This window comes from Nesterenkonia sp. CL21, from assembly GCF_031705515.1.
Classification (GTDB): Bacteria; Actinomycetota; Actinomycetes; order Actinomycetales; family Micrococcaceae; genus Nesterenkonia; species Nesterenkonia aethiopica.
In genome coordinates, this window is the sequence record NZ_JAUTWR010000011.1 from 1 (window position 1) to 54,397 (window position 54,397).

General features: G+C 69.4%; 59 protein-coding genes and 1 pseudogene (1 of these 60 cut by a window edge). 29 read left to right on the forward strand and 31 right to left on the reverse strand.

The genetic code is table 11. The features are described from left to right. Both Q7C18_RS13930 and Q7C18_RS13935 read left to right on the forward strand, forming a co-directional pair. Positions 1-683, forward strand: a pseudogene (locus Q7C18_RS13930) (HNH endonuclease signature motif containing protein); the annotation flags it as partial. A gap of 113 nt (positions 684-796) precedes the next feature. Further along, positions 797-1,522 carry a maleylpyruvate isomerase family mycothiol-dependent enzyme gene (locus Q7C18_RS13935; protein ID WP_070161937.1) on the forward strand — a complete coding sequence of 242 codons (726 nt, stop codon included), beginning with the start codon at positions 797-799 and terminating at the stop codon, positions 1,520-1,522. On the opposite strand, the gene Q7C18_RS13940 is transcribed toward Q7C18_RS13935, so the two are convergent. Next, positions 1,512-2,426: an NADP-dependent oxidoreductase gene (locus Q7C18_RS13940; RefSeq protein ID WP_311025884.1), complete on the reverse strand. Its 915-nt coding sequence runs from the start codon at positions 2,424-2,426 to the stop codon at positions 1,512-1,514. The two genes, Q7C18_RS13935 and Q7C18_RS13940, sit on opposite strands and share 11 nt — an antisense overlap. Before the next feature lie 56 nt (positions 2,427-2,482). Then, a complete protein-coding gene (locus Q7C18_RS13945) occupies positions 2,483-3,241 on the reverse strand; it encodes a GNAT family N-acetyltransferase (protein ID WP_311025885.1) in 759 nt (252 codons plus the stop codon). A 60-nt stretch (positions 3,242-3,301) separates the two neighbouring features. Between Q7C18_RS13945 and Q7C18_RS13950 the strand changes: the two genes are divergently transcribed. Continuing rightward, the gene (locus tag Q7C18_RS13950; protein ID WP_311025886.1) at positions 3,302-4,129 is read left to right on the forward strand and encodes an aldo/keto reductase; all 828 of its coding nucleotides are present in this window, start codon (positions 3,302-3,304) and stop codon (positions 4,127-4,129) included. A gap of 6 nt (positions 4,130-4,135) precedes the next feature. Here the strand turns inward: Q7C18_RS13950 and Q7C18_RS13955 are convergent, their stop codons facing one another. From Q7C18_RS13955 to Q7C18_RS13970, 4 genes are all read right to left on the reverse strand, one after another. After that, positions 4,136-4,744: an OmpA family protein gene (locus Q7C18_RS13955; protein WP_311025887.1), complete on the reverse strand. Its 609-nt coding sequence runs from the start codon at positions 4,742-4,744 to the stop codon at positions 4,136-4,138. Further along, positions 4,741-5,400 carry a hypothetical protein gene (locus tag Q7C18_RS13960; protein WP_311025888.1) on the reverse strand — a complete coding sequence of 220 codons (660 nt, stop codon included), beginning with the start codon at positions 5,398-5,400 and terminating at the stop codon, positions 4,741-4,743. Before Q7C18_RS13960 ends, Q7C18_RS13955 begins: the two co-directional genes overlap by 4 nt. Before the next feature lie 81 nt (positions 5,401-5,481). After that, complete coding sequence (locus Q7C18_RS13965) at positions 5,482-6,291, reverse strand: alpha/beta fold hydrolase (RefSeq protein WP_396954372.1); 810 nt, start codon at positions 6,289-6,291, stop codon at positions 5,482-5,484. A gap of 16 nt (positions 6,292-6,307) precedes the next feature. Then, entirely contained in the window at positions 6,308-6,724 is a 417-nt protein-coding gene (locus Q7C18_RS13970; protein WP_311025890.1) for a hypothetical protein, read from the reverse strand. A 132-nt stretch (positions 6,725-6,856) separates the two neighbouring features. Between Q7C18_RS13970 and arfB the strand changes: the two genes are divergently transcribed. Continuing rightward, the gene (gene arfB / locus Q7C18_RS13975) at positions 6,857-7,297 is read left to right on the forward strand and encodes an alternative ribosome rescue aminoacyl-tRNA hydrolase ArfB (RefSeq protein WP_311025891.1); all 441 of its coding nucleotides are present in this window, start codon (positions 6,857-6,859) and stop codon (positions 7,295-7,297) included. Between the two features lie 18 nt (positions 7,298-7,315). Here the strand turns inward: arfB and Q7C18_RS13980 are convergent, their stop codons facing one another. The 4 genes from Q7C18_RS13980 to Q7C18_RS13995 all read right to left on the reverse strand — a co-directional run bounded on the left by Q7C18_RS13980 (position 7,316) and on the right by Q7C18_RS13995 (position 10,022). Then, positions 7,316-7,921, reverse strand: coding sequence for a class I SAM-dependent methyltransferase (locus Q7C18_RS13980; RefSeq protein WP_311025892.1), 606 nt, complete (start codon positions 7,919-7,921; stop codon positions 7,316-7,318). Between the two features lie 103 nt (positions 7,922-8,024). Further along, the gene (locus Q7C18_RS13985; protein WP_311025893.1) at positions 8,025-8,378 is read right to left on the reverse strand and encodes a DUF1801 domain-containing protein; all 354 of its coding nucleotides are present in this window, start codon (positions 8,376-8,378) and stop codon (positions 8,025-8,027) included. 353 nt (positions 8,379-8,731) lie between these two features. Beyond that, positions 8,732-9,289: a dihydrofolate reductase family protein gene (locus Q7C18_RS13990; RefSeq protein ID WP_311025894.1), complete on the reverse strand. Its 558-nt coding sequence runs from the start codon at positions 9,287-9,289 to the stop codon at positions 8,732-8,734. A 109-nt stretch (positions 9,290-9,398) separates the two neighbouring features. Beyond that, a complete protein-coding gene (locus Q7C18_RS13995) occupies positions 9,399-10,022 on the reverse strand; it encodes a TetR/AcrR family transcriptional regulator (RefSeq protein WP_311025895.1) in 624 nt (207 codons plus the stop codon). 104 nt (positions 10,023-10,126) lie between these two features. On the opposite strand from Q7C18_RS13995, the gene Q7C18_RS14000 reads away from it, so the two are divergent. Both Q7C18_RS14000 and Q7C18_RS14005 read left to right on the forward strand, forming a co-directional pair. After that, positions 10,127-10,993 carry an SDR family NAD(P)-dependent oxidoreductase gene (locus Q7C18_RS14000; RefSeq protein WP_311025896.1) on the forward strand — a complete coding sequence of 289 codons (867 nt, stop codon included), beginning with the start codon at positions 10,127-10,129 and terminating at the stop codon, positions 10,991-10,993. A 49-nt stretch (positions 10,994-11,042) separates the two neighbouring features. Continuing rightward, a complete protein-coding gene (locus Q7C18_RS14005) occupies positions 11,043-11,339 on the forward strand; it encodes a DUF1905 domain-containing protein (protein WP_311025897.1) in 297 nt (98 codons plus the stop codon). Here the strand turns inward: Q7C18_RS14005 and Q7C18_RS14010 are convergent. Further along, on the reverse strand, positions 11,327-11,782 hold the full coding sequence (locus Q7C18_RS14010; RefSeq protein ID WP_311025898.1) for an N-acetyltransferase: 456 nt from the start codon (positions 11,780-11,782) through the stop codon (positions 11,327-11,329). The genes Q7C18_RS14005 and Q7C18_RS14010 overlap by 13 nt on opposite strands. Positions 11,783-11,829: 47 nt before the next feature. After that, positions 11,830-12,243: a hypothetical protein gene (locus tag Q7C18_RS14015; RefSeq protein ID WP_311025899.1), complete on the reverse strand. Its 414-nt coding sequence runs from the start codon at positions 12,241-12,243 to the stop codon at positions 11,830-11,832. Positions 12,244-12,404: 161 nt separating this feature from the next. Here Q7C18_RS14015 and Q7C18_RS14020 point away from each other — a divergent pair, with 161 nt between their 5' ends. After that, positions 12,405-12,647, forward strand: coding sequence for a PspC domain-containing protein (locus tag Q7C18_RS14020; RefSeq protein ID WP_070161889.1), 243 nt, complete (start codon positions 12,405-12,407; stop codon positions 12,645-12,647). A 15-nt stretch (positions 12,648-12,662) separates the two neighbouring features. Here Q7C18_RS14020 and Q7C18_RS14025 read toward each other — a convergent pair whose 3' ends face one another. Next, positions 12,663-12,881, reverse strand: coding sequence for a hypothetical protein (locus Q7C18_RS14025; RefSeq protein ID WP_396954369.1), 219 nt, complete (start codon positions 12,879-12,881; stop codon positions 12,663-12,665). A gap of 74 nt (positions 12,882-12,955) precedes the next feature. Here Q7C18_RS14025 and Q7C18_RS14030 point away from each other — a divergent pair, with 74 nt between their 5' ends. From Q7C18_RS14030 to Q7C18_RS14040, 4 genes are all read left to right on the forward strand, one after another. Continuing rightward, positions 12,956-13,213: a Smr/MutS family protein gene (locus Q7C18_RS14030; RefSeq protein WP_070161884.1), complete on the forward strand. Its 258-nt coding sequence runs from the start codon at positions 12,956-12,958 to the stop codon at positions 13,211-13,213. Between the two features lie 149 nt (positions 13,214-13,362). Then, positions 13,363-13,737 (forward strand): nuclear transport factor 2 family protein, encoded by a 375-nt coding sequence (locus Q7C18_RS14035; protein ID WP_311025900.1) that lies wholly within the window; start codon positions 13,363-13,365, stop codon positions 13,735-13,737. A 93-nt stretch (positions 13,738-13,830) separates the two neighbouring features. Further along, on the forward strand, positions 13,831-14,157 hold the full coding sequence (locus Q7C18_RS16780) for a DUF6994 family protein (RefSeq protein WP_396954373.1): 327 nt from the start codon (positions 13,831-13,833) through the stop codon (positions 14,155-14,157). Between the two features lie 150 nt (positions 14,158-14,307). Then, entirely contained in the window at positions 14,308-15,075 is a 768-nt protein-coding gene (locus Q7C18_RS14040; RefSeq protein WP_311025901.1) for a hypothetical protein, read from the forward strand. A 168-nt stretch (positions 15,076-15,243) separates the two neighbouring features. Here the strand turns inward: Q7C18_RS14040 and Q7C18_RS14045 are convergent, their stop codons facing one another. The 6 genes from Q7C18_RS14045 to ychF form a co-directional block, all read right to left on the reverse strand. Further along, entirely contained in the window at positions 15,244-15,720 is a 477-nt protein-coding gene (locus tag Q7C18_RS14045) for a hypothetical protein (RefSeq protein ID WP_311025902.1), read from the reverse strand. Positions 15,721-16,228: 508 nt separating this feature from the next. After that, positions 16,229-16,576 carry a hypothetical protein gene (locus tag Q7C18_RS14050; protein WP_311025903.1) on the reverse strand — a complete coding sequence of 116 codons (348 nt, stop codon included), beginning with the start codon at positions 16,574-16,576 and terminating at the stop codon, positions 16,229-16,231. 89 nt (positions 16,577-16,665) lie between these two features. Continuing rightward, positions 16,666-17,463, reverse strand: a complete 798-nt coding sequence (locus Q7C18_RS14055) for an alpha/beta hydrolase (RefSeq protein WP_311025904.1) — start codon at positions 17,461-17,463, stop codon at positions 16,666-16,668. Beyond that, entirely contained in the window at positions 17,460-17,882 is a 423-nt protein-coding gene (locus Q7C18_RS14060; RefSeq protein ID WP_311025905.1) for a type II toxin-antitoxin system VapC family toxin, read from the reverse strand. Before Q7C18_RS14060 ends, Q7C18_RS14055 begins: the two co-directional genes overlap by 4 nt. Then, positions 17,879-18,112: a FitA-like ribbon-helix-helix domain-containing protein gene (locus tag Q7C18_RS14065; protein ID WP_311025906.1), complete on the reverse strand. Its 234-nt coding sequence runs from the start codon at positions 18,110-18,112 to the stop codon at positions 17,879-17,881. Before Q7C18_RS14065 ends, Q7C18_RS14060 begins: the two co-directional genes overlap by 4 nt. A 127-nt stretch (positions 18,113-18,239) precedes the next feature. Further along, positions 18,240-19,325 (reverse strand): redox-regulated ATPase YchF, encoded by a 1,086-nt coding sequence (gene ychF / locus Q7C18_RS14070; RefSeq protein ID WP_311025907.1) that lies wholly within the window; start codon positions 19,323-19,325, stop codon positions 18,240-18,242. Positions 19,326-19,509: 184 nt separating this feature from the next. Here ychF and betT point away from each other — a divergent pair, with 184 nt between their 5' ends. From betT to Q7C18_RS14110, 8 genes are all read left to right on the forward strand, one after another. After that, on the forward strand, positions 19,510-21,639 hold the full coding sequence (betT, locus tag Q7C18_RS14075) for a choline BCCT transporter BetT (protein ID WP_311025908.1): 2,130 nt from the start codon (positions 19,510-19,512) through the stop codon (positions 21,637-21,639). 47 nt (positions 21,640-21,686) lie between these two features. Next, the gene (locus Q7C18_RS14080; protein ID WP_311025909.1) at positions 21,687-23,168 is read left to right on the forward strand and encodes an aldehyde dehydrogenase family protein; all 1,482 of its coding nucleotides are present in this window, start codon (positions 21,687-21,689) and stop codon (positions 23,166-23,168) included. A 14-nt stretch (positions 23,169-23,182) separates the two neighbouring features. Continuing rightward, on the forward strand, positions 23,183-24,760 hold the full coding sequence (locus Q7C18_RS14085) for a GMC family oxidoreductase N-terminal domain-containing protein (RefSeq protein WP_311025910.1): 1,578 nt from the start codon (positions 23,183-23,185) through the stop codon (positions 24,758-24,760). Positions 24,761-24,828: 68 nt separating this feature from the next. Continuing rightward, the gene (locus Q7C18_RS14090) at positions 24,829-25,746 is read left to right on the forward strand and encodes an ABC transporter ATP-binding protein (RefSeq protein ID WP_311025911.1); all 918 of its coding nucleotides are present in this window, start codon (positions 24,829-24,831) and stop codon (positions 25,744-25,746) included. Continuing rightward, positions 25,743-26,516 carry an ABC transporter permease gene (locus tag Q7C18_RS14095; protein WP_070159836.1) on the forward strand — a complete coding sequence of 258 codons (774 nt, stop codon included), beginning with the start codon at positions 25,743-25,745 and terminating at the stop codon, positions 26,514-26,516. The genes Q7C18_RS14090 and Q7C18_RS14095 overlap by 4 nt, the downstream gene beginning before the upstream one ends. Positions 26,517-26,566: 50 nt before the next feature. Further along, positions 26,567-27,649, forward strand: a complete 1,083-nt coding sequence (locus Q7C18_RS14100) for a histidine kinase (protein ID WP_311025912.1) — start codon at positions 26,567-26,569, stop codon at positions 27,647-27,649. Then, entirely contained in the window at positions 27,646-28,263 is a 618-nt protein-coding gene (locus Q7C18_RS14105; protein ID WP_311025913.1) for a response regulator transcription factor, read from the forward strand. The genes Q7C18_RS14100 and Q7C18_RS14105 overlap by 4 nt, the downstream gene beginning before the upstream one ends. Before the next feature lie 33 nt (positions 28,264-28,296). After that, the gene (locus Q7C18_RS14110; protein WP_311025914.1) at positions 28,297-29,562 is read left to right on the forward strand and encodes an MFS transporter; all 1,266 of its coding nucleotides are present in this window, start codon (positions 28,297-28,299) and stop codon (positions 29,560-29,562) included. Between the two features lies 1 nt (position 29,563). On the opposite strand, the gene Q7C18_RS14115 is transcribed toward Q7C18_RS14110, so the two are convergent. After that, complete coding sequence (locus tag Q7C18_RS14115) at positions 29,564-30,325, reverse strand: histidine phosphatase family protein (protein ID WP_311025915.1); 762 nt, start codon at positions 30,323-30,325, stop codon at positions 29,564-29,566. Positions 30,326-30,381: 56 nt separating this feature from the next. Between Q7C18_RS14115 and Q7C18_RS14120 the strand changes: the two genes are divergently transcribed. Then, a complete protein-coding gene (locus Q7C18_RS14120; RefSeq protein WP_311025916.1) occupies positions 30,382-30,687 on the forward strand; it encodes a hypothetical protein in 306 nt (101 codons plus the stop codon). A gap of 32 nt (positions 30,688-30,719) precedes the next feature. Further along, a complete protein-coding gene (locus Q7C18_RS14125; RefSeq protein WP_311025917.1) occupies positions 30,720-31,901 on the forward strand; it encodes a DNA recombination protein RmuC in 1,182 nt (393 codons plus the stop codon). A gap of 37 nt (positions 31,902-31,938) precedes the next feature. Here Q7C18_RS14125 and Q7C18_RS14130 read toward each other — a convergent pair whose 3' ends face one another. The 3 genes from Q7C18_RS14130 to Q7C18_RS14140 all read right to left on the reverse strand — a co-directional run bounded on the left by Q7C18_RS14130 (position 31,939) and on the right by Q7C18_RS14140 (position 35,759). After that, positions 31,939-33,591, reverse strand: a complete 1,653-nt coding sequence (locus tag Q7C18_RS14130; RefSeq protein WP_396954374.1) for an SLC13 family permease — start codon at positions 33,589-33,591, stop codon at positions 31,939-31,941. 93 nt (positions 33,592-33,684) lie between these two features. Next, positions 33,685-34,794 carry a 4-hydroxy-3-methylbut-2-enyl diphosphate reductase gene (locus Q7C18_RS14135; protein WP_070159824.1) on the reverse strand — a complete coding sequence of 370 codons (1,110 nt, stop codon included), beginning with the start codon at positions 34,792-34,794 and terminating at the stop codon, positions 33,685-33,687. A gap of 32 nt (positions 34,795-34,826) precedes the next feature. Next, positions 34,827-35,759: a hypothetical protein gene (locus tag Q7C18_RS14140; RefSeq protein WP_311025919.1), complete on the reverse strand. Its 933-nt coding sequence runs from the start codon at positions 35,757-35,759 to the stop codon at positions 34,827-34,829. A gap of 193 nt (positions 35,760-35,952) precedes the next feature. Here Q7C18_RS14140 and xseA point away from each other — a divergent pair, with 193 nt between their 5' ends. Together xseA and Q7C18_RS14150 are read left to right on the forward strand one after the other, a co-directional pair. Beyond that, positions 35,953-37,239, forward strand: a complete 1,287-nt coding sequence (gene xseA / locus Q7C18_RS14145) for an exodeoxyribonuclease VII large subunit (RefSeq protein WP_396954375.1) — start codon at positions 35,953-35,955, stop codon at positions 37,237-37,239. 17 nt (positions 37,240-37,256) lie between these two features. Then, positions 37,257-37,553 (forward strand): exodeoxyribonuclease VII small subunit, encoded by a 297-nt coding sequence (locus tag Q7C18_RS14150; RefSeq protein WP_311025921.1) that lies wholly within the window; start codon positions 37,257-37,259, stop codon positions 37,551-37,553. Positions 37,554-37,577: 24 nt separating this feature from the next. Here Q7C18_RS14150 and Q7C18_RS14155 read toward each other — a convergent pair whose 3' ends face one another. The 3 genes from Q7C18_RS14155 to Q7C18_RS14165 form a co-directional block, all read right to left on the reverse strand. Beyond that, on the reverse strand, positions 37,578-38,567 hold the full coding sequence (locus Q7C18_RS14155) for a PPK2 family polyphosphate kinase (RefSeq protein ID WP_311025922.1): 990 nt from the start codon (positions 38,565-38,567) through the stop codon (positions 37,578-37,580). A 10-nt stretch (positions 38,568-38,577) separates the two neighbouring features. Then, the gene (locus tag Q7C18_RS14160) at positions 38,578-39,816 is read right to left on the reverse strand and encodes a pyridoxal phosphate-dependent aminotransferase (protein ID WP_070159819.1); all 1,239 of its coding nucleotides are present in this window, start codon (positions 39,814-39,816) and stop codon (positions 38,578-38,580) included. A 75-nt stretch (positions 39,817-39,891) separates the two neighbouring features. Then, positions 39,892-40,884: a glycine betaine ABC transporter substrate-binding protein gene (locus Q7C18_RS14165; protein ID WP_311025923.1), complete on the reverse strand. Its 993-nt coding sequence runs from the start codon at positions 40,882-40,884 to the stop codon at positions 39,892-39,894. 117 nt (positions 40,885-41,001) lie between these two features. Here Q7C18_RS14165 and Q7C18_RS14170 point away from each other — a divergent pair, with 117 nt between their 5' ends. From Q7C18_RS14170 to Q7C18_RS14180, 3 genes are read left to right on the forward strand one after another with little or no spacing between them, the layout of a single operon-like run. Beyond that, complete coding sequence (locus Q7C18_RS14170) at positions 41,002-42,780, forward strand: tetratricopeptide repeat protein (protein ID WP_311025924.1); 1,779 nt, start codon at positions 41,002-41,004, stop codon at positions 42,778-42,780. Beyond that, positions 42,777-44,264 carry a HAMP domain-containing sensor histidine kinase gene (locus Q7C18_RS14175; RefSeq protein WP_311025925.1) on the forward strand — a complete coding sequence of 496 codons (1,488 nt, stop codon included), beginning with the start codon at positions 42,777-42,779 and terminating at the stop codon, positions 44,262-44,264. Before Q7C18_RS14170 ends, Q7C18_RS14175 begins: the two co-directional genes overlap by 4 nt. Further along, on the forward strand, positions 44,261-44,956 hold the full coding sequence (locus Q7C18_RS14180) for a response regulator transcription factor (protein WP_311025926.1): 696 nt from the start codon (positions 44,261-44,263) through the stop codon (positions 44,954-44,956). The genes Q7C18_RS14175 and Q7C18_RS14180 overlap by 4 nt, the downstream gene beginning before the upstream one ends. Here Q7C18_RS14180 and Q7C18_RS14185 read toward each other — a convergent pair. The 5 genes from Q7C18_RS14185 to Q7C18_RS14205 all read right to left on the reverse strand — a co-directional run bounded on the left by Q7C18_RS14185 (position 44,898) and on the right by Q7C18_RS14205 (position 51,178). After that, complete coding sequence (locus tag Q7C18_RS14185; protein ID WP_085437533.1) at positions 44,898-46,235, reverse strand: hypothetical protein; 1,338 nt, start codon at positions 46,233-46,235, stop codon at positions 44,898-44,900. The genes Q7C18_RS14180 and Q7C18_RS14185 overlap by 59 nt on opposite strands. A gap of 14 nt (positions 46,236-46,249) precedes the next feature. After that, positions 46,250-47,200 (reverse strand): hypothetical protein, encoded by a 951-nt coding sequence (locus tag Q7C18_RS14190; protein WP_311025927.1) that lies wholly within the window; start codon positions 47,198-47,200, stop codon positions 46,250-46,252. 134 nt (positions 47,201-47,334) lie between these two features. Further along, complete coding sequence (locus Q7C18_RS14195; protein ID WP_311025928.1) at positions 47,335-47,997, reverse strand: GNAT family protein; 663 nt, start codon at positions 47,995-47,997, stop codon at positions 47,335-47,337. Between the two features lie 14 nt (positions 47,998-48,011). Continuing rightward, positions 48,012-49,676 carry a DUF885 domain-containing protein gene (locus tag Q7C18_RS14200; RefSeq protein WP_070159803.1) on the reverse strand — a complete coding sequence of 555 codons (1,665 nt, stop codon included), beginning with the start codon at positions 49,674-49,676 and terminating at the stop codon, positions 48,012-48,014. A gap of 62 nt (positions 49,677-49,738) precedes the next feature. Next, positions 49,739-51,178 (reverse strand): NAD(P)H-quinone dehydrogenase, encoded by a 1,440-nt coding sequence (locus tag Q7C18_RS14205; RefSeq protein ID WP_070159801.1) that lies wholly within the window; start codon positions 51,176-51,178, stop codon positions 49,739-49,741. Between the two features lie 62 nt (positions 51,179-51,240). Here Q7C18_RS14205 and Q7C18_RS14210 point away from each other — a divergent pair, with 62 nt between their 5' ends. The 3 genes from Q7C18_RS14210 to deoC all read left to right on the forward strand — a co-directional run. Beyond that, positions 51,241-52,107 (forward strand): purine-nucleoside phosphorylase, encoded by an 867-nt coding sequence (locus Q7C18_RS14210; RefSeq protein WP_311025929.1) that lies wholly within the window; start codon positions 51,241-51,243, stop codon positions 52,105-52,107. A 99-nt stretch (positions 52,108-52,206) separates the two neighbouring features. Further along, the gene (locus Q7C18_RS14215) at positions 52,207-54,036 is read left to right on the forward strand and encodes a phospho-sugar mutase (protein ID WP_311025930.1); all 1,830 of its coding nucleotides are present in this window, start codon (positions 52,207-52,209) and stop codon (positions 54,034-54,036) included. Positions 54,037-54,114: 78 nt separating this feature from the next. Further along, positions 54,115-54,397, forward strand: partial view of a deoxyribose-phosphate aldolase gene (gene deoC, locus Q7C18_RS14220; RefSeq protein ID WP_070161529.1) — the start only. It continues 443 nt past the right edge of the window; 283 of the gene's 726 nt are visible here — the first part of the coding sequence; it begins with the start codon at positions 54,115-54,117; the stop codon falls past the right edge of the window.

Genomic DNA, 54,397 nt, shown 5'->3' on the forward strand with positions numbered 1-54,397 from the left:
GTGCCCCGGTGGAGGCGAAGATCGCGGTCATGATCCCTGAGACCACCCTGACCGGACACAGCGAGGACCCGGGCATCAGTGCCGACCGGAACTGGGTGATCCCAGCCAGCGATGTCCGCCACCTCGCCGGTGATCCCCGCACCTGCCACGACTGGTACCACGCCACCACCAGCCCGCGCCAGCCGGGCGCAGGGGACGTCTCTCCGGACATCCTCTCGATCACTTACACCGGACGCTACGCTCCGGCCCGGCTGCGGGATGCCATCATCTTCCGCGATGGGGTCTGCCAGGCCCCGGGGTGCACCATCCCGGCTCAGCGCTGCGATCTTGACCACCGGCTCCCCTACCCAGCAGGCCCCACCAGCGGGCCCAACCTGCAGGCCCTGTGCCGACGCCACCACCGGATCAAGTCCCACGGCCTGCTGACCACCGAAGAGGACCCGGCCACACCACCGAAGACAGCAGCACCGATGGGCCCGGGATCACCATCAGCGCCGCCGAATCCCCCAGCGCCACCTCGGCCCTGTCGGTCCCAGCACAGACCCCCACCCCTGACACGTCTGAACTGGACAGCACGGCGGGCCATGCCGCGCGCCCTGAACTCTCACCGTCGCGCCGCACCTGCCGGACCCATCGACCTGGTCCACACCAGTCATCGTGTCCACATCCGTGGCCACCCCTGACCACCACCGCATCCGCCACATTCACTGCTCTACATGCTGAGGACGGCCCCCACCCGGGTGCCGTCCTCAGCATGCCCACGCCACTCCATGGCCGCCACAGCTACGCTGTCTCCATGCGTGACTTCTCCAGTCGGCCTGACATCGACCATCTCGCGCTGCTCGCCGCCCTGCAGCGGGAGTTCCACGCGCATCTGCTCGTCGCCGACCCCGACGCGCCAGTGCCCTCTTGTGGCAGGTGGACCGTCCGGGACCTCACCGTGCATCTCAGTGACGTCCACCTCTGGGCGGCGGACATGGCTCAAGGCCTCGCCTCGGCCCCTGACGAGGAACGCCCCGCAGAACACCCGGAGGACCTCGCCGCGCACTATCGCTCCTGCGCCGCCCACCTCCACGAGACCCTCACTCAGCTCAGCCCCGATGCTCCCGCGCGGATCTTCGGAGGTGACGGAACGGCGTCGTTCTGGCGACGTCGCCAGGTGCACGAGACCCTGATCCACCTCCATGATCTCGCCGAGTCTCTCGATGCCGAGCCACCCGAGGCGGGGGCCGAGGTGTGGGCCGACGGAATCGACGAGATCATCACCGTCATGCACCCCCGCCAGGTGCGGCGGGGACGCGCGGAGCCGCCGTCGTCGTCGGTCCGCGTGACCGCCACGGACGCCGCGACCAGTTGGGTCATGCCCGAGGACGCAGAAGACCCGGCCGCGGAGATCCGCGGCCGGGCCCAAGACGTCGCTCTGCTCCTCTGGGGGCGGCGCGACCTCGCGACCTCATCTCTCGAGGTGCGCGGTGACCGCGCCGCCGTGCAGCAGCTGCTGGATCAGCCGATCACTCCGTGACGTCGATGATGATCTTCCCGGAGCCGGCGCCGGCCTGATTGTGCGTCATCGCGTCGGCCGCCTGCTCCAGGGGGAAGTGCCGGTCGATCTCCACGCTCAGGGCGCCGTCGGCGACTTTAGCCAAGAGCTCGGCGAGCGTCTGCCCGTCGGGCCGCACCCACACCCAGCGACCGCCGTGCTCCTCCACTGAGGGGTCCGCGATCGACACGTGGCGACCGCCCTCGGCCAGCACGTCCAACGTCTGCTCGAGCACTCCCCCGGCGAAGTCGGCGACCGCCGTGACGCCTTGGGGCGCCAGGCCACGGACTCGCTCTGCGAGCCCCTCGCCGTAGGTCAGCGGCTCCACGCCCAGCGCGCGAAGCTTCTCGTGATTCCGCTCCGAGGCCGTGCCGAGAACCCTGGCGCCGGAAGCCGAGGCCAGCTGGGCCGCGAGATGACCCACTCCCCCGGAGGCGCCGTGGATGAGCAGAGTGTCGTCCCCGGAGAGACGCAGGGTCTCCAGGGAGCGCAGCGCGGTGAGACCCGCCAACGGCAGGCCTGCGGCCTCATCGAAGGACACGCCCTCGGGCACGCGCGCCACGGAAGTGGCCGGCAGAGCCACAAACTCGGCATAGGTGCCGCCGTGGACGACATCTTTGCGGGCGTAGGACGCCACTCGGTCTCCTGGAGAGAACTCGGGGACGTCGGGGCCCACCGCCTCCACCACCCCGGAGACGTCCCATCCCGGGATCACGGGGAACACGGCATCAAGCATCGCGTCGAGCCCACCGGCCATGAGCTTCCAGTCGACGGGATTGACTGCGGCGCGCTCCACCGCGATCAGCACCGCGCCGGGGCCCAGCTTCGGGGTCGGCTGCTCGGTGAGCTGCAGAGTGTCAGGTGAACCGTACTCGGAATAAGTCATCGCACGCATGGTGGAGAAAACCGTCCCAGCCGCGCACGCATTCCCGCTGTTCGCCCTCAGATGAGCTGCCGGACGCCGGCCGAGGCCCGGACGAACCCGCAGGTTTTGAACACAGCACGGTCCTGAGGGTCAGAGAAATCGGCGAAGAGCCGCCTGTGTCCCGCCTCTCGTGCCATCTCGGCGGCGCGCTGCACCAGCGTCTCCCCCAGCCGGTGATGCTCGGGATCCAGGAGCAGCTCCAGGACGACGGCGTCCTGGTCCCGGTCGCCGATCACCCGCACGAACCCCACCAGCCGACCAGAAGACGTCGCGGTCACCCAGCTCTCCCGGCCGTCAGCGCTGCGCGGAGACCATCCCGAGGGGGTCCCGTCCGGGTGCACGCGGGCGCGCAGGCCCTCGAGTGCCTCAGCATCGAGCTCTCCGTCCACCTGAACGTCGGGCTCGGAGTCCGAGTCTCCGTCCCGCCGCCGACGACGGCGCCCGGCCCTGCGCTCAGACCGGTTCCTGGCGAAGGCACCACCCAGAGAGGCGGCGATGGTGACGAAGAGTCCCACCGCCAACAGCGCGTAGAGCATGGTGAAGACCTTCGCCAATGGGCTGCTCGGCACCAGGTCCCCATAGCCGACGGTGAGGCCGCTGACCACGGAGAAGTACAGGGCATCGAGGACGGGCCACCCCTCGCTGAGCGTGTAGAAGATCGTGGCGCTGAGCACGAGCATCAGCAGACTCAGCAGGGCTCCGCGAAAGACGAGATCCTGCCACGCCGTGCGGAGGGCTGAGAGGAAGCGGGTGAGCATCAGCGTCAGTCCGAGCATGACGGCATCCTACGCCGACACCGGCCACCCCGGACCGGCCAGGACGCGTATGCTCGGGCCATGGACCACCAGCAGCTGAACTCCGGAACCAGCATTCCACGCATCGGATACGGCACCGGCCGGTCGTCGGACCCGGCCAGGAACGTGGCCGCGGCCCTGCAGGCCGGCTACCGCCACATCGATACTGCCCAGATGTACGGCAACGAGGCCGGCGTCGGGGAAGGACTCCGCGCCTCGGGCGTCGCCAGAGATGACGTCTTCATCACCACCAAGCTCGACAACGGCAACCATGCGCCCGACGACGTCGACCGCAGCCTGGACGAGTCGCTGGCCCGTCTCGGCCTGGACGCCGTGGACCTGTTCCTCATCCACTGGCCCATGCCGATGCTGGAGATCGACTACGTGGACACGTGGCGGGCCATGGTCGCCGTCGCCGAGTCCGGACGAGCCCGGGCGATCGGCGTCTCCAACTTCGAATCCCACCATCTGGAGCGGATCATCGAGGCCACCGGCGTGTTCCCAGCCGTGGATCAGATCGAGGCGCACCCGTACTTCGCCAACGATGAGCTGCGCCGCTGGTGCTGGAACCACGGGATCGCCGTCGAAGCGTGGAGCCCGCTCGGCAAGGGGGACGACCTGACGGACCCCGCCGTCATCGAGCTCGCCGACCGGCTGGGACGCACCCCTGCCCAGGTGATCCTGCGCTGGCACCTGCAGCGCGGCGACGTGATCATCCCCAAGACGGACCATCCCGAGCGGATGGCCAGCAACCTGGAGGTCCTGGACTGGGAGCTCGCAGCCGAGGACGCCGCCGTCCTCGACGCCCTGGACCGGGGTGAGGACGGCCGCCGGACCGCGCACCCGGACCACGTGCCGGCCGCGGGCTGAGCCGGATCAGTCCTCGTAGACGATCTCCACGCGGCGATTCGCGGCGTAGGTGGCGGGGTCCTCCTCCTCTTCGGTGACTGCCGGCTCGGTGTCGCCCTTGCCGGAGACCTCCAGCGTCAGATCGGGCCTCTCCTCGCTCAGGACGTCGGCGACCGCTTCGGCCCGCCGCTCCGAGAGCTCCTGGTTGTCGAACTCCTCGCCCGTGGGGACGGAGTCGGTGTGCCCGGTGACCTGCACCTCGGCGCTCTCTGGGATCTCGTCCACCAGCTCGGCCAGGTGGTCGCCGGCGCTGTCAGGCAGCTCCCAGCTGTTGATGCGGAAGAGGATGTCGGTGGACAGGGAGATCAGGTTCTCCTCGGCGGCCTCCACGGTGGGATCACCCAGATGTTCAATGAAGTCCTGCGCCTCGTACCGGTAGATGAAGGGGTCAGGGTCGTAGGCGTGCACGGCGTCGTCCATCTTCAGGTCCTCGGGGCGCTCCGGCGGGCCGTCGAGGGTCTCCGTCTGCTCGACCGGGGCCCCGACATGTCCGGGATGGACCGCCGCCGTCGTGCCCAGCAGGACGACCATGCCGACGGCGACCCCTGCGGGGATGCGCACATCATGGCTCCTCATCGCTGGATCTCCACGTCCTGGAACTCCTGAACCCCGGGGACGACCGCGACGTCGACCGTGTCGATGTCATCCTCAGGAGCAGGGAAGTACGCCCAATGCGTGATGAGCTCCCCATGCTGAGCCTCGATGTCACCGACGGGGGACGCCCACGCACCGGTGGCGAATGACCCGCCGAGCCATCCGCCTCCTTGGGCGAACTGGTTCGTGGTCTGCCGCGGCACGTGATATGCCTTCAGATTCTCACGGTCGTTCACCACCGGCAGCAGAGTGGTGCTGCCCAGGCTGTGCAGGTTCTGGAAGAGATGCACCGCGGAGGGGTCCTCGTACTCCGGCATGAAGCTCACCGTCAGGAGCATGGCGTCGTCCACCACCTCGAGGGAGTGCAGTCCCATGGTGACCTCCCCCTCGGCGAAGCTGCCCTGGATGGGGTATGTGATGGTCTGCACCGCGTCGTCCATGGTGAGCGTGACGTCCTCGGCAGGCTCACGCGGCTCGTCGGGCGATTCCTCAGACGCCACCTCGGGGCTCTCCTCAGACGCGGGCTCGGGGCTCTCCTGCCCCGAATCGTCCTGCGGCCCACCTCCGAGCGTTCCGCATCCGGTCAGGGCCAGGACTCCAGTCAGGCCGATGATTGTGGTCAGCGATCGGGACACCATGACGACTCCTCGGGATTCACTGCAATTTGCATATGCAATACCGTATGTCGTGGTGCATTGCGGGTCAACCCCAGCAGGGGCTCAGGATCCGAGGAACTGCCGCAGGACTGAGGTGAAGACCTCCGGCTGAGCCGCATGGACCCAGTGACCGGCGTCCTTGATACGCAGCAGCTGCGCCTGAGGGAAGAGCTCGCGCATCACGGGACGGTGCTCCTCGGCGATGTAGTCCGAGTCGGCGCCGGCGACCCAGAGCACGGGTCCGGTGAACTGCGCGTCACCAGCGTCAGGGAAGCCGCCGATCACGTCGAGTTCAGAGCGCAGAAGCTCCAGGTTGGACAGCCACCGGAACGTCCCGCCCTCACGGACCAGGCTCTGCAGCAGGAAACCGCGGGTCATCGCCTCCGGAATCGGCTCCTGGAGCTGCTCCTCGGCCTCGCGGCGTGAGCTCAGGCGGGTCAGGTCGAGGGTGGCGAGGCTGTCGAGAAGATGTTCGAACTGACCCATGGATCCCCCGGAGGACACCGGAGAGATGTCCACCACCACGAGCCTGTCGATCAGCTCGGGATGACGCAGGGCCAGCACCATCGCCACCTTGCCGCCCATCGAATGCCCGACCAGATGGACGGGACCCTCGGCCGCGACACCGGAACTCAGCTCCGCGGCCACATGATCCGCCATCTCCGCGTAGTCGATTCGCTCGGTCCACCCGGACCGCCCATGATTCGGCAGGTCCACCAGCAGGCTCCGGTGCTCCGGAGTCAGACCCTTCGCGATCTGGGTGAAGTTCTTCCCCTGCCCGAAGAGCCCGTGCAGGAAGACCACCACAGGGCCGCCCTCTCCGATCAGGGTGGTGCGCAGGCTGAGATCCGTCGAGGTGCTCACAGCCTCCAGCCTACTGGCGGCGGACTCAGGTTCCCACCGGGACCTGCGAGACGGGCCGGACGGTGTGCGACCAGGCAGTGAAGACGCCGAGCAGCCGGGTGCCCGCTGCAGCGAATGCGGCGTCGACGTCGGCATGCCAGGCATCCACCACCCCGCTGGGCAACGGCCGCGAGGAGGAGAAGGCCACCACTATGGAGGGCACACCGAGGGCGGCCAGGACCTCCAGCATCTCGCGACGCTCCTGCCCGTCGGCCTGCCAGTCGGTCTCGCTGATGAGAATGGGCGGCGGGTAGGCGACTCCGCGCTCGTCACAGGAGATCAGCAGCAAGGTGTCCTCAGCACGCAGCTTCTCGCTGAGCACCCGGTCGACGACGGCGCCGGCGACGCGCGGCGAGGTCAGCGGCACGGCAGTCCAGTCCTGGGGGAGATCCTCGAAGCTCATACCCCGATCCTGGCGGTCGGCGGCGGGCGGCCACCACCCCCTCCGGGAATCTGTGGAGAACTCATCCACACCTGCGCGGGCCTCCGGCCACCAGGTCGAGGTTCAGGCATCCGATGCGGCAGACTCGTCCCCATGGACGATCTGCATGTCTTCCCCGGCCCCGGTGCGCCGCACGGTCTGCGCGTGCCGCAGGCAGAGCTGAACGAACAGTTCTCCCGCGCCTCCGGCCCTGGCGGGCAAGGTGTGAACACCACAGACTCCCGCGTGCAGCTGAGCCTGGATCTCGCCACGACGACGGCGCTGACCGAGGAGCAGCGTCAGCGAGCCCTCCACCGCCTCGCCTCCCGACTCACCGGGACCATGCTGACCATCAGCGCCTCGGAGCACCGGTCGCAGCGCCGCAACCGGGCCACCGCGCGGCAGAGACTGGCCGCCCTGCTGCGCGATGCCGTGGTCCCTGAGACCGCGCGCCGGGCGACGCGCCCCACGCGGGCCTCACGCCGTCGGCGGCTGGAGGCGAAACGGAGGCGCTCCGAGACCAAGCAGCACCGTCGTCGTCCTCACCCTGAATGACGCCACTCTTCGAGCGTCTCAGACTCCTTCGCGGCGCATCACGGTGACGGAGAAGTCGGCGTCGTCGTGCCAGGCCCGCAGGTCCCAGGTGGCGAAACGATGCTCGACCCACAGCCCGGCGTCGGCGGCATGCCGGTCGAAGTCCTGCAGGCTCAGGTGGCGGTCCACGTGGAAGCCGAGGATCAGGAAACCCTCCTCGGTCACGCAGTCTCGGACGCGCCGCAGCACCTGGACCTCCGTGCCGGGAGCGACGAACACCATGACGTTGCCCGCCAGCAGGGCGGCGTCGAAGGGCTCGGCCTCCCCCAGCATCTCCAGGGTCAGCTCGGAGAGGTCTGCCACGGCGTAGCGGGGGCCGGGGTGATCCTGCCGCGCGGCGGCGACGAGCTCGCCGTCCGCATCGACGCCGACCACCGTGTGGCCGCGGGCGTGCAGCTCGCCGGACAGCCGCCCGGTGCCGCAGCCGGCGTCGAGGATCCGGGCCTGCCGCGGGACCATGGCGTCCACCAGGCGCGCTTCACCCACGAGGTCCTTCCCCTCGTCCGCCATGCGGCGGAAACGGTCGATGTACCACTGAGAGTGGTCGTCCCCGGTCTCAGTCACCCAGCGGGTCGGTTCAGCCATGGGCCCCACTGTACTGGCGGCCGCACGATCATCGGGTGCAGCACTCGGACGGGACACAAAGTCCAGACGACCGACACCGCTGCAGGCATGAGCCCCGCCGGGGTCAGGAAACGGCGGCACGGACGATCTCTACGACGCGACGCTCCGTCACATCGTCCAGCTCGTCGACGAACCACGCCGACGGGAGAAGCCGACCCTCTCCTTCGCCTGCCGGAACGGGCCCGGCCTTCTCACTCACCCCGAGCGAGATCAGCTCGTCATTGCGGATGAACACCAGGATCGGGGAGCTCACCGACCTCGCGTAACCGGGCATGCCGTACCAGATGCGTGGTCTCAGATCCGGCGCGGCCTCGAGGATCACCTCGTGCAGGCGGCGCATGACAGACCGCCGGGGCTCGTCCATCGCCGCAATCTTGCTGACGACCTTCTCGTGGTTCTTCGCAGTCCTGTCCGTCATGATCATGTCCTTTCGTCAGCCGCCTCGGGCAGGCGGCACCGTGGTCTTCCGCGCAGGTCGATGCGCGGCACCCCATCCGGACATGTCCTGATCTCCTCAGGCCTCTCCGCAATGATTCAGGCGATCCGTCGCCTGGAAGTGCAGTCGACGGCCGAGTCCGCCGTCATCAGCAGAGTACCAAACCGCAGGGCCGCAGGAGTGCCTGACAGTTCGCCTCATGACGGCGACGCGCGCCCACTGCTGACGCTGCCGAGGGGAGATCGACGTTCCGTTCCATCCCATCCAGCAGGCACCGACCGATGCCCGGGCGATAGTCAGCACGTGATGATACGGCCGCCGGCGAGCGGCAGCGGTCACGCGTCCGTGACGCGGTAGCGGAGCAGGACGCCCCCGGTGTCCACCGCGCGCGACTCGAGGAACCGGACCGGACGCGCAGCGGCGCGCGCCTTCAGCAACGGTGTGCCGGAGCCGAGGATCACCGGAGCGACACCGATCAGAAGTTCATCGACGAGGCCGGCCTCGAGAAGTGAATCCACGAGCTCCGCACTGCCGAAGATGTATATGGGCGGGTCGGTGCTCTGCTTCCGGCGCGCCAGTTCCCCGACAGGGTCGGCGGTGACCTCGGTGTTGTTCCACTCGGGTTCGGTGAGCGTCCGGGAGGCCACGAGCTTGGGGATTCTGTTCATGTACCGTGCGATATCCGGCTCACTGGTGTCGCTCGACCAGTGGGCCGCCATTCCTTCATAGGTGGCGCGTCCGAAGACGAGGAGCCCGGCCTCCTCGCCGAAGTGGAGGCTGAGATCGCGCAGATCGTCTCCCCAGATGTGTTCGTGGAGACGGAGGTCCCACGGCTCGTCCCCTTCGAAGAAGCCGTCGATCGACATGATGTTCCACGCGATGAGCTTTCCCACGGGGGGCCTTCCTGACAGCGAGATCGAGTGAGGCCCACACAGTAGCCCGCTGGCCCACCCCGCACAACTGCTGCTCGACCCGAGACGGACGGGAAACCTCACCCGCCCCTCAGCGGGGCCGCAGGCCCGCCAGAACCATGGCCAGCACACCATCGGCGAATTCGTCATCCAGCGGGCCGGTTCGCAGCAGCCAGCGATGGAAGACCGGGCCGAAGAGGAGCTCCGCCGCCAGCTGCGGATTAACGGACTCACCGGCCTGACCAGCCTGGACCCCTGCCGTGATGCGCGCAGCGGTGGCGTCGAGCTGAGGACGGAGCAGCCGGTGCACCAACTCGTCAGCGATGACGAGGTCCGTCTGAATCTCTGCGGTGATCGCGCGCTGGAGGCGGTCGGTGGCGGGCTCGGTCAGCGCGGCGACGGTCCCCCGCAGCACGGCCCGGAGATCCGATTCGAGGTTACCGGTGTCCGGTAACGCCACGGACCCGCCGTCCTGCGAGTTGGCCTCCAGAATCGCATCAAAGACGACGGCGGCCTTTGACCTCCACCAGCGGTAGATCGTCTGCTTGCCGACGCCGGCGGCCGAGGCGATGCCTTCGATGCTCAGCCGGGCGTAGCCGACGTCGCTGATCAGCTCGCGCGTCGCAGAGAGGATCGCTCGGCGGGCTCGATCGCTGCGTCGGGACGCGTCAGGTTCCCGCGCTCCCGACGTGGAGGTCTCCGGCGCAGGCGTCATGCCGGTAGAGTACCTCATCACGAGACGAGACGCACCGTCTTGACAGGATGAAGCGTCGCTCATGATACTGGCGAGACGAACCGTTTCGCTGAAGGGAACGTGCCATGCCTGAGACACCAGCTCGCGTCCGCACCTGGCTCATCACCGGCGCAGGCCGCGGACTGGGTCGCGCCTTCGCGCAGGCCGCCCTGGCACAGGGAGACCGCGTCATCGGAACCGTCCGCAGCCCCGGAGCGATGTCGCAGCTGGTCGATGCCCATCCGAACTCAGCCCGGGAGGTTCTGCTCGACGTCCGTGACGCCGAGGCCGTCACCGCCGTCGTCGATGACGCGGCCCAGGAGTTCGGCGGTCTCGACGTCGTCGTGAACAACGCCGGCGCGGGCTTCGTCGGCGCGATCGAGGAGGTCGAGGAGCAGCAGGCCCGCGACCTCGTGGACCTGAACCTGTTCGGCGCCATGTGGGTCTCGCGCGCCGCGATCCCCCACCTGCGGGCCGGCGGCGGGGGCGACATCGTGCAGATCTCCACGGTGGGCGCCGTCGGAGCCATGCCGACGTTCGGGGTGTACAACGCCAGCAAATGGGCCCTCGACGGGTTCAGCGAGGCGCTGTCCGCCGAGGTCGCACAGTTCGGCATCCGGGTCACGATCGCCCAGCTGGGCGGCTTCGCGACCGACTGGGCCGGGACGAGCATGACGTTCGCCGAACCGAAGCCCGAGTACGACGCGCTGCGCACCGACCTCTTCGGCACCCCCGTTGTCCCGTGGCCCGCCCCTGATGCCGACACGCAGCCGACGGACGCGGATCCTCGCCTCGCCGCCGACGCCCTGATCGCGCACTTGGGCGACCCCGTCCGCCCCCTGCGGGTCCTGATCGGCGACGACGCCCCGGAGCAGGCCACCCTGGCCTACGCCGCCCGCCGTGATTCCTACGGGGCACGCCGCGGGTTCGACTGGCCGGAGGACACGGCCTGACGAGCACCCCCGCCCCGGCCTGCCGCTAGCATGAGCGCATGGAGAGTCGATGACGGGCTGGACCTTCGACGCAGAGCTCATCGAATGGCGCGGACCTGCACCATTCGTCTTTGCGCCCATGCCGGAAGAAATCTCTGCCCAGCTGAAGGAGGCCGCCCGGGGTCTCATGTATTGGGGGCAGGTGCCGGTGAGCGCCGCCATCGGCGCCACCGACTTCGACACGGCCGTCTGGCCGAAGGACGGCCGATTCCTGGTGCCGGTGAAGGTCGCGGTGCAGCGAGCCGAGCGGATCGACGTCGGCGACCACGTCACCGTCACGGTGGAGGTGCGGGATCAGCGACCGTGACGGTCCGGGTTCTCCCAGGGCCAGGCGACGACCAGCCAGTCCGCCACCGCCTGGGCGAGCGGCTCGTCCAGCTCGGCGCGGTCCTGCCGCACCCAGGACTGCACCTCCACGTCATGCTCCGAGGAAGCGCAGGGATACAGGTACACGCAGCCGATGACGTCGTCGTCGGGATCGAGCACCGTGAAGGTGAAACCTCGACGCGCGACGAAGTCGGCCGCGTGCCGGGTGAGGTCGGCGAGGTTCTCCTCCGGGCTCATGCCCTGCTCCGGCGGCCAGGAGCCGTCCGGATATCCCGGAGTGGCCCGGATGTGCGCGATGCTCGATGTCCACGCCCGGAGGTCGGCCTCATTGTGCTGCGGACCCAGCGGCTCGAGCCGGAACTGCCGGGTGGCCAATGCGGTCGGCGGGTCGAAGTCTGCGGGGACGAATTCGTGAGGCGCCATGGGGAGAGCCTACGCGCCCCTTCGGGCACTGAGCTGCCGCAGCCCGCTCACGCCCTGAGCCTCAGCGCCACCGGCTCCACCGTGAGAGGCCAGACGCTGAAGAACCCCAGCAGCCAGGTGCCCGCGTCGTCGAAGATCTCCTGCAGATCAGTGGCCCAGGCGGCGACGACGGCGTCGGACAGGCGATGGCGGGAGGACGCCGCCACCAACGCAGACTCCAGCTGCAGGGAGGCCAGGGCTTCCAGCATCTCTCGACGCTCGGACGGCCCGACGTGCCAGTCGATCTCGCTGATCAGCACTGGGGCGGGGTAGGCGACGCCGCGGGCATCGCAGGGCAGCAGAAGCATCGTGCTCTGTGCACAATCCTTCTCACTGATCAGCAGATCCACCACGTCGGCTGCCAGCTGCTGCGAGGTCAGGGGCATCTCGGTCCAGTTCTCCGGGAGGTCTTCGAAACTCATGCCTCGATCCTCCGCCGGGCGCCGCACCGGCCACCAGCCCCTCCGGGCATCTGTGGATAACTCACAGCTGAGGATGGTCTGCGCCCACCGCCCAGCGGCCGTCACCCCCTCGGAGCGTGCCCAGCAGAGACTGCCAAGACGGTGCGCGTACCATCGGGAGCATGGATCGCATCTTCGACACCATCCGCTCGCTCGGCATCCGGCGAGGCCCTGACCGTCTCGTCGCAGGAATCGGCGGTGCCATCGCCGAGAAGCTCGGGGCGAATGTCTGGCTCGTGCGGGCTCTGCTGCTCGCATCGTTCCTGCTCCCGGTGCTGGGGGTCGGAGCCTATGTGATCGTCTGGCTCCTGACGCCGTGGCAGGATGGCCGCATTCCGCTCGAGCAGGCCCTGCGGCGCACCTGAGAGCGGCGGGATCCCTCAGTCCACCACTGCGGCCAGGGCGTCCTTCATCGTCGCCACACATGCCGCCGCATGACCGGCATAGTCGCCGACTGCGACCGTGGCGCCGTCGGCATCGAGCGGGCAGGCCCCTGCGAGGAAGACCAACCTGGCCTCCTTGGGTGCGGTGGCCGCGTAGGCGTACTCGGCGACGTCGGAGAGAGTGGCAGAACGGATGAGACTCACGGCACTGGGCATAGGACCAGCATCCCAGATCAGACGACCTTGTAGCCTGGGGATGATGGCACGTCCAACCGACGATAGGCCCAGCAATGTCGAAACGACTCACTCTTGATCTGCACGACATCTTCAACAGGAGCCGCGACATCGACCGTGCGCTCGCCGAGATCATCGACGAAGCCGAACGCACGAAGGTGAAGACCGTTGAGATCATCCCCGGCAAGGGCAGCGGACAGTTGAAGAAGCGGGTGCTGCGGTTCCTGGACCGCAAGGACGTCAAAGCCAGATATCACCGGGTGGAGAAGGACAGCAAGAACTTCGGGCGCGTGTTCGTGCACTTCAAGCACTGACGGTTTCCTGCACCCTGGGACAGGGAACCGCAGATCGTCACGTCTACCGGCACGGACGGAGGGCCGCAGCGTTGCCGTCGGAGTGCTCGTGGGACGGCGCATCGCGGGGCCCCGCCGACATCGCGACCATCCGCCGATATCCTCACTCCATGGCCGACACCGCAGATCTTGCCCATAACTACCTCAGCCACCTCACGAATCGCGAATGGGACGCCTGGTCCGCGTTGCTCCATCCCGACGTCATCTACACAACGCCGCAGAGCCGCGAGCGCTGGCGCGGCCGGGAGGCGTTCCTGCGGTTCAACCAGGAATACCCGGGCGACTGGCAGCTCACGGAGAAGTGGGTGCTCGGGGACACTGACAGAGCGGTGATCTGGTTCGCCTGGACCGTCGGGGACGACTGCGGCGACGCGCAGTCCTTCCTGTCGTTCGACGACTCCGGCAGGATCACGGAGATCACTGAATTCTGGCCGGAACCATACGACGCCCCAGACCGAGCCACGCCCGCAACCGAGCGCTTCTGACCGGACTCCCCATTTGATGCAGCAGCCCCGCCGTCGGCATCAGATCGACCTGGTACCGCTGGACTGTGTCGAGAGGGATGTCGGTTGGTGAGCATGGAGGCGTATCGGGACACGATCGACGTCAACGTCGATGTCCGCTCGGGCACTCCCCCAGGCAAGGATCCGGACAGCCACAGCCCCGCTCCACGCCGGTCCCACCGGACCCTGTGGAGCAAGCCGTTGCCCCACGGGGACCCTTCACACTCTCGACCAGCCGCCGCTCTGCGTACTGGCACCACCACTCGCACCGCGGGACACTCATCCCGACCAGCGTCCGGATCACTCAAGGTCTTCGGCGGCGTCCCGCAGGATCAGCCGAGCGCTTCACCGCTGAGTAGGATGAGGCCTACTAGGCCCTCGCCATTTCGGCGACTGGGGTGATGACCTGCCCCAGGCGTCGGATCGAACGTAAGAAGACGATCAAGGGAACCCAGGACAGTTCAAGGTTCCTGGCCGGAAGACCGGCTACACCGAGCCTCGGTCTACTACTCCCTCGTGAGTGTGCGGACGTCGAGATGGGATGGACGCTAGATGAGCACGACAGGCCATGTGATCACAGCCCTGGCAGCCATACTCTCCATGGGGCGCTACCTCTGGGAACGGGCCACCGTCTGGTATCTGGACATAACGGAGCCGGACCTGTGGGACTTCTGGCTGTTCCTGCCGGATCTGATCATCTTCGCCCTGGTCGTCCTTGCTCTGGTGATGAACAGGGCGCGGATCGCTCTGCGGATCGTCATCGGGGCGCTCTCCGCCATGGCCGTGGGACTGGCCGCCTTCGGGTACGTCTCCGGCATCAACTCGATCGGCGGCGGGTTCGCGCTGATGCTCTCCTGGCCAGCACACTTCATCGTCGGAGTGCTGCTCATCGTCACGATGTTCGCCACTCACATTTCCTCATCGCAGACGGACACGTCAGCGGCAATGGTCCACGTGATCTATAGGAAGCACAGGAGAACCCTCGATGAGGCGGTGATCCTGGCCACGGCCGACGAGCAGATCGCTAGGGACCTGGCCAGAGGCCACGAACGCGACCCCGAGTATGTCGTGGAGTGGGAGAGCCTCCCGGTACCCGACGCCTCACAACAGGAGCTTGCCGACGGCGTCAGCATCCACCTGCTCAGCAGTGGCGGTCCGTCAGACATTCAAGCTGAAGACATCTCAGCCATAGGGCTAAGTGCCTTCATCTCCCGAGACCGGGCAGAACAGGCGCTGACAGATGCCGCTGATGATGATTCATTAGTCGCCCCTCGACTGAGGACTCTGGTCCTCGGACGCGAGCTTCCGCACCCCGTATGATTCCGCAGCCCCGGCACTCGACAACCGAGCTCAAGGGCAACAACAACACGGTCAGCAAGGGCGGAGACGACCACAGCGGCGTGCTGCTCCGAGGACTCCGATGACTCACACGTTGAAACGGAACTCCACCGCGTTCCGGCACGTAGGGCAGTCTGCGCGGGACCCCGATCAGGTGTCGGCGAGCACTGAGAGCAGCTGCTTCTCGATGATTCCCTGCGTCAGATCGACCTGGCACCACTGGACTGTGTCGAAGGAGATCAAGGCTCGAGCCGTGGACTTGCCGTCGGCGATCGAATGTGCCCGAACGATCGGCGTGGGCACCAGGAAGAACATCCGGTCTGGAACGATGGTCAACGCTGTCGCATCGATCGCCCGCAGAGTCGGTGTGGGTTCGTCCACGTCAAACCTGCCGACGAGCGCGACTAGGTCGGGATCCTGGTTCATGCGGAGCGGGGAATGTCCGACGATGGTCTGCTCACTGTCGTGCCACCACGCTGTCTTGACCTCGACGGTGAAGCTGGTTTCACCGATCCGACACCGGAGGTCGTCCCCTCGGTTGCCGCCAACTAGCTCCACGTCGTCAGCGACGGCGTTGAGGACCCCCGCCGTCAGTAGCTCCGCGAGCGATGGCATGACGGTGTCCACGAACCGGGACCACTGTGCAGGCGTGACGTCGAAGCTTCGAGACATGACCCGATCCTATGGGGAGGACCAACCAGGGCGCACGGAGCGAACGCCGACGCGCGCTTGAACTCCGCCAGCTACGGCAGACCGCGACCTGGACGTCCCCGAGTCGTACATCGTCACCTCAGCGCTCGAAGCTCTGGAGCCGGTTGAGCCTGATCACGCCGCCATACATTGAATCGGAACTCCACCACGTTCCGGAACGTAGGACCATCTGGGTTGCAGCCGCTAGCGCTTAGGATCGGGCACGACGAAGCTGCTCACGGCATCCGCCTTGCGTGGACGGCTTCCTCGAGCTTCCCGCTCGGATACTCGGTGTGCGGTCGGCACTCGCGTCCTCGGCGGGTGAGTGGAGGATGAGGCCATCTCACCAGGATCTAGTCAAGCAGGAGAGACGAGCCCTCACGTGATCGCCGGAGGGCTCTCCACGCCTTGCTGAAGAGAATCGCTTGGGCATCGCTGGCGACCCTTAATTCCTGAGTCTCCCGAGAGCCGCCGTAGCTGAGGAAGCGATCTTCTCGGAACGCTCGTTGCCCGTCCACGACGATAGGTCCTGCAAGCCTTCCCGTGCGGCGCTCCTCAGCATCTTGTCCTTCGCCGCAAAGTCAGCGATGAGATGCACAGCGGCGACCTGCTCACCAATCCCAATCGCGTCACGTCCTTGCGGTCGACCATGCGCCGAGGCGAACAGCGACAGGAACTGTTTCGAGGATTCCAATCGTCGACGAAGGTGGAGGTCACGAAATGAAACGATTGCTGCGACCACTGCCGCCGCTGAGGGGATCGCTGCCACGACGATCGCTTGCCAGAACTCCACGGTCTACTCTTCTCCCATACGTTAGGCGGAACTCCGCTGCACATTGAACCTAAACTCCACCGAGTTCCGGCACGTGCGACCATCTGCTGTCACCGTGCAGCCGAAGCCTCCGCGTCCGACAACAGCCAACCGCGCAGAGCACCAATCCACTCATCGAAAGCGTCAAGATGCGCATCGTGGCTCCCCGCCGACAAGTCGACCCGATGGGTCCCCGGACGACGCCGGACCAGCTCGTCCCTTTCGGCGTTGCTGAACATCCCGTTCTTCGCGAAGACTGCGAGCGTCGGAGTCCCCAGAGACTCCCACTCGTCCCAGCGCGGCTCGTGCACGGCCTCGATCGTGCGCTGCATTACGTCGGCGTCGAAGCGCGGTCGCAGTCCCTCGTGGGCCACCTCGAGGTCGGCGATCCACGCGTCCACGATCGCACCCGATCCGAGGAAGGTACGCGCCTCGTCCTCGTCGGTGAACGGCACAGGCCACGACGCGAAGTACTCTCCCAGCCCGACGGCCTCCCCCGGATCGTCGTTGCCGGCGACATGCCCTTCGAGCATCACCAGGCGTTCCACGAGATCCGGGCGCGCCGCTGCGGTGAGGAACGCCGTGTGCGCGCCCATCGACTGACCGACGAGGATGCACCGCTGCCCCGGCGCGTGCTGCGCGAGGACCTGGACGACGTCATCGACGAAGGCCTCCCGCGACAGGTCCGCCGGTCCCCGAGTGCTGAGCCCGTGCCCGCGCTGATCGATGAGCAGTACACGGAAGGCGTCGCTCAGCGCCCATGCTGTCGGCAGCATCTCCCGGGAGCTCCCCGCAAGGCCATGAAGAAGCACCAACGGCAGGCCGTCGCCGCCGAACTCGGTCACGGTGATCGAGACGTGTTCACTCACGCGAGAGTCCAAGGGTCGACCAGCTCGATGCCAGTATGCGCAAAATCCCTGGCGTTGCGCGTCGCGCAGGTCGCGTCGTGGGTCAGGCAGATCGCGGCGATCTGGGCATCGGCCGTACTGATCGGCGCTCCCGCGGCTTCCCGAGTCACGAGCACGTCGGCATAGTGGCCGGCCGCCCGGTCGTCGAACGGCAGCACCGCGCGACTCCCACGGTACGGCGCGAGCGCCGCGTCGATGCGCCTCGTCAACTCATCCTTGCGCCGGCCATCTGGAAGTCGCCGAACTCCCGCCAGGAGCTCGGCGAGCGTGACGGAGGTGATCGCGACATCCCCCGTCAGCGAGGCGAGCCATTCGACGACGCGCGGCTCGGGCGAGGGTCGGAACATCTCCGAGATGACGTTCGTGTCGAGGACGATCACTCGAACTCCACCGCCCGAGCAACGTCGTCGCGCTCCGGGATCGTCAGGTCATCGATACCGCCGACGTCCTGCGCGGCAGCCAACAGCGCCATCCCGATGTGTGGCCGTCGCGCCGCCTTGGTCAAGATGTCACGAACCTCCGCCTCCATGGAACGACCGTGCTCCTTCGCCTGCGTGGCGAGTTGCTGCTTCACGGCATCGTCGAGACCACGAACGATGATGGATGACATCAACAATCACCTCCCTGCTATCAATCATGATAGCTGTCGGAACCTGGGCGGTGAAGATCTCCTCACGAGACGACTCGAGCCCCGTCGATCACAGAGATCGGCGGAGCTCGGCGGGGTTAGCTCAGGCTCACACGTTGAAGCGGAACTCCACCACGTCGCCGTCCTTCATCACGTAGTCCTTGCCTTCCATGCGCACCTTGCCGGCGGACTTGGCGTCGTTCATGGAGCCGGCGGCCACCAGGTCGTCGAAGGAGACGATCTCGGCCTTGATGAAGCCCTTCTGGAAGTCGGTGTGGATCACGCCTGCGGCCTCCGGGGCGGTGTCGCCCTTGTTGATCGTCCAGGCCCGGGCCTCCTTGGGCCCAGCGGTGAGGTAGGTCTGCAGGCCGAGGGTGTCGAAGCCGACGCGGGCCAGCTGGTCCAGGCCGGACTCCTCCTGGCCGTTGAGCTCCAGCATCTCGCGGGCCTCCTCCTCGGAGAGCTCCACGAGGTCCGCCTCCAGCTTGGCGTCCAGGAACACGGCCTGGGCCGGGGCCACCAGATCGGCGAGCTCCTGCTGCCGCTCGGCGGAGCCGAGCACAGAGTCGTCCACGTTGAAGACGTAGATGAACGGCTTGGCGGTCAGCAGGGACAGCTGGGCCAGGTTCTCCATGTCGAGCTTCTCCGACTCGATGGCGGAGAAGATCGTGTCGCCGCGCTCCAGGACCGCCTGGGCGGCCAGGTAGGCGTCCAGCTGCGCCTGTTCGGCCTTCTTCTGCTTGACCTGCTTCTCGAGCTTCGGGATCGCGTTCTCCAGCGTCTGGAGGTCGGCGAGCACCAGCTCGGTGTTGATGGTCTCCATGTCCGAGGTGGGGTCGACCTTTCCGTCGACGTGCACGACGTTGTCGTCCTCGAAGACGCGCACCACCTGCGCGATGGCGTGGGCCTCACGGATGTTGGCCAGGAACTGGTTGCCCAGCCCCTCCCCCTCGGAGGCGCCCTTGACGATGCCGGCGATGTCCACGAAGGAGACGGTCGCCGGCAGGATCTTCTGCGAACCGAAGATCTCGGCGAGCGTGTCGAGCCGCTCGTCAGGCAGATTCACCACCCCGACGTTGGGCTCGATCGTCGCGAACGGGTAGTTCGCCGCGAGGATCGTCTGGCGGGTGAGCGCGTTGAAGAGTGTCGACTTGCCCACGTTGGGGAGTCCCACGATTCCGATAGTCAGTGCCACGGTCACCTAACCTATCGCGCGCAGTCATGCCGATGCGACTCGGCGGGCCCGCTTCTGGTCCTCCCCCAAGACTTAAGAGAAAGTCTGCGACAAGCCGGCGCCGCCCCGATAGGATCACACCACGTCGACCGCCCGATGAACTCCACGTCGCTCTGATGAGGCGCAACTGAGGGAAGGACACCCCATGGCATCTGCCACGGAACACTCACCACATGACGCAGAACAGGAGGACGGGCCCACCACCGGGGGGCGCCTGAAGAACTCCAAGCTCAATCCTCCGGTCTTCTTCGGCGCGGCGGCCATCATCGTCGCCTTCACGCTGTGGGCCTGGCTGGCCCCCGAAACGGCCTACACCACGCTGGAGGCGGCGTTCCTCTGGATCGGTGAGAACCTCGGCTGGTACTACATCCTCACCGCCGGGATCGTCGTCCTGTTCGTCCTCATCGTCGCCTTCTCCCGAGTAGGCCGCACCAAGATGGGGCCGGACCACTCCTCCCCGAAATACAACCTCTTCACCTGGACGGCCATGCTGTTCGCCGCCGGCATCGGCGTCGACCTCATGTTCTTCGCCATCTCCGGGCCGGCCACCAACGTGCTGACCGCCCCGGGCACCGAGGAGGGCACCGCGCAGGCCACCGAGATGGCCGTGCTGTGGACCCTCTTCCACTACGGGATCCCCGGCTGGGCCATGTACGCCCTGATGGGCATGGCCTTCGGCCTCTTCGCCTACCGGTACCACCTGCCGCTGAGCATCCGCAGCGCCCTGTACCCCATCATCGGCAAGCGGGCCAAGGGCGTGGCCGGGGACGGCATCGAGATCGCCGCCGTCGTCGGCACCATCTTCGGCATCGCCACCAGCCTCGGCATCGGCGTGGTGTTCCTCAACTACGGCCTCGAATGGCTCTTCGGCATCCCCCAGGGCACCGCCGCCCAGGTGGGACTCATCGGCCTCTCGGTGATCGTGGTGACCTTCTCCACCGTCTCCGGTGTGGACAAGGGCATCCGCCGCCTGGCCGAGCTGAACGTGGTCTTCGCCATCATCCTGATGCTCTACGTGCTCATCGCCGGCCAGACGGTGGACCTGCTCAACGGCCTGGTGAAGAACGTCGGCGACTTCATCGCCTACTTCCCCTCCATGCTGCTGGACACCTTCGCCTACGACATGCCCGCTGACGGCTGGCGCGAATGGTGGACCCTCTTCTTCTGGGCCTGGTGGATCGCCTGGGCGCCCTTCGTGGGCCTCTTCCTCGCCCGCATCTCGCGAGGCCGCACCCTGCGCCAGTTCGTGGTCGGCACCCTCATCATCCCGTTCGGCTTCATCCTGCTGTGGATCTCCATCTTCGGCAACGGCGTGATCTGGGAGTTCATCTCCGGGAACATGGACTTCATCGAATCGGCGGTCAACACCCCCGAATCCGGCTACTACACCCTGCTGGAGCAGTACCCGGGGGCCACCTTCACCATCGGGCTCTCCGTGCTGACCGGCCTGCTGTTCTACATCACCTCCGCTGACTCCGGCGCCCTGGTGATGTCCAACTTCACCTCCAAGGCGGAGAACACCACCGACGACGGCGCCCCCTGGCTGCGGATCTTCTGGGCCCTGGCCACCGGTGCCCTCACCCTGGCGGTGCTGATGCTCGACGGCGTGTTCACGCTGCAGATGGCCACGGTCATCATCGGTCTGCCCTTCTCCGTGGTGATGTACATCCTCATGCTGGGGATCTGGCGCGCCCTGCGCATGGAGCACTACAGCCAGGCCTCCCAGGAGGCCTCCATGCCCTGGGTGCTCTCCGGACGCATCCGGGACGCCTCCGACCGTGGCGGCGGCTGGCGACGGCGACTGGCCCGACACATGAACTTCCCCACGGCCAAGCAGGCCACCCGCTTCATGGAGGAGACCGCGATCCCCGCCGTGGAGGAGGTCGCCGCCGAGCTGAAGGCCCAGGGGGCGGACGTCAGCTGCAGCCGTGGCCATCACCACGACACGGGCATCCCGCATGTGGACCTGCACGTGCGCTTCGGCGAGCAGAGCGAGTTCAAGTACCAGGCGTACCCGGTCTCCTACGCGGCGCCCAACTTCGCGCAGAACATGAAGGCCGTGGAGGACGAGTACTACCGGGTGGAGATCTTCTCCGCCACGGGCTCGCAGGGCCACGACATCATGGGCTACACGAAGGAGCAGATCATCAGCGACATCCTCGACGCCTATGAGCGGCACCTGACGTTCCTCACGTTGAGCGAAGACGTCCACACGCAGGCACTCAACACGGTGAGCCACGCACCGGACGAGTGGGAGACCGACCACAAGAGCTGACCCCCGAGCTCGGCCACGAGCTTGACGACGAGCTGACAAGGAGCACCATGACCACTGCAACGCTGTTCATCGACGGAGCGTGGGTCCCCGCGGCCTCCGGCGAGACCCGCACCATCCACTGTCCCGCCGACGGCCGCGAGGTCGGCGTCGTCTCCGAGGCAGGCGAGGCCGACGCCCTGGCCGCCATCGCCGCGGCGCGCCGGGCCTTCGACTCCCGCGAATGGGCCGACACCCCCGCGGCCCAGCGCGGAGAGCTGCTGCTCGCGGTCGCCGCGGCGATGACCGAGCGCAAGGACGAGTTCGCCCGGGCCGAGGCCCTGGACACCGGCAAGCGCCTGGTCGAGGCCGAGATCGACATGGACGACATCATCGGCTGCTTCAAGCACTTCGGGAAGCTTGCGGACTCCGACCCGGGGCGCCTCGTCGACGCCGGGGACCCGACGGTCATCTCCAAGGTGGTCTACGAGCCGGTGGGCGTCTGCGGCATGATCACCCCCTGGAACTTCCCGCTGCTGCAGGCCGCCTGGAAGATCGCCCCCGCCCTGGCCGCCGGCAACACGTTCGTCCTCAAGCCCGCCGAGCTGACCCCGCACACCGCCATCCTGATCATGGACGTCCTGGACAAGCTCGGGCTGCCGGCCGGTGTGGCGAACCTGGTCACCGGTGCCGGCGCCGCCGCCGGCGCCCCGCTGGCCTCGCACCCGGACGTGGACCTCATCTCCTTCACCGGTGGACTGGTCACGGGCCGGAAGATCGCCGCCGCGGCCTCGGAGACGGTCAAGAAGGTCGCCCTGGAGCTGGGTGGGAAGAACCCCAACGTGGTCTTCGCCGACGCCGATTTCGACGCCGCCGTCGACAACGCCCTGAACGCGGGCTTCTTGGACTCCGGGCTGGTCTGCTCCGCCGGCAGCCGACTCATCGTCGAGGAGTCCATCGCCGAGCGGTTCGTGGACGAGCTGGTCCGCCGCGCGGAGAACATCCGCATGGGCGGCCCCTTCGACGAACAGGCCGAGACCGGTCCGCTGATCTCCGCGGAGCACCGCGACAAGGTCACCGACTACGTCACCCGCGGCGTCGAGGAAGGCGCGACCCTGCGCACCGGCGGCCACTGGGGCGGGGAGGAGCATAAGGAGGGCTACTTCTACGCCCCCACAGTGCTCACCGACGTCCGCCGCGGCATGAGCGTGGTCATCGAGGAGGCCTTCGGCCCGGTGATCACCGTGGAGACCTTCACCACCGAGGAAGAGGCCATCACCACCGCGAACGACACGAACTACGGCCTCGCCGGCGCGGTGTGGACCTCCGACGCCGGCCGTGCCCACCGGGTCTCCTCCCGGCTGCGCCACGGCACCATCTGGATCAACGACTACCACCCCTACCTGCCGCAGGCCGAGTGGGGCGGCTTCAAGCAGTCCGGCATCGGCCGTGAGCTCGGCCACGCCGGCCTGGACGAGTACCGCGAGGCCAAGCACATCTACCAGAACACCGAACCGGCCGTCTCCGGCTGGTTCTCCATGCCCGAGAAGTGAGTGAGGAGACCTTCGTGACTGAGAAGACCTTCGACTACGTCGTCGTCGGCGGCGGATCCGCCGGCGCCGCCGTCGCCGCCCGCCTCAGCGAGGACGCCGACGTGACCGTGGCCCTGCTGGAGGCCGGCCCGACCGACACCGACAAGGACGTGGTGCTGCAGCTCAACCGCTGGATGGAGCTGCTCGAGTCCGGCTATGACTGGGACTACCCCATCGAGGAGCAGGCCAAGGGCAACTCCTTCATGCGGCACGCCCGCGCCAAGGTGCTGGGCGGCTGCTCCTCCCACAACTCCTGCATCGCCTTCTGGGCGCCCAAGGAGGACATGGACGAGTGGGAGCAGCTGGGCGCCGCCGGATGGAACGCCGAGTCCACCTACCCGCTGTTCCAGCGTCTGGAGACCAACGACGCACCGGGCGACCACCACGGTCGCTCCGGCCCTGTGCACCTGATGACCATCCCACCGCACGACCCCTGCGGCGTGGCCCTGCTCGACGCCTGCGAGCAGGCCGGGATCCCGCGCACGGAGTTCAACTCCGGCGAGACCGTGGTCAAGGGCGCGAACTTCTTCCAGATCAACCGACAGGAAGACGGCACCCGCGCGTCGTCGTCGGTGTCCTACCTGCACCCGATCTTGGAACGGGAGAACCTGACCGTCCTCACCGACAGCTGGGTGCGGAAGATCCTGATCGACGACGACAAGCGCGCCACCGGCGTGGAGATCGTCGCCAACGCGTTCGGCCGCGGAGAGCCCATCACCGCGAACCGGGAGGTCATCGTCTCGGCCGGGGCCATCGACTCCCCGAAGCTGCTCATGCTCTCCGGCATCGGCCCGGCCGAGCACCTGGCCGAGCATGGCATCGAGGCTCTCGTGGACTCCCCCGGGGTGGGTGAGCACTTGCAGGACCACCCCGAGGCCGTGATCGGCTGGGACGCCAAGCAGCCGATGATCACCGAGGGCTACCAGTGGTGGGAGATCGGGATCTTCGCCGACACCCGCGAAGGCACCGACGTCCCCTCCGACAAGCCCGGGCGTCCGGACCTGATGATGCACTACGGGGCGGTGCCCTTCGACATGCACACGCTGCGGCAGGGCTACCCCACCAGCGAGAACACCTTCTGCCTGACCCCGAACATCACCCACGCGAAGTCCCGCGGCACGGTGCGCCTGCGCTCCCGCGACTTCCGGGACAAGCCGAAGGTGGACCCGCGGTACTTCACCGACGCCGAGGGCCACGACATGCGCGTGGCCGTCGAAGGCATCAAGCTGGCCCGCCAGATCGTCTCCCAGCCGGCCATGGCCGACTGGGCCGGCGAGGAGCTCTACCCGGGCAAGGACGTGCAGACCGACGAGGAGATCGCCGACTACGTGCGCCGCACGCACAACACCGTCTACCACCCGGCCGGCACCGTCCGGATGGGCGCGGTGCAGGACGAGATGTCCCCGCTGGACCCGGAGCTGCGGGTCAAGGGCGTGACGGGCCTGCGCGTGGCCGACGCCTCGGTGATGCCGGAGCTGACCACGGTGAACCCGAACATCACCACGATGATGATCGGCGAGCGCTGTGCCGACCTGGTGAAGGCCTCCCGCTGACATCTGTCATGGGGCATCGATGACATCGTCCCTATGATCTTCGCGACGCCCCGGGCGAGACTGATGGCATGAACACCGCCATCATCTCCGCCCGGGGCGTCTCCATGTCGTTCCCCGACGGCGCCGGGGGCCGCACTCAGGCGCTCGACGGCGTCGACCTGTCCGTCACCCGCGGCGAGGTCCTCGCCCTGCTGGGCCCCAATGGGGCCGGCAAGACCACGCTGCTGGACACTCTGCTGGGCATCACTGTTCCGGAATCCGGCCAGGTGCTGGTCGACGACGACACCCCGCGGGCCGCCGTCCAGTCTGGTCGACTCTCCGCCCTGCTCCAGACCGGGGGGCTGCTGCCCGACCTCACCGCCGCGGAGACCGTGCGCATGGTCGCCGCCCTGCACCGGGACCCGGCCGATGTCGACGAGGTCATGGACATCGCCGGGGTCCGGCCGTTCGCCTCCCGGCCTGTGGGCAAATGCTCCGGCGGGCAGCAGCAGCGCCTGCGGTTCGCCCTCGCGCTGCTCCCCCGTCCGGAGATCATCATCCTGGACGAGCCCACCGCCGGCATGGACGTCTCCGCCCGGCATGAGTTCTGGGCCCGCATGCGCACGCAGGCCGACGACGGCGCCACGGTCATCTTCGCCACGCACTACCTGGAGGAGGCCGAGCAGTTCGCCCGACGCACCGTGCTGATGGACCGCGGGCGAGTGCTCGCCGATGGGCCCACCGACGAGGTCCGCTCCCGGGCCGGGGCCGCCCATGTGGGCGTCATCTGGACGCCCACGCCGGAGGAGCTCGAGGCGGTCCCGCACGTACTGTCCGTGACCTCTGAGGGACAGCGCATCAGCTTCCGCACCGACGACGCCGACGCCCTGGCCAGGCACCTGCTCACCCGGACCGGGGCTCACGGTCTGACGGTCCGCCCGGCGAGCTTGGAGGAGGCCTTCCGGCTGCTGACCGAGGACCCCGCATCCGAGGAGGTGCCGGCATGAGCGGGCACTACCGACTGGGGCGGTACATCGCTCTGGACTTCTGGCGGAACCTGCGCAACATCGGCAACAGCTTCTTCGTGATCGTGCTGCCGACCGCGCTGTTCCTGTTCTTCGGCACCACCATGGACTGGTCGGACAATCCGGTGGGTGAAGGCAATGTCAGCGCGTGGACGATGATCGCGATCGCCTCCTACGGCGCAGCGATGGCCACCACCTCCATGGCCGGGGCCGCAGCCCTGGAGATCCAGCAGGGCTGGGGGCGCCAGCTGGCGCTGACCGCCATGCCGCACGGCGCCTTCGTGGTGGCGAAATCAGTGGTCGCCGTCGGCATCGCGGTGCTTCCGGTGGTGGTGCTCAACGTCGTCGGCATCCTCACCGTGGCGGACATGCCGCCGGGGGTGTGGCTGGCCACGGCCGCACTCACCGTGCTCGGCTCCCTGCCGTTCGCGCTCTATGGGCTGGCCATCGGCCTGAGCTTCCGCTCCGACGCCGCCGTCGGCGCCGCCACGGGACTGCTGGTGATCTTCAGTTTCCTGGGCAATGCGTTCATGCCGCTGGACGGAGTCCTGCTGGACATCGGCCGGTTCACCCCGATGTACGGAGTGGTGGCGCTGGCCCGGTACCCGCTCACCGACGGGGACCTGATCTCCATGGGGGCGATGGGTGAGACCGACCCGCTGTGGGCCGTGTTGGCGAACGTGCTGGCCTGGACGATCATCTTCGGTACCGCCTGCCTGTTGCTGCAGCGACGCCGGACCTCCCGCCGCTGACCGGCGGCGGGGCGGAGAGGGGTCTTGGCATGATGGGGCAGGATGGTGCCATGGGGATTCGCATCTACCGGCTGCTCTACGCCGGCATCTGGCTGGTGTTCCTGAGCCTCCCTGTGGCCTACGCATTCGACCCTGAGGTCTCCCCCGGCGCGAGGCTTGTCGCCCTCGGCGCCACGGCCGTCTTCATCGGCACCTACATCGCCCACTTCTGGCGCGATGTCCCGGCGTTGGAATCCCCAGCGGGGGTGCGTCGGACAGTGCTCATCGTGATCATCCTGGGCCTGCTCGCGGCGGCCACCCTCCCGGCAGCCGGATATGCGGCGATCTCCTTCGCCCCCTTCCTGACCGCGTCCCTGGTCTTCGCTCTGCCGGTACGCCCCGGGGTGCTCAGCGGGATCGCCGTGTGGGTGCTCGCCGCCCTGGCCTGTCTGCCCTTTGCGGCGTCGCTGTGGCCGATCCTCGGCACGGGCCTGGGTGTGCTGTTCATCGTGCTGATCCGGTTGGCGGACAGCATGGAGCATCGGCAGCAGGCCGCCGAGGAGGAGCTGCGGCGCGCGGCGGAGCGGGACGCGATCGCCCGGGATGTGCACGATGTGCTGGGCCACTCCCTGACCGTGCTGTCCATCCGTGCCCAGCTGGCGGCCCGGCTCATCGACCGCGACCCGGCCCAGGCCCGGGAGGAGGTCCAGCGCATCGACGCCTTGGCCCGTGAGTCCTTGGGCCAGGTCCGCTCCACGGTGGCCCGGCTGCGCACTCCGCGGCTGGAGGCCGAGCTGGACTCCGCGCGGGAGGCCCTGTCCGCTGCGGGCATCAGCGCCGAGGTCACGTCCGAAGGGCAGCCTGACTCCGCCCATGCGGAGCTGTTCGCCTGGGCGCTGCGGGAGGCGGTCACCAACGTGGTCCGGCATGCGGAGGCGACATGCTGCCGGATCCGGGTCCAGCCCCAGCGGCTCCAGGTGGAGGACGACGGCGTGGGGCTGCCCGGTGATGCTGAGGGGACCGAGGCCGGACAGGGTCAGGGCCTGCGTGGTCTGAAGGAACGTGCGGCCGGAGCAGGCGCGGACCTTCAGCTCAGAGAATCCAGGATTCGCCCGGAGCGTCCCGGCACCGTGGTGGAGGTGGTCCTGTCATGACTTCCCCGACGATCCGGCTCCTGCTGGCCGATGACCAGGACCTCGTGCGAGGCGGACTCGCCGCCCTGCTGTCCCTGGAGCCGGACCTGGAGGTCGTGGCCCAGGTGGGCCGCGGCGACGAGGTGATGCCAGCCGTCCAGGCACACCGGCCCGACGTCGCTCTGCTGGACATCGAGATGCCCGGGCTGGACGGGATCGAGGCGACCTCCGCCGTCGTGGGCTCCGGGGCGGCGTGCCGGTGCCTGATCGTGACCACCTTCGGTCGGCCCGGGTACCTGCGGCGCGCCATGGAGGCAGGGGCCGCGGGATTCGTGGTCAAAGACACCCCGGCCGAGCAGCTGGCGCAGATGGTCCGGCGTGTGGCCGCGGGACACCGGGTGGTGGACCCTGCTCTGGCCGCCGACTCCCTGTCCGGCGGCATCGACCCGCTGACGGCCCGGGAACGTGAGGTGCTTCGCGTCGCGGCCGACGGGGCCTCGGTGCGGCACATCGCCGAACAGCTGCACCTGTCCCCCGGCACCGTGCGCAATCACCTCTCGGCCGCGATCGGCAAGACGGAGACGGAGAACCGGTATGGGGCGGCTCGCGTCGCCCGGGAGCGGGGCTGGATCTGATGCGGGCGCCCTGCTGATGCGGGCGCCCTGCTGATGCGCAGCAGTCTCCTGGACCTGACCCCGTTGCGTGACTCCGCAGCGTTCCGGCGTCTCTGGCTGGGCGGCACCGCCTCCGCGTTCGCCGCGCAGCTCGCGGTCATCGCCGTGCTGTTCCATGTGTGGGAGGAGACCGGCAGCCCACTGGCCACCGGCCTGGTCGGCCTGGTCTCCGCCGTGGCGATGACCGCCGGTTCCCTGCTGGGCGGCACCGCAGCCGACGTCCACGACCGGACCCGGGTGCTGCGCTGGACCACGCTGGGTCAGCTCTTGGCCGCTCTCGGGCTCACCGTGCAGGCGTTGCCCGGGCTGGCGCCCGGAGGGCACTCCGGTGTGGCTCTGGTGCTGGGACTGGTGGCCGGCAACGCCTTCTGCGCCGGGTTCGGGGCGGCCTCCCGGCGCAGCCTGCCGGCCCGGTTCCTGGAGGCCGCCCAGCTGCCGGCGGGGATCGCGCTGCTGCACCTGGGGACGCAGGCGGCGATGCTGCTGGGCCCGGCCCTGGGTGGGGTCCTGATCGGCGCGTTCGGCCTGGCCACCTGCTTCGGCGTGTGCGGCGCGGCGCTGACTGTCGCCTGGTGGACGGTGCTGCGCCTGCCCCGCGTGGCTCCGCCTCCAGGGTCCGGCGCCCGCCCCTGGGCGATGACCTGGGAGGGTGTGCGCCACGTCAGCCGGCCCGGCGCCGTGCGGGGCGCCTTCGGCACCGACCTGTTCGCCACGCTGCTGGTGATGCCGGTCTCGCTGTTCCCGATGATCAACGACCTGCGCCTCGACGGCGCCCCGGAGACCCTGGGACTGATGACCACCTCTGTAGCCGTGGGCGGGCTGCTGGCCGGGGTGCTCTCCGGGACGGTGGTGCGCCGTCAGCGGCTCGGTCGGATCCAGTCCGCGGCGGCAGCGGTGTGGTGTCTGGCGCTGATCGGATACGGCCTCAGCCCCGCCCTGGCGCCGATGCTGCTGTGTCTGGCCCTCGCCGGTGCCGCGGACACCGTCAGCGTGATCACCCGTGGGGCGATCGTACAGCTGGTGACCCCGGACTCACGCCGCGGGAGGGTCTCCGCGGCGGAGTATGTCATCGGTGCCGCGGGTCCGGATCTGGGCAACGCCCGTGCCGGCCTGGTCGCGCAGCTGGTGGGTGCTCCAGCCAGCTTGGTGGGCGGCGGGGTGCTGGCCCTGGTGGGCATCGGCTGGATCGCCGTACGGAACCGGCACCTGCGGGACTTCCGGCGCTCAGACGAGCGCTGGACGGACCGAGGTGAACCGTGAACTACAGCGCCACGCTCTCCGCGGCCGGGTTCAGCAGCTCCGGGGAGAGGTTCAGCACCCTCAGCCGGGACTGCGCGATGATCTGTTCATCGGTCAGTGCGGCGATCTGTGCGGACTCCTGGTCCTGGCTGCGGCCGTCGTCGAGCCCGCCCTTCGGCAGGGAACTGGACACCGGCCCCAGCGTCAGCGGCACGTCCACCACCGTCACCGACGCGGGCGTCAGGGGGATGGACTGGGCCCGGTCGATCAGGCCCAGATGCTCCAGCAGCACCCGCAGCGCCGCGCCGTGGCTGACCGCGACGGCGGTGCGCACCTCGAAGCTCAGGTCCGGCGAGGCGGTGGGCTCGATCTGCGCGGTGTCCCGCACGATTTCGCAGAAGGCGGAGAGCATCCTCTCCGCCAGCTGCTGGTGGGTCTCTCCCCCGGCCGGCGTGTAGGTTCCGGCCCGCCACCCAGCGAACTCCTCCGCTTCGCGGTCACGGATGTCCGCGGCGTAGGCGCCCTCCCACTCCCCGAGGTTCTGCTCCATGAGCTCGTCCCATACCCGCGGCTGCAGGTCCAGTTCGAACTGCGCGAAGGTCTGCTGGGTGCGCACCAGCGAGGAGACGTGCCCCTGGAGCGGGTTCTGCGCCCTGACGAAGCCGCCGGTGATCGCGCCCTGCCGCTGTCCCGAGGACGCCAGGGAGATGTCGGAGCGGCCCTGCAGCCGGTGGTCGCGGTTCCAGTCGGTCTCACCGTGGCGGCACAGCAGCACGCGGATCATGGCAGGGCTCTCCTGAAGGTGGGGATCTGGTGACGAGGACACTCTATGCTCGAACGATGACACAGGCCCAGCGGAGCACCAGCGGATCGGCCTCCATGACGTACCACTGCTTCTTCCCGAACGCCGACCTGGTCCGGGAGGTCCATCTGAACCTCGAGCACTCCCCTCGGCTGGCGGCCCGCGTTTCGGCACGCGACGTGACGGCGCTCCGGGATGCGCGCGCCGTCGCCGTCATCGATGGGCTGGCTCCCCTGGACTGCGACCCTCTGCTGGCCTCGCTGGACCCCGACGATCCGCTGGGACGCCTGGTGGGACCGCATCTGCCGCACGGCCCCGGCTGCCCCTGCGAGCCGTTGCCCTGAACCTGTCACAGGAGGGTGGAATGCTGGTGGGCATGGAATCCTTGCTGTTTCTCCTCGGTCTGCTGCTCGGCGTGATCCTCGGGGCGGTGGGCGCCGTCGTGCTGCTGGGCCGACTGCGCCGGGAGCCGGAGGACGATGATCGGGATCAGCTGCGGGAGGCGTGGCATGCCGCTCAGCTGGACGCCGAGGCGGCGAAGGCCCGCCTGCAGGCTCTGGAGCAGCGCCGGGACGACGACGCCGAGGCCGCCCGTGAACGCGAGTCCCTGGTGGAGATGCTGCACCCGGTGCGCCAGGGCGTCACCGAGATGCAGCGCCGCATCCAGGAGCTGGAGAAGGAGAGGGCCGCGCAGCATGCCGCGCTGAGCCGGCAGCTCACCGAGGCCGCGCACAATGACCAGAAGCTCTACGACTCCACGCAGACGCTGCTGGGGAGCCTGCATTCCACCTCCGCGCGGGGGTACTGGGGCGAGGTGCAGCTGCGCCGCATCGTGGAGGCCGCCGGGATGATCCCCCATGTGGACTTCGTGGAGCAGCACACCGGCACCGGCGGGGACGGCGCCATGCTCCGACCGGATATGGTGGTCCGCCTGCCGGGGAATCGCCAGCTGATCATCGACGCCAAGGCCCCACTGAGCCCGGAGGATCCCGCCGCTCAGGCGAAGGCGCTGAGGCACCATGTGGGAGTGCTGGCCTCCAAGGACTATGCCTCCACGGTGGAGCACTCCCCTGAGGTCATCTTCTGCTTCGTGCCCGCCGAGTCTCTGCTCTCCTCCGCCCTCGAGGCCGAGCCGGAGCTGCTGGACCACGCCCTGTCGCGCGGCGTCTCGCTGGTCTCTCCCGCGTCGCTGCTCGCCGCGCTCAAGGCGGTGGAGACATCCTGGCGGCAGGAGCGGCTCGCGCAGAACATCCGCGAGATCGTCGAGCACTCCCGAGAGCTCTACCGTCGCCTGGCCAAGATGAACACCCACCTCTCCGCCACGGGCAACCGACTGCGCCAGGCGGTGAGCGCCTACAACCAGCTGATCGGCAATATGGAGCGTCAGGTGCTGCCGAAGGTGGAGACGATCAGCCGGCTGCAGCTCGCCCCGACCGAGGACGAGCCCGGCGGCGACGAGCAGGCTCCTCTGGAGGACCTCGGCGAGACCCTGACGCTGGACCACGTCGACGCCGAGGTCAACGACCTCGGCCCGCGGCTCTCCCGCGGCGCGGAGTGAGCCTGTGCCGCCCTTCTCCGGGCGGCACAGGCTCAGGTCACAGGCTCAGTCCGAAGACCCACAGCAGCAGCGTCATCGACACCAGCGTGATGACGACGACGGCGGCGACGTTGAGCCACACGCCTCCCTTGACCATCTGTCCGATGGTCACGTACCCGGAACCGTAGGCGATCGCATTCGGCGGGGTCGCCACCGGCAGCATGAAGGCGCAGGTGGCGGCCAGCGCCACCGGGGCTGCGAGCACCAGCGGGTCGACACCGGTGCCCATCGCGACGCCGGAGGCCACCGGCAGGAACGTCGCCGCCGTCGCCGTGTTGGAGGTCATCTCCGTCAGGATCAGCACGCCGGCAGCAGCCAGCAGCACCAGCACCCAGACGGGCACGGTGTTCAGGCCCTCCATCTGCTCACCCATCCAGGCGCTCAGGCCGGAGGCAGAGAACTGCGAGGACAGCGCGAGCCCGCCGCCGAAGAGCAGCAGCACGCCCCACGGCAGTTTCGCCGCGTACTCCCAGTCCAGCAGACGGCCCCCACGCTGGGCCCCACCGGGCAGCAGAAACAGCAGCAGCCCCACCACCATGGCGATGCCGGCATCGGAGATGAACGGGTCATCCATGCCCATCAGCTGCTCGGACACCAACGGGATGAACACCCAGGCCACCGCCGCGGCCACGAAGATCAGCAGCACGCGCAGCTCCCCCGAGCTCATCGGGCCCAGCTTGTGCAGCTCGCGGCTGATCAGATCGGCACCACCCGGGATGGTCTTGATCTCGGGGCGGAACAGGAACCGGGTGAGGACCACCCACACCACCACCAGCATCACGATCGCGATCGGCACACCCACCAGCATCCACTGGCCGAAGCCGATGGTGACGTCATGGTTGCTGGCCATATGGCCCACCAGCAGAGCGTTCGGCGGGGTGCCGATGATCGTGGACACCGAACCCACCGACGCGGCGTAGGCGATGCCCAGCATCAGGGCGGTGCCGAAGTTGGACTTCACCGCCTGGGCCGTCTCCCCCGGATCGGCGTCGGCGTCGGCGGCCGAGGCTGTGGCAGGGTCCTCCCCCTGGGTGATGCGGTGGACCAGCATGAGCACCGAGATGCCGATGGGCAGCATCATCACGGCGGTGGCGGTGTTGGAGACCCACATGGACAGGAACGCGGTGGCGATCATGAATCCACCGATGAGGTTCGCCGGCTTCGAGCCCATGGCTCGCAGCGTCATCAGGGCGATCCGCCGGTGCAGGTTCCATCGCTGCATGGCCAGGGCCAGCATGAACCCGCCCATGAAGAGGAAGATGATGTTGTGCCCGTAGTTGGCACCGATGACGTCGACGGTGACCGGGTCGTCGCCGGCCTCCGCGGCAGGCACGAGCACCGGGAAGACGACCAGGGGCACCAGTGCGGTGGCCGGGATCGGGATCGCCTCGGTCATCCACCACACCGCCATGAGGACGGCGGTGGCGGCGGTGAGCCGCGGCCAGACTTCGAGGTCGCCGGGCATCACCAGGTAGATGAGCACGGCACCGAGCAGGCCGCCGAGCAGGCCGATCATGCGGCGCAGGAAGGTCGGCTTCGGCAGGGGTTCGGCTCGGGCGCCCACCGAGAGGTGCTCACGCTGATCGCGGGCAGAGGTCTGCGGGTCGTACTTCTTCAGGTGGTCGCCGGTGACACGGGAACTCGGGGTCATCATCGATCTGCGCTCCTGGTCTGAGGTCGTCAGGGCGTCACAGATCACACACCGTGACGCACCGCACAGATTCTACCCCGTGGTAGTTCTGCCTCAGTCGCGCTTGCGGCCCCCGCGCGTGTTCGACTCGTCCCCGACCTCCTGGAGCGCCTTGCGGATCTCCTTAGGCAAGCTGAAGATGATGTCCTCCTCGGCGGTGACGACCTCCTCGACGTCGTCGTAGCCGTACTCCTCCAGCAGCCGCAGCACGTCCTGGACCAGGACCTCCGGCACCGACGCACCAGAGGTCACCCCGATGGTCTGGGCGTCCTGGAACCAGGCCTCGTCCACCTGGTTGGCGAAGTCCACCCGCTCGGCGCGCGTGGCCCCGTACTCCTTGGCGACCTCCTTGAGCCGCACGGAGTTCGAGGAGTTCGCCGAGCCCACCACGATCACCAGGTCGGTCTGCGGGGCCACCTTCTTGATGGCGGCCTGCCGGTTGGAGGTGGCGTAGCAGATGTCATCGCTGGGCGGGTCCTGCAGGTTCGGGAACCGCTCCTTGAGCTTCTGCACGGTCTCCATGGTCTCGTCCACCGACAGCGTGGTCTGCGAGAGCCAGATGAGCCGGTCCGGGTCCGGGACCTCGATCTGGTCGACCTCCCAGGGGCCGTTGACGATCGTAGTGCTCTCCGGCGCATGCCCGAAGGTGCCCTCGACCTCCTCGTGCCCGTCATGGCCGATGAGTAGTATGTGATAGTCGTCCTTGGTGGTGAACCGGACGGCCTCCCGGTGGACCTTGGTCACCAGCGGACAGGTCGCGTCGATGGTCCGCAGCTTCCGGTCCTCGGCGGTCTGCTTCACCGCCGGGGAGACGCCGTGGGCGGAGAAGATCAGCAGCTCACCCTCGGGGACCTCGTCGGCCTCCTCCACGAAGATCACGCCCTTCTCCGTGAGCGTGTCCACCACGTGGCGGTTGTGCACGATCTCCTTGCGCACGTACACCGGGGGCCCGTAGCGCTCCAGGGCCTTCTCCACGGCGACGACGGCGCGGTCCACTCCTGCACAGTAGCCGCGCGGTGCGGCGAGCAGCACCTTCCGATCGCCCGAGAACGACGATGCGGCGGCCACCTCCTCCGGGCTGCGGCGCTTGCGCGGCACCATCGGCGTGGGCACGGAGATGTGCCGGGCGCGCGAAGGAGCTTCCGTGGTCGCACTGGTAGTCATGCGGCCCAGTCTACCGGCCGGACCCCGCGGAATCAGACCCGGTGCAGGGGATCGTGACCCACGGAACGTCGCCCCCGCGCACCGGTGGCCGCCACCCCCAGCAGGCCGATCACGACGGCGGCGCCTCCTGCGGCGGAGAAGACCCACCAGGCCGGCTGGGCCCAGTCCGTGAAGCGTCCCTCCACATGGTCCAGCAGCACCGCCACGGCCTCCGGCACCGGCTGGTGCGGGGTCATGTCCGGGGAGGCCACGGTCAACGCCATCCAGATCCCCGCCACCACGGCGACCAGCCCGGCCAGCGTCAACGCCGCCCAGCGTCCTCTCCCCGCGCCGATCAGCAGCGCCAGCGCACCCAGCACGACGGCGGCCCCGGCGATCATGGGCCAGTGGCGGGCCGCCTCGGCGGCGGTCGCCCAGGGATAGGGATCCACGCCGTCCTCGGCGAGGGCGTCGAGGTCGACGACCACTTCAGGGGCCAGTGCGTCGAAGCTGGACTCGTCGAGGAACGGCAGCCAGCCGAGGATCCCGTCGAGGCCGTCGCGCAGGGGATCGGTCATGGCTGCCGCCACGGGGCTGAGGTCCAGCGTGATGTCCAGATCCTGGGGGGATCCGGTGCCGCCCTCGTGGAACAGCCGGTCCAGCTCGGCGTCCACCCCTTCCCGGGTGGTCTGCAGAGTCTCGTCCCAGGCCTGGAGGGTGCGGTCCTCCTGCAGCAGGGATCCGGCGACCCCGGAGACGGCGTCCCGCACCCCCGAGGGCAGTGCGTCGACGTCCTGACCGGTGAGCTCCTCCGCCAGGAGCCCCACCACGGCCTCGCCGAAGGGCTCCTGCGCGGGAAGATCTCCGGCGATCTCCCGGACGGGCTCCTCCTCGCGGAGCAACTGGTCGATCTGGCCTCCGGCGAGCGCGGCCGCCGCCAGCAGGGCGGCGAGCAGGGCGCACAGTGTGCTGAGCAGGTGTCGCACGAGCCTCCTGTCCGCGTCCCGACTGCGTTCCTCCACAGGACGGGACAGCCCAGGGGCGTCGTCCACAGTCCGGTCGGCCGGGAGGAACGTGTCGGCGGGGATGAGTAGAGTGTCTGGCAGCACCGATGGTACCGGCGTCCGAGGAGGAACAGTGACCCAGGCACACCCCGGGGACGGTCCGCAGCGCTCTGCGATGCCAGCCAACAGCCGGGAGACCTCTCCGGAGACTCCGTGGCCGCTGAGCCACTTCTCCGGGAAGCTCAAGGCGCACATCGAGAAGGTCACTCCCACCTGGGTGGAGGGCCAGCTGGTGGAGTTCACCCTGCGCAACGGCAATGCGTGGATGACGCTGCGGGACCTGGAGCAGGAGGTCTCCTTCAGCGCGGTGGCCTGGCGCAACGTCGCCTCCGGGCTCGACGGCGTGGTCCAGCCCGGCTCCCGGGTGGTGGCCCAGGTGCGTCCCAACCTCTATGAGAAGACCGGCAGGCTCTCCCTGGTCACCCAGCAGATGCGCCCGGTGGGTCTGGGCGATCTGCTGGCCCGCGTGGAGCAGCTGAAGAAGCAGTTGGCCGCCGAGGGGCTGTTCGCCGCCGACCGCAAGAAGCCGCTGCCGGTGCTCCCGGCCCGGATCGGGCTGATCACCGGCCGGGACTCGGATGCGAAGAAGGACATCCTGCGCAACACCCACGCCCGGTGGGCCGCCGCGCAGTTCGAGATCCGGGAGGTCGCCACCCAAGGGGCCACCGCCCCGGTGGAGGTGGCCGCGGCCCTGGCCGAGCTGGACGCGGACCCGAACGTGGACGTCATCGTGATCGCCCGCGGCGGCGGCGCGCTGGAAGAGGTCGTCCTGCCGTTCTCCGACGAGCGTCTCATCCGTGCCGTGGCCTCCGCCCGGACCCCCGTGGTCTCGGCCATCGGCCACGAGGCGGACCGTCCCCTGCTCGACGAGGTCGCCGACGTGCGCGCCTCCACCCCTACCGGCTCGGCGAAGCTTCTGGTGGTGGACGAGGCGCTCGAGCGGGAGAACATCTCCCAGGCACGCGCCCGGATGTCCACCGGGGTTCAGCGCATGGTGGCCCGGGAGGCCGAATGGCTCAGCGCCGTGCGCTCCCGGCCGGTGCTGGCCCAGCCGGAGACCATGGTCACGGTGCGCGCCGAGGAGCTGACAGGGCTGCGCCGCCGGGCCCTGGTCTCCGTGGAGGCCTCCGTGGCACGGGCACGGGACTGGGTCGGTCAGGCCCGGGCCCGGGTCACCGGCCTCTCCCCGCAGTCCACGCTGGACCGCGGCTATGCGGTGGTCCAGACCCATGCCGACGACGGTGCCCTGGACGCCGAAGGGCTGCCCACGGCGCGCGGCGGGTGGCAGATCGTCCGCGACGCCGAGACGGTCGCCGTCGGGGCACCGCTGCGCGTGATGGTCGCCCGCGGAGAGCTGACAGCACGGACCGCGCGGGTGATCGCGGCCGAGGACGAGAACTGAACGAGAGAAGGCAGCACATGACGCAGAGCACGGAGCAGAACCCTGGGCAGAACTCTCGGGACGACCCCGGGCAGAGCTTCGCCGGAGCGCAGCTGGAGGACATCGAGACGATGAGCTACGAGCAGGCCCGGGAGGAGCTGATCGCCGTGGTCACCAAGCTGGAGACCGGCGGTGCCCCGCTCGAGGAGTCGCTCGCCCTCTGGCAGCGCGGCGAGGCGCTGGCCGACCGGTGCGAACGGTGGCTCGACGGCGCCTCCGCCCGCCTGGAGGAGGTCCGCCGCAGCTTGGAGGGTGCCGAACCCGACCAGGACTGAGCCGGAGCGGGTCTGGGTCGGCGCTCAGCTGCTCAGCAGGCGCTGCCGCTCGGTCTCGATGTCGAACCCGGCCCGCGGCCACCCCAGCTCCAGGTCCTCCAAGGTTGCGATCAGCAGCTCCTGGACCGCCAGCCGGGAGTACCACTTCCGGTCGGCCGGCACGACATGCCAGGGCGCCCAGTCGGCGTCGGTGGCCTCCAGCAGCCCCGAGTACACGGTGCGGAACAGGTCGAAATCCGCTCGCGCGTCCGCGTCGGAGGGATCGTACTTCCAGTGCTTCTCCGGCCGGTCCAGCCGGGACAGGAGGCGCTCCAGCTGCTCCTGGGGAGACAGGTGCAGGAACACCTTCACCACGGCCACGCCGCGGCGGACCAGCTCCGCCTCGAACAGCCGCAGGACCTCGGTCCGCTCGGCCAGGGCCTCCGGGCTGAGCGTCCCCGTGACCGCCGGGACCAGCACGTCCTCATAGTGCGACCGGTCGAAGACCCCGACATGGCCCGGCGCAGGGAGCCGGCGGATGATTCGGCGCAGGAAATGCTCCCGCCGCTCCGCCTCCGTCGGTCGTCCGAAGCCCGCCACCGAGACGCCCAGGGGGTCCATCGACCCGACCACATGCTTGACGGTGCCGCCCTTGCCGGCGGCGTCCATCCCCTGCAGCACCAGCAGCACCCGAGGTCCTGGCGGCACCTCGTCCAGAGCGCCCGTCACCTCGGCGGTGAGCAGCCGGGAGGCGCGCTCCCCCTCCGTCGCCTCACCACGCGGCGCCCGGTGGACGAGTCTGTCCATGACGACGCGGCGAGTCTGCTCACCCGCGGCCGCCTGATGGGCCCAGAGTCGCTCCTGCGCCTCGGCCAGGACCTCGGCCCGCTCCGCAAGCAGCCTCCGGCCCCGCGCCTTCTTCCCGGAGAACTCCAGACGCCGGCGGGTGGGGACGTCGTCGAGGCTCAGCGGGGAGCCCCACCAATCGGCTCTGAAGATGCCGCGGGGGTCGGCGTCGAAGGGCTGGTCTCCCATGGCTGGCCTCTCAGCCGCGCGCCGCGGCGGTGCGGTACTCCTCCAGGAACTCGGCGATCCCGGCGATGGCGACCTCCAGGTCCTCCACGCTGGGCAGGGTGACGAGCCGGAAGTGGTTGTCGTCGATCCAGTTGAACGCCCGCCCGTGGGAGACCAGGATCTTCTGCTGCCGCAGCAGCTCGATGACGAACTGCTCGTCGTCGCTGATCGGGTACATCTCCGGGTCCAGGCGCGGGAACAGATACAGGGCGCCGTCCGCCTGCTCCACGGTGACCCCGGGGATCTCCGCCAGCAGCCGGTGCGCCGTGGTGCGCTGCTCGTAGAGCCGCCCACCCGGGGCGATGAGGTCCTCGATGGACTGGTGACCGCCCAGGGCGGCCTGGATCGCATGCTGGGCCGGCACATTGGCGCACATACGCATGTTCATCAGCAGGGTCAGGCCCTCCAGATAGTTCTTCGCCCGGTGTGTGGGCCCGGAGACGAAGATCCATCCGGACCGGAAGCCCGCCACCCGCCAGGTCTTCGACAGTCCGGAGAACGTGATGGTGAAGACGTCGTCGGCCAGCGTGCAGACGTTGACCATCTCCGCGTCGTCGAAAGTGATGTTCTCGTAGATCTCATCGGCCAGCAGGATGAGGTTGTGCCTGCGGGCGATGTCCACCATCGCCTCCAGGACATGGCGGGGGTACACCGCCCCAGTGGGGTTGTTCGGGTTGATGATCACCAGGGCCTTGGTGCGGTCGGTGACCTTCGACTCGATCTCCTCCGGGTCCGGCCACCAGTGGTTCTGCTCGTCGCAGACGTAGTGCACGGCCCGGCCCCCGGCCAGGGTGGTCGCACCGGTCCACAGCGGGTAGTCCGGAGCGGGGATCAGCACTTCGTCCCCGGGGCCCAGCATCGCCTGCAGCACCATGGTGATCAGCTCGGAGACCCCGTTGCCCAGGTAGATGTCATCCGGGTCGGTGTCGGTCATGCCGCGGGACTGGTAGTACTGGGCCACCGCGATGCGGGCCGAGTAGATCCCCTGCGAGTCCGAGTAGCCCTGGGCGTTCGCCAGGTTGTTGATCATGGTCATCCGGATCGAGTCCGGCGCCTCGAAGCCGAACGGGGCCGGATTGCCGATGTTCAGCCGGGTGATCCTGTGCCCCTCGCGCTCCAGCCGGGCCGCCTCCTGGGCGATCGGGCCGCGGACGTCGTAGCGGACGTCCCGAAGCTTGGGCGACTGGGTGAAATCCTCGAACTCCTGCATTCCCCCATCTTGCCTCACCGCGGGGCGGCCCGGCGCAGATGACACCCTGAAGACTCCTCGCGCACTCCGCGAGGCTCAGCCCCAGTCCTCCGGCTCGGCGATGAGGTTCTCCTCCACCAGCCAGTACTCAGCGGCCTCCTGCGGGTCCAGCCCGTCGTCGCCGTCGATGAGCTGCCGTAGGGTCACCATCGCCTCGTCGTCCAGCCGGGAGGCGATCTGGTCCACCACATCAGGCATCTCCTCGGAGATCCCGGCGTGGACCACCGGGACATGCTGCTCCTCTCCGAACGCCTGTTCCCCGTCCTGCAGGGCGACCAGCGCGTGCTCCAGGATGCCCGGATGGGAGTCGGTGATGATGGCCGCATCGATCTCGGCGGTGATCACCTGATGCAGCAGCTCCGCCTCGGTGCCCGTGAGGACCTCCTCCGGCTCACAGTCATAGAGCTCCTCCAGCAGCGGCTCCGGATCCGGCAGGTCCTGCCGAATGCCGATGCGCAGTTCGTCACAGGCGGCGGCGAAGGCGGGATCGTCCGCCTCGGCGCTGAGGTCGATCTCATGCTGCTCCGCTGTGACCGTGGTGATGACCATGGCGTTCGAGAGCACGGCGGCAGCCGGCTCCAGCAGCTCGGTGCCCGGCGCCTGGGCCTCCAGCTGGGACTCGACGACGGCCAGCAGCTCCTCCGTGGACGGACCCGGCTCCACCTCCTCGGCCGTGTCGTCCTCCGCCTGCAGCTGCTCGGCCAGCGGCAGCGTCCGTGCCAGGACCATGTCGTAACCGGGATCCTGCTCCTCGGCCATGGCCAGGACGAGATCGCCGACGTCGGCGTCGCGGGGCTCCACCACCGCAGGGGTCTCCCGGGAGTTCAGCGCCAGCGAATAGATGTGCGCCACCGTCCGGTCCAGTCCGTGGTCCGGAACCGCGATGGTCCACGCACGTTCGGCCGCCTCCCCCGTCGGCTCCTGGGCAGGCGGCGGCCCCGAGCAGGCCGAGACGACGAGGAGCACCGGAAGAAGCACCGGAAGCAGGGCCGGAAGCAGGGCTGAGCGACGGCCGGGCGGAGAGGTCATGGCTGCCATTCTAGGGGCGGACCGCCGGCCTGCAGTGCGCAGCAGGAGGCACCGTGGCCGCACACGCGCGACGGCGTCCGTGCACGTCACGCGCCCTGAACGCTTAGGCTGGAGGTGATGACACGTGATCCTGCCGATGTCGAGGTGGAGCTCAGCGGTGCGGCGCCGCTGATCACCCGTCTGCAGTCCCTGCTCCACGGACCGCAGGCCGATGAGCCGCGCGCCGAGACCGCGCGCGGCTGGCTGGACCTGGCCTACGAGGCCGCCTACGGCGAACGGTATTCAGCCGCCGCTGCCGCCGCACAGGCGGGCCTGTCCGCCGCCGGCGGGCAGGACCCGGAGAACCGGCTGATGCTGCTGCGGATCCTCGCCGGCGTCCACGAGATGCGCGGCGACACGGAAGCCTCCACTCCCTACGTGACCCAGCGTGTCGCCCTGCTCCGGGAGCTGGGGCGCACGCGCCAGGCCCGTATCGAAGAGGAGCTGGGCCCGATGCTGCTGCGAGAACCCGATCACGTGGAGGGCGAGATCCTGGCCCGTGTGGCCGAGCAGCTGCGCGACGAGGATGCGACCGCTGGCCGACCCAGCCTGGAGCTGGCCGATGTGCTCTCCTCCCAGGCGGTCCGGGTGCTGCATGACGAGGGCCCCGAGGCCGCTCTGCCGGTGGTCGAGGAGGCCGTCGACATCCTCATCCGCCTGGATCGCCCCGAGGCGCTGGCCGGGGCCCGTATGTTCCTGGCCCACACGTTGCTGCTCACCGGCGAGTCCGCCCGGGCCCTGCACGTGGCCGAAGAGGTCATGGCCGCGCCGGCGAACCGTGCGGTCCGCGGAGCGATAGCGATGCTGCGGGCCACCATCCACCACCATGACGACCGGCCCGAGGAGGCGATCGCCGACGCGATGACCTCCACCGAGCTCTACGCGGCCTGCGGAGTGCGCAAGGGTGCGGCCTCCGCGGCGGCCCTGCTGGCCAGCCTGACCTCCGCCGCCGACCAGGACGAGACCTCCGTGCTGGCGTGGCGGGTCGCCGTCCAGCAGGCCGAGCTCGGTGAGTTCCCCGAATCGCGGATGCTCACCCTCGCCCTGGGCCAGCAGCTGCTCGAGCTCGAGCGGTTCGAGGAGGCAGAGAAGGTCCTCGACGCCCTCTCGGTGCGGCTGACGGGATCTTCCGAGGACGCGTCCGTGCGCGCGCGGGCGCTCATGGGTCTCGGCCACGCGGTCACCCAGCAGAAGCGCCCTCTGGAGGCCATGGCGCACTGGGAGGAGGCCGCCGCCCTCTTCCGCTCGGTGGACGAGATCGAAGAGTCGGCGCGGGCCCACCTCGCCGCCGGTTCCCTGGCGGCCTCTCTGGAGCGCCTCGACGCCGCAGAGTCGCACCACCGCAAAGCCCTCGAACTGGCCCGGACCTCCCAGGAGGACGACCCTGCGGTGCTCGTCCAGGCGCTGCATTCGCTGGGCCATCTGCTCACCCGCACCGAGGACCCCTCCGGGGTGGCGCATCTGCAGGAAGCCCTCGACGTCGCCCAGGAGCACGGCACCGACTGGCAGGTCGCCGACATCACCGACTCCCTGGCGCGCGGCTATGTGGCCCTCGGCGACGGTGCCGCCGCCGTCGCCCGCGCCCTCGACGCCGCGGACCTGTTCCTCGCCGCCGGGGACGATCGGTCCGCCGGCGGGGCGGAGATCTTCGCCGGGAAGGTCCTGCTGGAGATGGGCCGCGCGGACGAGGCCGAGGCGATCCTGCGCATGGCCGTGGGCGACCGGCAGTCCGAGCATGATCTGGTCGCCGAGGCTCTGGAAGGGCGCATCGACGCGCTCATGCGGCAGGGCAAACCCGAGGAGGCCGCCGAGCTGCGGCGGGAGCTCACGCGCCTCAAGCGCCGGATGAAGCCGTGAGACAGCTGACCGTCCGCACGCGGGCGCTGCTGATCATGGTGTTCCTCACCGTGCTCACCCTCGTGCTCGCCGGCACGGCCGCCTACCTGCTCCAGCGCGTCGAGACCTACCGGACCATGGACGACTCCCTGGCCCGGACCGTCACCGAGTTCATCCAGCTCGGCGAGGACGGCAACGACCCCGAGACCGGAGAGCCGTGGCGCACCGCGGACCGGCTCATCTACGTGGGCATGCAGCGCACGCTGCTGGCCGAGAACGAGTCCATGGTCGCGATGCGAGAAGGGAACGTACGCCAGACCCCCAACGCACAGCAGCCGGTGCGGCTGGAGAACGACCCTCAGTTCCTGGACTGGGTCCTGGCGCAGGATCCCATCACCGAGCGGCGCATCCAGACCGTGACCACCGATGTCTCCACCTACCGCGCCGTGGCCGTGCCGGTGCAGATGGCCGAGGACGACTCGCACACCCTGTTCGTGCTGGCCGTCGACGTCGAGGCAGGGATGACGGCCCTGAACCGGACGTTCCTGACCTACGCCGGAGTCGGCCTGGGCGCGGTGGCGATCACCGGAGTCGTCGGCTGGCTGATGGTCGGGCGCCTGCTCGAGCCGATCCGGCGGCTGCGCCAGACCGCCCGCTCCATCACCGAGACCGACATCTCGCGGCGCATCGACGTCCACTCCCGGGACGACCTCGGCGAGCTCACCGTCACCGTGAACGAGATGCTGGACCGGCTCGAGACCGCCGTGACCTCCCAACGCCAGCTGCTCGACGACGTCGGCCATGAGCTGCGCACCCCGCTGACCATCGTGCGGGGCCACCTCGAGCTGGTGGACGCCCACGACCCCGACGACGTCGTCGCCACCCGTGACCTCAGCCTGGATGAGCTGGACCGCATGAGTCGGCTCGTGGAAGACCTGGTCACGCTGGCAAAGTCCGCACAGGTGGACTTCCTCGCCCCGGCCGCCACCGATGTGGACCTGCTCACCGACCAGGTCTTCGACAAGGCGGCCCTGCTGGGTGACCGCAGGTGGCGGCAGGACGGCACGGCCCGGGCCGTCGTGCCCCTCGACGCCCAGCGCATCACCCAGGCGTGGCTGCAGCTGGCGCACAACGCCGTGAAGTTCTCCGAGCCCGGTTCCGAGATCGCGGTGGGCTCCGCGCTGCGCGGCGGCGCCCTGCGCCTGTGGGTGCAGGACTCCGGAGCCGGGATCAGCCCCGAGGACCAGGAGGCGATCTTCTCCCGCTTCGCCCGCGGGACGAACTCCTCCCGCACGGAGGGCTCCGGGCTGGGGCTGACCATCGTGGACAGCATCGCCCAGGGCCACGGCGGGTGGGTGGACGTCATGTCCTCCCCGGGTCATGGATCCACCTTCACCATCGTGCTGCCGATCCAGAGTCTCGAGATGCTCGAGACCGCCCGCCCGACCGCCCCGACCAGCCTGACCAGTCTGACCAGTCTGACCAACCCAGGAGGGACCCGATGAGCAGGATCCTCGTCGTCGAGGACGAAGAACGGATCAGCGCATTCGTCGCCAAAGGACTCCGAGCCGCCGGCTTCGAGCCGCACATCGCCCGCACGGGGACGGAGGCGATCGTGGCGCTGGCCAACGCCCACTTCGACCTGGTGATCCTGGACCTCGGGCTGCCCCAGATGGACGGCTTCGAGGTGCTGCAGAAGGTCCGCTCCACCGGCAACGCGGTGCCGGTGATCATCCTCACCGCCCGGTCCTCCGTGGAGGACACCGTCCAGGGGCTGTCCTCGGGTGCCCAGGACTACATGGCCAAGCCGTTCCGGGTGGAGGAGCTCGTGGCCCGGGTCCGGCTGCGCCTGCGGCCCGACCCGCAGGCGCCCAGCGGCCCCGAGGAGGTCACCGAGCTGGAGCACGCCGGACTCCGTCTGGACCTGCCCAGCCGGCAGGCCAGCGTGGACGGCCGGGCCGTGGAGCTCTCCGCCCGGGAGTTCACCCTGGCAGAGGTGCTGCTGGAACATCCGCGGCAGGTCCTCTCACGGGACCAGCTGCTGGACATGGTCTGGGAGTCCAGCTCGGAGACCAGCTCGAACGTCGTCGACGTCTACATCCGGTACCTGCGCGCCAAGCTGGGTGCCGAGCGGATCGTCACGGTGCGGGGCGCCGGATATCGTCTGGCCACTGCGGAAGAGCTGGCCCGGCGCTGACGAAGCCCAGCAGCGCCTCCGCACAGGTGAGCCGATGCTCGGCCTGCGCCTCCCAGCCGTCCCGCCGCGAGTCCCGGGCGCCAGCCACCAGGGACAGCGCCACCGAAGCCGCCCGCAGGCGCAGCGCCTGGGGATCCACCGCCTGGGCGAAGACCCGGGCGAACCGGTCCAGGGCGGCGGGGGCGTGGACGTACCGCGAGTCCACCGCCGGCAGGACCGCGACGTGCCCCAGGAAGCAGGCCAGGTCGTCCACCCGGTGCCCCGGCCCCAGGGAGTCCACGTCCAGCAGGCAGGAGATCGTCTCCTCCTGCATCAGGACGTTCGCCTCGTAGAAGTCACCGTGGGTGGGCACCACAGGGCCGCGCTGAGTGAGCGGCAGCCCCTCCATGATGGCCCGCTCCAGCCGACGGATCCGATCGGCACAGTGCGGCAGCGCCGACACGGCCGCGGAGGCATAGGCAGGAAGGCGGTCCGTCCAGGCGTCGCGCGCCGGCAGAGTCATCACCGCCGCCGGCATCGCATCGAGCAGCTGGACGAAACGGGACGGGTCGACGGCCGCGCCGCCGTCGGCGAGCAGCTGCTCCGCCAGCGACTCCCCCGCTCCCTCCTGCAGCGCGACGACGTCGCCCACCGGCTCACGGACCGGCCGCGGCGCAGGGATGCCGGCGTCAAGAAGCATCCGGTGGCGGGCATCGAGGTCGCGCGCCCGTCCGGCTCGCAGCACCTTCAGGTATAGGCGCGTGCCGTCGTCGAAGTCCGCGGCGATGACCGCCCGGCGCAGCGGCCGGTAGCTGATCGTCTCCAGGGCGACGAGCCGTCGCCCGGCTCCCCAGTGCTCCACCACGGAGGCCGGGTCGGTGGCCAGGCGCAGACCGGGAAGGCAGGGGTCCAACGGATGCTGCCAGATCGCCAGTCGGCCGTAGGGACTGTGCGAGTGGACGATGCCGTCGGCGTCGGCCGGCACGGACTCGGTCGTCATCCCCACATAGAGCTCGTCCACGTGGTCCGAGGTCTCCGTGTACACCCCGGAGGGCCAGTGCCGGGGCACCACCGGGCGGGCGGTGGCCACACGGTAGATGCCGGTCACCCCGGCGCCGGGACGGTGCTGGAGGGACTCCAGATGGATGGAGGTGGCGTAGACCCCCGTGTGCTGGACGGCCACCGAGATCGGCGAGTGGGCGTCATAGGACTCCATGAAGGCCAGCTGCTTGGCCTCCAGCTGCGCCGTGCTGGGCGAAGGGGCGGCCCGAGGGGCCTGCGGCGGTAGGTCGACGGCCATGGAGTGGTCGCGGCTCAGGCGCGTCGGCGCTTGAGCACCGCGTCGAGGTCGAGGGACTGCTGGACCGCCGTCTGGGGGCGGGTCGGCGTCGGCGGAGCGACGGCCGGGCTCGAGGCGGTCCGGCCGATCTTCACCTCACCGGAGGGCTTCGGCTCCGACGGGGTGAGCGGCTCCGGAAGGGGCCGTTCGGCCTTCTCAGCCTCCAGGTACTTCGGAAGCGGCAGCTCCCGGGGCTCCCACGGCTCGGCCGGCGAGGAGGCGGCTGCCGCGGGTGCGGCGGGCTCCTCATCAGCGGGGAACGTCTCAGCCAGATCCACCGGCAGGCCGTCGTCGTCGACCTCCTGCAGCGACCGCGGACCGCCCACGCCGCGCTCATCAGAGGTCAGGGCGTCGAACGGCGCCGTGCGGCCGGTCTGCTCCGGCACCGCCGCCGCCGTGTTCGGCACGGTGGGACGGCGCAGCCCCGCGGCGTCGACGTCCGGGTTCATCGCCTCCTGCAGGGCGGCGTCGAGACGCCGCCGCCGGCGACGACGACGGCGTGTCACGGCCATGGTGCGCAGCGTGGCCAGGCTGGCCAGCACCACGGCGGCGCAGAGCAGCGGGGTGACGACGGTCAGTGAAGTGACGGCGGCCAGGACACCGGTGACGACGGCGGCCAGCAGCGCGATCAGCCCGATCACCGTCACCAGGGTCCTGCCCCAGTGGATGGTGAGTCGGCCCGACGCCGCGGCCGCGGGCGCTCCGGTCCTCGATGCGGCGCTGGCTCCGCCGCGTGGAGTGGTCGCAGACATGCTTGCCCTTCTTCGGGAGGTCTCCGAGGGTCGGCTCGGGAGGCGCTGGGCCCGGATGATCAGCGCCGCCAGGAAGAGCCCGGCGATCAGGGCGAACAGCACCGACGAGTGGATGGGCAGGCTGGGGATCACGTTGATGATCGCCATGTCGAGGCGACCGATGCCCAGCGTCACCGTGAGTCCACCTGCCCTTCGTCGGCACCATCGCGTCCTGCACACCGGGGGTTACGCAGATCATGAGGTACGGCACCAGCGTAGCCGATCCGCGGCCCGGTTCCGGCGATCTGCGGCCGGCGACGCGAGGCGTGTCACATCAGCCGCCTCAGCAGCCCGTCACCGATCTCCTCCGAGGTCAGCGCGAAGCTGTGATGGTCCCGCCACTCCCCCGCGATGTGCAGGAACCGCTCACGCAGTCCCTCCTGCCGGAAGCCGAGCTTCTCCACCACGCGCAGGCTCGCGGCGTTCTCCGGCCGGATGCTGATCTCCACCCGATGCAGACCCCGGGAGATGAACAGGTGGTCACACGCCAGCGCGACGGCGGCGGTCATCAGGCCACGCCCGGCGTGCCCCTGATCCATCCAGTAGCCGATCGAGGTGCTGCGCGCAGACCCTCCGATGATGGGGCCCACGGTGACCTGGCCGATGAGACGCTCGGCGGCGTCCTCAGAGTCGGCGACGACATCGCCCTGTTCCGCGGGGCGGAACCACAGCAGCCAGGGCAGGTGGCTGCCGGCCCGGGCCTGGCGGGCCATGGTGCGGGCCATCTCCCGGAATCCGGCCGGGGTCACCTCCGTGACAGGATGCTCGGGGGTGGTGGCGTCCCAGGGGGCGAGCCAGTCACGGTTGGCCGCCCGCAGCGCCAGATAGCGGTGCTCGTCCCGCATCGTCAGCGGGCGGAGTCGGATCTCCCCCGCCGGGACGGCGGCTCTGAGAGTGGTCGGCCAGTCCATGGCTGTGCGTCTGCGTGCCATCGTCGGCGAGCCCCTCAGTCCCGAGAGAGCGCGAAGCTCAACGTGTCCAGCCCCAGCATGCCCAGCTGGAGGACCTCAGTGTGGAAGGCTCGCAGGTCGAAGGCGGCCCCGTCGACGGCCTCCCGCCGAGCCCGCTGCTGTTCGATGATGCGCTGACCCACCTTGTAGGAGGGCGCCTGTCCGGGCCAGCCGAGGTACCGGACGAACTCGAAGTCCAGCTGAGCCTCGGAGATCGGCAGGTGCTCCCGGAGGAAGGCGCGCCCCGCCTCCGGGGTCCAGGTTCCGCCGCCGTGTTCCCGAGGCGCCGGCATTCTGCAGTGGACCCCGATGTCGAACACCACGCGGGCGGCCCGCATACGCTGCATGTCCAGCATGCCCATCTGGTCGCCGAGGTCGTCGAGGTGCCCGAGCTCGGCCATCAGCGTCTCCGCGTACAGCGCCCATCCCTCGGCGTATCCGGAGACGAAGCAGCCGTGGCGCCGCCAGGAGTTCAGTCGGTCCTTCACCAGGGTGGCGGTGGCGATCTGCAGGTGATGGCCGGGCACGCCTTCATGGTAGACCGTGGTGGTCTCGGCCCAGGTGGTGAACCGGGTGTCCGACGGCGGCACCGACCACCACATCCGACCCGGCCGGGTGAAGTCGTCGCTGGGGCCCGTGTAGTACACCCCTCCGTCCTGGGTGGGCGCGATGCGGCACTCCAGGACGTCCATGGGTGCGGGGATGTCGAAGTGGGTGTCCTTCAGCGCGGCGACGGCGTCGTCGGAGAGGCGCTGCATCCACGCCTGCAGGGCCTCGGTGCCGTGCAGCTGCCGGGCGGGGTCCTCGTCCAGGATCCGTTTGGCCTCCGCGATGTCGGCGCCGGGGCGGATCCTCTCCGCCACCTGCTGCTGAGCCTCGACGATCCTGGCCAGCTCCTCGAGCCCCCACCGGTAGGTCTCCTCGAGGTCCAGCACGGTCCCGGTGAACACCTGGGAGGCCAGCCGGTAGTGGTCCGGACCCACCGCGTCCTCCTCGGGAGCATCGGGCAGCAGATCGGCGGAGAGCCGCTCCGCGAGCCGCTGGTAGCCTGCGGCGGCCGCGGCGACGCCCTCGGCGACCTCGTCGACCGTGCTCTCCTGGACTCCGGCTCTCCGAGCGGCGTCGACGAAGGTGCTAAGGGCACCCTCGGACCGCGCATAGTCCCGGCACTGCTCGGCCACGGCGACGACCTGTCGACGGGCCGGGACCTGACCGAGGCTGCGCGAGTGGCGCAGGGACTCCCAGTACCCGTCCAGCGCACCGGGCAGGTTGCGCAGCCGCCCGGCGATCTGGGCGAAGTCCTCTGCGGTGTCCTGGGGCATCAGCTCCAGGACCATGCGCACGTCCTGAGGCGCGGAGGCGAGGTTGTTCAGCTCGGTGCGACCGGTCTCGTGCAGGGCGACCTCCAGGCCCAGCCGTTCACGCATCGCGTGCAGCGTCACCGCGTCGGTGTGGTCTTCCGGAATGAGCCCGTCCAGCCCGGCCAGTGCCCGACGGTGCTCCGCGACGACCTCCTCCCGTCCCGCCGGGGACAGGTCGGAGTACTCGGTCTCGACGCCGCGTCGACCCAGGACCGTGGCCTGTTCGGGGCTGAGCGCGAGCAGCCGCTCGAAGTGCTCCTCGGCGTGGGCGTCGACGGCGGTGGGTGTGCGTGAGGTCATATCCGCATGCTATCGCGCGCTGATCAGGCGAGGCGCGGGCAGCGGACCCGTCGGGCCGGGTGCTACAGGTGCACGTGCAGGCGGCGGGCCGCCTCCGCCAGGGAGCCCGACAGCGACGGGTACACGGTGAAGGTGGCGGCGACGTCGTCGACGTGGATCTTCTGCGTGACCGCCAGAGCCAGCGGGAAGATCAGCTCGGAGGCGCGCGGGGCGACCACGACGGCGCCGATCACCGTGCCCGAACCCTTGCGGGAGAAGATCTTGACGAAGCCGTCCTTGACGTTGGTCATCTTGGCCCGCGGGTTGGTGGCCAGGTCCAGCTTCACGACGTCAGCCTGATACTTCCCGGAGTCCACCTGCTCCTGGGTCACCCCCACAGTGGCGATCTCCGGAGAGGTGAACACGTTGGAGGCCACCTGGTGCAGCTTCAGGGGCTTCACGGCGTCGCCCTGCATGTGGGAGATCGCCACCCGGCCCTGCATGGCGGCCACGGAGGCCAGCGGCATGACCCCGGTGCAGTCGCCCGCGGCATAGACGTTGTTCGCGGTGGTGCGGGAGACGCTGTCCACCAGGATGTGCCCAGACTCGGCGGTCTCCACCCCGCACTCGGCCAGTCCGATGTCCTCGGTGTTGGGGATCCCGCCCACGGCCATCAGGCAGTGGGAGCCCTCGAGCACGCTGCCGTCGGTCAGGGTGACGCGGACTCCCTCGGCGGTGCGCTCCACCGCCTCGGCACGGGACTGGGAGGCGACCTGCACGCCGACCCGGGCGAAGGAGTTCTCCAGCACGCGGGCCGCGTCGGCGTCCTCACCGGGCAGCACGCGGTCCCGCGAGGAGACCAGGGTGACCCCGGCCCCGAGGCGCCGGTAGGCGGAGGCGAACTCGGCACCGGTCACGCCTGAGCCGACCACGATCATGTGCTCGGGCACCTCGGTGAGGTTGTAGGCCTGGGTCCAGTTGAGGATCCGCTCGCCGTCGGGCTGCGCACTGGGCAGCTCCCGCGGGTGCGCCCCGGTGGCGACCAGGACGGCGTCGGCCTCCACCAGCTGCGTCTCCCCGCCGGCAGTGGTGACCTCGAGGTGATGCGGCGGCACCAGTCGACCGCGGCCCCTGATGACCGTGACCCCGATGGCCTCCAGGGAGGCCTGGATGTCCCGGGACTGGTCATGGGCGAGCTTGAGCAGACGTTCGTTGACCTTGGAGATGTCGGCCCAGGCCTCGGTCTCATAGGCGTCGCTGCTGTGGTCTCCGAAGCGGACGCCGAAGGCGGTGGAGGCGTTGACCCGACGCATCGCATCGGCGGTGGCGATCAGCGTCTTGGACGGCACCACATCGGTGAGGACCGCCGAGCCGCCGAGCCCCTTGTCCTCCACCACGGTGACCTGGGCCCCGGCGTCGGCGGCGACGAGCGCGGCCTCATATCCGCCCGGGCCGCCGCCCAGGATCGCAACACGGTCAGGGGCGAAGTGCGTGCGGAAGTCAGGTGAAGTCACGGGGACCATTGTGCCGACTCGTCGGGGGTTTTCATAGCTGGCCGGGGGACCGCCCAGGTAGATTGGTGTCGATGAGCGAGAACATGCAGCACGTGGCCCATGAGCCCGACCTGACCCCCACCAACGACCCGACCGCCCCGGCGAACAAGCTCGCCGAACAGGCGGCGTCTGTCCTGCTCGAACGCGCCGGCGTCGACGCCTTCGACCTCGCCTGCACCCTGGGCTCCGGATGGGGCGAGGCCGCCGGGCAGCTCGGCGAGCAGATCGCCGAGATCAGCGCCGACGACGTCCCCGGCTTCCACGTCTCCGGGGTCTCCGGCCACACCGGCACCCTGAAGGTCTTCCGCACGCCCGCCGGCGCCACGATCCTGGTGGTGGGCGCCCGCACCCACTACTACGAAGGGCGCGGCGTGGACGCTGTGGCCCACGGAGTGCGCACCGCGGCAGCGGCCGGGGCGCGGACCATGGTGCTGACCAACGGCTGCGGCGGACTCGACCCGGACTGGGCGCCCGGGACTCCCGTGCTCATCAAGGACCACATCAACCTCACGGCGACCTCCCCGCTGCGCGGGGCGCACTTCGTGGACATGACGGACCTGTACTCCCCACGGATCCGGCAGATCGCCCGGCAGATCGACCCTGCGCTGCCCGAGGGCGTCTACGCGCAGTTCCCGGGCCCGCACTACGAGACCCCCGCCGAGGTCCAGCACGCCCGGATCATCGGCGCCGACCTGGTGGGCATGTCCACCGCGCTGGAAGCGATCGCGGCACGGGCCGCCGGCATGGAGGTCTTCGGGATCTCCCTGGTCACCAACCTGGCCGCCGGCATCTCCGACGAGCCGCTGAGTCACCAGGAGGTCCTCGACGCCGGACGCGAAGCCGCCCCGCGCATCGCCTCGCTGCTGGCGAAGATCATCGCCGGATCCCTGGAGGACTGAGGAGGGCTGGATCTCCCGTCGTGCTCGCCGCCGCGCCCGGATAAGCTGGACCCACCCGCTGGACACCAGGGTGAGCCCACGACCGAGGAGCTGAGACGAGTGCCGGAGACCACGAACGTCACTGTCAAGGACGAGCTGCGCAGCACCGTCCGCCGCTGGATCCAGCTGGATCCGGACCCCGCCACCCGCGGAGAGCTCAGCTCCCTGCTGACCCGGGCCGAGGGCTCCGACGCCGAGGCGGCCGACCAGCTGGCCCGACTCTTCGCCGGTCGGCTGGCGTTCGGCACCGCCGGGCTGCGTGCCGAACTCGGCCCGGGCCCGCTGCGCATGAACCGGCTGGTGGTCCGGCAGACCGCCGCAGGGCTGCTGCGGCACGCCGAGGAGAAGCTGGCCGAGGCGGACGGCGACGCCGCGGGCGCGCGGCGGATCGTGATCGGCTACGACGCCCGCCACCAGTCCGACGAGTTCGCCGCAGAGACCGCCCAGATCTTCGCGGCGGCCGGCTGGGAGGTCCACGCCTTCGACCGGCCGGGCCCCACTCCCCTGCTGGCTCGTCAGGTGTTGGTCCGGGACGCCTCGGTGGGTGTGATGGTGACCGCCAGCCACAATCCGCCCCGAGACAACGGCTACAAGGTCTATCTGGGCGGCGTGCTGTCCCGCCTGCTGGAGCCTCACGGCCGCGGTGCCGGAGCGCAGATCACCGCCCCGGTGGACACGCAGATCGCGGCGACCATCGCCGCCGTGGTGGCCGAGGAGTTCGCCGGCGACCTGGAGGTCCGGCCGGCGGCGGCCCCGCAGATGCCCGAGGGCACGCTGCCCATCGACGACGACGCCCGCGCCGCCTACCGGGAGGAGGCTCTGGAGCTCCTGGATCCGGCGGAGTTCCCGCACCGGGACCTGACAGTCGTCTACACCGCCATGCACGGAGTGGGCGGAGAGATGGTCACCGAGCTGCTCGGCAAGGGCGGCTTCGCCCGCGTGGTCCCGGTGGCCGAGCAGTTCGACCCCGACCCCGACTTCCCCACCGCGGACTTCCCCAATCCGGAGGAGCCCGGCGCCCTGGACCTGGCCCTGCAGGCCGCCGCCGAGCACGACGCCGACCTGGTGCTCGCCAACGACCCCGACGCCGACCGGCTCTCCGCCGCCGTCGTCGACCCCGCCACGGGCCGGTGGCGGCAGCTCTCCGGCGACGAGATGGGGGCGCTGTTCGGCGCCCATCTGCTGCGCCGGGGTCCGCTGCGGGGCGCCGCGGACGGCGCGGCGCCGGTGATGGCCAACTCGATCGTCTCCTCCCGGCTGCTGGAGCGGCTCTGCGAGGTCCGCGGCGTCGGCCATTCGGCCACCCTGACCGGATTCAAGTGGCTGGCCCGGGTGGAGCACATGAGTTTCGGATACGAAGAGGCCATCGGCTTCAACGTCGATCCGACGCACGTCAAGGACAAGGACGGCGTCTCGGCGGCGCTGATCTTCGCGGAGCTGGTCGCCGATCTCAAGGCCCGCGGCAGCTCGGCCGTCGACGCCCTGGACGAGATCGCCGCCGAGGCCGGGGTGTTCGTCACCGACCAGGTGACCATCCGGGTGGACGACCTCAGCCAGTTGGGCGAGGTCACTGCGGGGCTGCGGGCGGAGCCGCCGGCCGAGATCGCCGGGGCCGCCGTCGTCGAGGCCCTGGACCTGACCCGGGACCCGCTGCCCGGCGGTGTCCTCGACGAGGCCACCGTGACCGACGCCCTGATCTACCTGACCGCGCAGGGCGATCGCGTGATCGTGCGGCCCTCCGGGACCGAGCCCAAGGTCAAGTGCTATCTGGAGGCCGTGGCCGACACTCCCGGCGTCGACTCCTCCACCGAGGCCATCGCGGAGGCACGGCAGCGTGCCGCTGCGCGGCTGGGCGAGCTCCGTGAGAGCATGGAGCGGCTTCTCGGCTGACCGCCGCAGACGGCATCCACCATCCCTCGGCCGACCCGCCGAGACACGACCTCAGCGACACCCGCGCAGGAGAGACCCATGAGCACCACGCCCGACGGCGCCCCTGTCCCCGCCCCCCGCGACATGGCCGGCCTGATCGACCACACCGTGCTGAAGCCGGAGACCGACGAGTCCACGGTGCGCCGTGTGGCCGCCGAGGCTCGCGAGCACGGCTTCGCTTCGGTGTGCGTGAACCCGCGCTGGGTGCCGCTGGTCGTGGAGCTGCTGGACGACAGCCCGGTGAGGACCTGCACCGTGGTCGGCTTCCCGCTCGGCGCCACGACGACGGCGGCGAAGGTCGCCGAGACCCAGGAGGCGACGG

What these genes read in the sequence shown, in the direction of transcription:
- xseA (WP_396954375.1), top strand. Translation starts at nt 35,953, where the DNA reads ATGCCAGCCAACAGCCGGGAGACCTCTCCGGAGACTCCGTGGCCGCTG.
- Q7C18_RS14170 (WP_311025924.1), top strand. Translation starts at nt 41,002, where the DNA reads ATGACACGTGATCCTGCCGATGTCGAGGTGGAGCTCAGCGGTGCGGCG.
- Q7C18_RS16780 (WP_396954373.1), top strand. Translation starts at nt 13,831, where the DNA reads ATGGAGGCGTATCGGGACACGATCGACGTCAACGTCGATGTCCGCTCG.
- Q7C18_RS14035 (WP_311025900.1), top strand. Translation starts at nt 13,363, where the DNA reads ATGGCCGACACCGCAGATCTTGCCCATAACTACCTCAGCCACCTCACG.
- Q7C18_RS14155 (WP_311025922.1), bottom strand. Translation starts at nt 38,567, where the DNA reads ATGGGAGACCAGCCCTTCGACGCCGACCCCCGCGGCATCTTCAGAGCC.
- Q7C18_RS14150 (WP_311025921.1), top strand. Translation starts at nt 37,257, where the DNA reads ATGACGCAGAGCACGGAGCAGAACCCTGGGCAGAACTCTCGGGACGAC.
- Q7C18_RS14025 (WP_396954369.1), bottom strand. Translation starts at nt 12,881, where the DNA reads ATGCCCAGTGCCGTGAGTCTCATCCGTTCTGCCACTCTCTCCGACGTC.
- Q7C18_RS13935 (WP_070161937.1), top strand. Translation starts at nt 797, where the DNA reads ATGCGTGACTTCTCCAGTCGGCCTGACATCGACCATCTCGCGCTGCTC.
- Q7C18_RS14100 (WP_311025912.1), top strand. Translation starts at nt 26,567, where the DNA reads ATGGGGATTCGCATCTACCGGCTGCTCTACGCCGGCATCTGGCTGGTG.
- Q7C18_RS13970 (WP_311025890.1), bottom strand. Translation starts at nt 6,724, where the DNA reads ATGAGCTTCGAGGATCTCCCCCAGGACTGGACTGCCGTGCCGCTGACC.
- Q7C18_RS14165 (WP_311025923.1), bottom strand. Translation starts at nt 40,884, where the DNA reads ATGACCTCTCCGCCCGGCCGTCGCTCAGCCCTGCTTCCGGCCCTGCTT.
- Q7C18_RS14120 (WP_311025916.1), top strand. Translation starts at nt 30,382, where the DNA reads ATGACACAGGCCCAGCGGAGCACCAGCGGATCGGCCTCCATGACGTAC.
- Q7C18_RS14115 (WP_311025915.1), bottom strand. Translation starts at nt 30,325, where the DNA reads ATGATCCGCGTGCTGCTGTGCCGCCACGGTGAGACCGACTGGAACCGC.
- Q7C18_RS14135 (WP_070159824.1), bottom strand. Translation starts at nt 34,794, where the DNA reads ATGACTACCAGTGCGACCACGGAAGCTCCTTCGCGCGCCCGGCACATC.
- Q7C18_RS14160 (WP_070159819.1), bottom strand. Translation starts at nt 39,816, where the DNA reads ATGCAGGAGTTCGAGGATTTCACCCAGTCGCCCAAGCTTCGGGACGTC.
- Q7C18_RS13945 (WP_311025885.1), bottom strand. Translation starts at nt 3,241, where the DNA reads ATGCTCGGACTGACGCTGATGCTCACCCGCTTCCTCTCAGCCCTCCGC.
- Q7C18_RS13995 (WP_311025895.1), bottom strand. Translation starts at nt 10,022, where the DNA reads ATGACGCCTGCGCCGGAGACCTCCACGTCGGGAGCGCGGGAACCTGAC.
- Q7C18_RS13985 (WP_311025893.1), bottom strand. Translation starts at nt 8,378, where the DNA reads ATGACGGACAGGACTGCGAAGAACCACGAGAAGGTCGTCAGCAAGATT.
- Q7C18_RS14105 (WP_311025913.1), top strand. Translation starts at nt 27,646, where the DNA reads ATGACTTCCCCGACGATCCGGCTCCTGCTGGCCGATGACCAGGACCTC.
- Q7C18_RS14185 (WP_085437533.1), bottom strand. Translation starts at nt 46,235, where the DNA reads ATGGCCGTCGACCTACCGCCGCAGGCCCCTCGGGCCGCCCCTTCGCCC.
- Q7C18_RS14200 (WP_070159803.1), bottom strand. Translation starts at nt 49,676, where the DNA reads ATGACCTCACGCACACCCACCGCCGTCGACGCCCACGCCGAGGAGCAC.
- Q7C18_RS13980 (WP_311025892.1), bottom strand. Translation starts at nt 7,921, where the DNA reads ATGGCTGAACCGACCCGCTGGGTGACTGAGACCGGGGACGACCACTCT.
- Q7C18_RS14015 (WP_311025899.1), bottom strand. Translation starts at nt 12,243, where the DNA reads ATGAGTTTCGAAGACCTCCCGGAGAACTGGACCGAGATGCCCCTGACC.
- Q7C18_RS14065 (WP_311025906.1), bottom strand. Translation starts at nt 18,112, where the DNA reads ATGTCATCCATCATCGTTCGTGGTCTCGACGATGCCGTGAAGCAGCAA.
- Q7C18_RS14090 (WP_311025911.1), top strand. Translation starts at nt 24,829, where the DNA reads ATGAACACCGCCATCATCTCCGCCCGGGGCGTCTCCATGTCGTTCCCC.
- Q7C18_RS14020 (WP_070161889.1), top strand. Translation starts at nt 12,405, where the DNA reads ATGGATCGCATCTTCGACACCATCCGCTCGCTCGGCATCCGGCGAGGC.
- Q7C18_RS14125 (WP_311025917.1), top strand. Translation starts at nt 30,720, where the DNA reads ATGGAATCCTTGCTGTTTCTCCTCGGTCTGCTGCTCGGCGTGATCCTC.
- Q7C18_RS14000 (WP_311025896.1), top strand. Translation starts at nt 10,127, where the DNA reads ATGCCTGAGACACCAGCTCGCGTCCGCACCTGGCTCATCACCGGCGCA.
- Q7C18_RS14080 (WP_311025909.1), top strand. Translation starts at nt 21,687, where the DNA reads ATGACCACTGCAACGCTGTTCATCGACGGAGCGTGGGTCCCCGCGGCC.
- Q7C18_RS14130 (WP_396954374.1), bottom strand. Translation starts at nt 33,591, where the DNA reads ATGACCCCGAGTTCCCGTGTCACCGGCGACCACCTGAAGAAGTACGAC.
- Q7C18_RS14195 (WP_311025928.1), bottom strand. Translation starts at nt 47,997, where the DNA reads ATGGCACGCAGACGCACAGCCATGGACTGGCCGACCACTCTCAGAGCC.
- Q7C18_RS14180 (WP_311025926.1), top strand. Translation starts at nt 44,261, where the DNA reads ATGAGCAGGATCCTCGTCGTCGAGGACGAAGAACGGATCAGCGCATTC.
- Q7C18_RS13940 (WP_311025884.1), bottom strand. Translation starts at nt 2,426, where the DNA reads ATGACTTATTCCGAGTACGGTTCACCTGACACTCTGCAGCTCACCGAG.
- Q7C18_RS13955 (WP_311025887.1), bottom strand. Translation starts at nt 4,744, where the DNA reads ATGAGGAGCCATGATGTGCGCATCCCCGCAGGGGTCGCCGTCGGCATG.
- Q7C18_RS14110 (WP_311025914.1), top strand. Translation starts at nt 28,297, where the DNA reads ATGCGCAGCAGTCTCCTGGACCTGACCCCGTTGCGTGACTCCGCAGCG.
- Q7C18_RS13950 (WP_311025886.1), top strand. Translation starts at nt 3,302, where the DNA reads ATGGACCACCAGCAGCTGAACTCCGGAACCAGCATTCCACGCATCGGA.
- Q7C18_RS14005 (WP_311025897.1), top strand. Translation starts at nt 11,043, where the DNA reads ATGACGGGCTGGACCTTCGACGCAGAGCTCATCGAATGGCGCGGACCT.
- Q7C18_RS14210 (WP_311025929.1), top strand. Translation starts at nt 51,241, where the DNA reads ATGAGCGAGAACATGCAGCACGTGGCCCATGAGCCCGACCTGACCCCC.
- Q7C18_RS13960 (WP_311025888.1), bottom strand. Translation starts at nt 5,400, where the DNA reads ATGGTGTCCCGATCGCTGACCACAATCATCGGCCTGACTGGAGTCCTG.
- Q7C18_RS14205 (WP_070159801.1), bottom strand. Translation starts at nt 51,178, where the DNA reads ATGGTCCCCGTGACTTCACCTGACTTCCGCACGCACTTCGCCCCTGAC.
- Q7C18_RS14010 (WP_311025898.1), bottom strand. Translation starts at nt 11,782, where the DNA reads ATGGCGCCTCACGAATTCGTCCCCGCAGACTTCGACCCGCCGACCGCA.
- arfB (WP_311025891.1), top strand. Translation starts at nt 6,857, where the DNA reads ATGGACGATCTGCATGTCTTCCCCGGCCCCGGTGCGCCGCACGGTCTG.
- betT (WP_311025908.1), top strand. Translation starts at nt 19,510, where the DNA reads ATGGCATCTGCCACGGAACACTCACCACATGACGCAGAACAGGAGGAC.
- Q7C18_RS14040 (WP_311025901.1), top strand. Translation starts at nt 14,308, where the DNA reads ATGAGCACGACAGGCCATGTGATCACAGCCCTGGCAGCCATACTCTCC.
- Q7C18_RS14030 (WP_070161884.1), top strand. Translation starts at nt 12,956, where the DNA reads ATGTCGAAACGACTCACTCTTGATCTGCACGACATCTTCAACAGGAGC.
- Q7C18_RS14095 (WP_070159836.1), top strand. Translation starts at nt 25,743, where the DNA reads ATGAGCGGGCACTACCGACTGGGGCGGTACATCGCTCTGGACTTCTGG.